This is a genomic window from Mesorhizobium ciceri biovar biserrulae WSM1271, assembly GCF_000185905.1.
GTDB lineage: Bacteria > Pseudomonadota > Alphaproteobacteria > Rhizobiales > Rhizobiaceae > Mesorhizobium > Mesorhizobium ciceri.
Genome location: NC_014923.1, coordinates 4063823 through 4121262, shown reverse-complemented (window position 1 = coordinate 4121262; position 57440 = coordinate 4063823). Strand labels below are relative to the sequence as shown.

The window sequence follows — 57440 nt, the reverse complement described above, 5'->3', positions numbered from 1 at the left end:
GCTCATTCCACACACGGACTTTGGTGTCTGCCCGGGAGAAATCCGGCTGAAACCTCCGGTGGCGTTCGAGGACAAAGTCCAAAAATGCCTGTGTCCGTGGAGGCTAACCGGAAAGGAACTTTGAATGGCACTGCCTGATTTCAGCATGCGCCAGCTTTTGGAAGCTGGCATTCACTTCGGCCACCAGACCCATCGCTGGAACCCGAAAATGGCGCCCTACATCTATGGCGCCCGCAACAACATCCACATCATCGACCTCTCGCAGACGGTGCCTTTGCTGCACCAGGCGCTGAAGCAGGTTTCCGACACCGTCGCCAAGGGCGGCCGCGTGCTGTTCGTCGGCACCAAGCGCCAGGCGTCCGACATCGTCGCCGATGCGGCACAGCGTTCGGCCCAGTACTACGTCAACTCGCGTTGGCTCGGCGGCATGCTGACCAACTGGAAGACGATCTCGAATTCGATCCAGCGCCTGCGCAAGCTCGACGAGATGCTGGCCGGCGAGGCGCAAGGGTTGACCAAGAAGGAACGCCTGAACCTCGACCGCGAGCGCGAGAAGCTCGACAAGGCGCTGGGCGGCATCAAGGACATGGGCTCGACGCCCGACCTGATGTTCGTGATCGACACCAACAAGGAAGCGATCGCCATCCTCGAGGCCAAGCGCCTCGGCATTCCGGTCGTCGCCATCATCGATTCGAACTGCGATCCGGACAAGATCGACTTCCCGATCCCCGGCAATGACGACGCGGCCCGCGCCATCCAGCTCTATTGCGATCTGATCGCCAAAGCTGCGATCGACGGCATCGCCCGTCAGCAGGGCGCGCTCGGCGTCGACATCGGCGCTTCGATCGAAGCTCCCGTCGAACCCGCGCTCGACCCGGCTCCGGCCCCGGCTGCAGACGCTCCGGAAGCTTGATAATCGAAGGCCGGTTGCGGCCTTCATCTTTCTCATATTCTGGCACGCTAAACAGACGCACCATCGAATACCGATGGTGCGTCGGTGCATTTAAAACAAAGAGGCGACAATGAGCATTTCGGCTGCACAGGTCAAAGAACTCCGCGACTTGACCGGCGCGGGCATGATGGATTGCAAGGCGGCGTTGACCGAGACCAACGGCAACATGGAAGAGGCCGTCGACTGGCTGCGCAAGAAGGGTATCTCCAAGGCCGACAAGAAGGCTGGCCGCACCGCGGCTGAAGGTCTGATCGGCGTCGACAACGGCGTGCGCGAGGCTGCCGTCGTGGAAGTCAATTCCGAGACCGACTTCGTTGCCCGCAACGCCGCGTTTCAGGAAATCGTCGCCAATGTTGCCAAGGTTGCGCTGGCCTATGGCACGACGGAGGCTGTGGCCGCCGCAAAGTATCCGGGTTCCGACAAGTCGGTTGCCGACACCATCAAGGACGCTGTCGGCACCATCGGCGAAAACATGGGCTTCCGCCGCTCGGCCAAGCTCACCGTCCCGCACGGTGCTGTCGCCACCTACGTCCACAACGCAGTTGCCGATGGTCTTGGCAAGCTCGGCGTTCTGGTCGCGATCGAGACCACGGGCAATGAGCATGCCGCCAATGCCTTTGGCCGCCAGGTTGCCATGCATGTCGCCGCCACCAACCCGCTGGCGCTGACGGCCGAGCAGATCGATCCGGCTGCGGTCGAGCGCGAGAAGGCGATCTTCGCCGATCAGGCGCGCCAGTCCGGCAAGCCGGAAGCGATCATCGAAAAGATGGTCGAAGGCCGCCTACGCAAGTTCTATGAGGAAGTCGTGCTCCTGAAGCAGGCCTTCGTGCTCAATCCCGACATCACTGTCGAGCAGGCACTGAAGGATGCCGAGAAGGAAATCGGCGCTCCGGCCAAGATCTCCGCCTATCTGCGCTTTGCGCTCGGCGAAGGCATTGAAAAGGAAGAGACCGATTTCGCGGCGGAAGTCGCGGCTGCGGTGAAGAAATAATCCTTACAAATAGCCCCTGAAGGGGCTTCTCAGCTCAGGCAACTCGGCCGGGTGTCCGCAAGGATGCCCGGCCGATTTCTTGTGCGGTGTCGATAAAGGCCCTGAGCTTCGGCGCCATTGACGCCCGGCGCGGGAAATAGAGGAATAGCCCCGGTTCCTCGATCGCCGTCTGCGGCAGCACCTGGACCAGGCGGCCCGCGGCAAGATCGGCGCGCGCCAGCGGCTCGAAGACATAGGCAAGCCCGACGCCTGCAAGCGCAAGATCGATTGCTGCGAGCGAATCCGTCACGACAACGCTGCCCCGCGTCTCCATGGCGATGTCCTTGCCATCCTCGATCAGATCCCAGCGATAGAGCGCACCGGAGCGGACGAGCCGGTAGCCAATACAATTGTGGTTCGCCAAATCGGCAACGCTGCTGGGACGGCCGTGCCTTCCGATGTAAGCGGGCGAGGCGACAATGACGACGGAGAACGGCGGCGTCAGCCGGACCGCGACCATGTCCTGGGCGATCATCTCGCCAAGCCGGATGCCGGCATCGAAGCCTTCGCCGACGATATCAACCAGACCCTGGTCAGCGAAGACCTCCACCGTAACCTCCGGATAGCGCTCGGCCATCGCCGCGACCACCGGCGTCACCGCCAATGGTATGGCGATGTTGGAGGCGTTGATCCTGAGCAGGCCAGACGGCCTGCCTTTGACGCTGCGGATACGGTCCATCCGCTCGGCAATATCCTGGAGGGCCGGAGCCGCCGTTTCCACCAGCGCCTTGCCGGCCTCGGTGAGCGAAACGCTGCGCGTCGTCCGGGCGAACAAAGGCTGGCCGATCCGCTCTTCGACAATGCGCACCGCATGGCTGACTGCCGAAGGGCTCATGCCGAGTTCGGCGGCGGCAAGCGCGAACCCGCCGCGTCGGGCCACGGCGACGATCACAGGCAGGTGAGGGAGCAGGTCCCGGTCCATTCATGCATGATATCGCATGGTCCATGCGAACCATGCAATCTTATCGATGTCAGCCTGGCGGTCCAAATTGTCGGCAGCACATCGGCGACGGGCTGATGGCATCGAGGAGAAAGAACATGAATGCGTTGAAGCGTGTAACTTTCGCGGCAGGCATGGCGTTGGCGCCGATGGACGCCGGCGGGGCGGAGCCATCAGACTGGCGGGCGCTCGCAGACGAACGCGCGGTCATTCGCATTGCCGATGCCATCGACCGGGCCGTCGACGCCCAGGACTGGAAGCTTGCACGCAGCTATTTCGCGGATCGGGCCACTGCCGATTTCAGCAGCCTTTCCGGACAGCCGGCGGCCAACATCGCTTCCGACGACCTGATTGGCGCCTGGGCGGCCAACCTCAAGGGCAGCAAGACAAGCCTGCATCTGCGCACCAATCACCAGGTCGTTCTCGAAGGGGACACGGCGACTGTCCTGTCGACCGGCTATGCCTGGAACCGGATGGAAGGCAATGGCGACCCGCTTTGGGAGGTCTGGGGCACCTATGAGCATCACCTGACGCGTTTTGCGGATGGCTGGAAGGTCGATGGCTTTGCGTTCCGCATGACACACGAGCGCGGCAATCCCTGGGTCAAGACCACTCCGGGCCAGTGACGCTCGGGCATCTGTCACCAAGCATTGGAAGACGATTATGACCATGACCTACTACACTCTTGGCAACAGCGGCCTCAGGGTCAGCCGGCTGGCGCTGGGCACGATGACTTTCGGCACGGAATGGGGCTGGGGAGCCGACAGGGATACGGCGCGGGCGATGTTCGACGCCTATGTCGAGGCGGGCGGCAATTTCTTCGACACGGCGGATCTCTACACAGACGGCACGGCCGAAGCCTGGCTTGGCGAATTCATCGCCGAGCGCGGCTTGCGCGACATGGCGGTGATCGCCAGCAAGTTCACCATGAACATGCAGCCCGGCAATCCGAATGCCGGCGGCAATGGCCGCAAGAACATCATGCGGGCCGTCGATGCTTCGCTGAAACGGTTGGGGACCGACTATATCGATCTCTATCTCATGCATGTCTGGGACAGGCTGACCCCGGCCGAGGAGGTCATGCGCACGCTGGACGACCTGGTTCGGATGGGCAAGGTGCGCCATGTCGGCCTTTCGGATGTGCCCACCTGGTATGCGGGCCGCGCACAGGCGATCGCCGAATTGCGCGGATATGAGCCGGTTTCGGCGCTACAGCTCGAATATTCATTGGCCGAACGCGCAATCGAGAATGAGTTCGTGCCATTCGGCACGCGCCATGGCGCCGGCATCATGGTGTGGAGCCCGCTGGCCAGCGGACTGCTGAGCGGCAAGTATCGGCCGGCTCAGGCCGGAAACGCGGGCCGGCTCGACGGATTTCGCAACTCGACACATCCGGGTTTCCAAAAGTTCACGCAACGCAACTGGGCTATCGTGGCCGAACTCGAGAAGGTCGCATCCGAGATCGGCCGCAGCATGCCTCAGGTCGCGCTCAACTGGGTGGCGACGCAGCCGGGGATCGCGACCGTCATTCTCGGTGCGACGACGCTCAGCCAAATGCAGGACAATCTTGGCGCGCTGGATTTCGAGATTCCGAAAGCGCATCGCGACCGGCTGGAGAGGGTCAGCAGAACTCCAGCGCCGTTTCCCTATTCCTATTTCGGCGCGCAGATACAGGCGCGCGTCACCGGCGGCGCGACAACCGGCGACAAGCCCTCCAACTACGTGTCACCGGGGCTTATCGAAGGAGAGTCGGCCAGCGTGTCCACCAATTGATTGATGGGACAGGAAACCGGCGAATTTGCCGTTTGGGCGCCGCGTGACATCGCGGCGCCCTTCGTGTATCGGAACGCCATTGTTTCGAGGCGGCGCCTGCGCGAGGGTAGCCACCGGAACGCGCCACATGCAAATGAAGAGGCCCAGATGACGGTGAAGCCCCTCTACCGACGTGTCTTGTTGAAAGCGTCGGGCGAAGCATTGATGGGCGAGCAGCATTTCGGCATCGACGTTTCAGTGGTGGATCGCATCGCCGGCGACATCGCCGAGGCGCGTGCATTGGGCATCGAGGTCGGCGTCGTCATCGGCGGCGGCAACATCTTTCGCGGCGTGGCGGTTGCCTCCAAGGGCGGCGACCGTGTCACCGGCGACCACATGGGCATGCTTGCCACGGTGATCAACTCGCTGGCGCTGCGCACGTCGTTGAACAAGATCGGCGTCGACGCCGTGGTGCTTTCGGCGATCGCCATGCCCGAACTTTGCGAGAGCTTTTCGCAGCGCCAGGCGACTGCCTACATGAACCAGGGCAAGGTGGTGATCTTCGCCGGCGGCACCGGCAATCCGTTCTTCACCACTGATTCGGCCGCCGCCCTCCGCGCGGCTGAAATTGGCGCCGACGCACTGTTCAAGGGTACTCAGGTCGACGGCGTCTACTCGGCGGACCCGAAGAAGGACCCGAATGCGACGCGTTTCGAGCGCATCAGCCATGGCGAAGTCATAAATCGCGGCCTTTCCATCATGGATACTGCAGCGATTGCACTTGCGCGCGAAAACAACATTCCGATAATCGTCTATTCGATCCACGAAAAAGGTGGTTTCGGCGATATTCTGAGGGGCGGCGGCCGCTGCACGGTCGTCGCGGACGATTGATCGGCGGCCTGGCCCGAAGGGAAACCGGTTTTCGAAGGTCCGATTCGAAGACGGCCCCGAAGCAGTGAGCCCGCATTAGACGGGTCGAGGAGATAAAGATGAGTGGTGAGTACGACGATCTCAAGCGGCGCATGGATGGGGCCATCGCCGCGTTCAAGCATGATCTGGCTTCGCTGCGGACCGGTCGCGCCTCCAGCAATCTGCTCGATGCGATCCAGGTGCAGGCCTATGGCACCACCATGCCGATCAACCAGGTCGCCAACGTCTCGGTGCCGGAGCCGCGCATGATCTCGGTATCGGTATGGGACAAGTCGATGGTCGGCGCGGTCGACCGCGCGATCCGCGAATCCAATCTGGGTTTCAACCCGATCGTGGACGGCACCAACCTCAGGATTCCGCTTCCCGAACTCAACGAACAGCGACGCAAGGAACTGGTCAAGATCTCGCACACCTACGCCGAGAACGCCCGGGTCGCCGCGCGCCATGTGCGCCGCGACGGCATGGACTTCCTGAAGAAGGCGGAGAAGGACGGCGACATCAGCGAGGACGATCAGCGCAAGCGCTCGGACCAGGTTCAGAAACTTACCGACGAGACGATCAGCACCATCGACCACCTGCTTTCCGATAAGGAAGCTGAAATCATGCAGGTTTAGGGTCTTGGCCTCCGGCTGACCCGAAAGCGAGAACATGGCAACGCCCGCGCATGTCGCGATCATCATGGACGGAAACGGACGCTGGGCCAAGGCGCGCGGCTTGCCTCGTCTTGCGGGCCATCGTGCCGGCGTCGAGGCGCTGCGCAAGACGGTGCGCGCAGCACCCGGGCTCGGCATCTCCTACCTGACCGTCTACGCTTTCTCGTCGGAGAACTGGTCGCGGCCGAAATCCGAGGTCAGCGACCTGATGGGCCTTCTGAAAATGTTCATCCGCCGTGACCTTGCCGAACTGCACCAGAGCGGTGTGCGGGTTAGAATCATCGGCGACCGGGCAGGGCTGCAGCCCGATATCAGGGGACTGCTCGACGAGGCCGAAACGCTGACGGCTGCAAATGAATCTCTGACGCTGGTGATCGCCTTCAACTATGGCGGACGCGACGAGATCGTTCGCACGGCGCAAAAGCTCGCTTTGGCCGTGGCGCGTGGCGAACTCGACGCCGAGGCGATATCTGCCGAAAGCTTTGCCGTTGCGCTTGATACGCAAGGCATTCCCGACCCGGAACTGGTCATTCGCACCAGCGGCGAGCTTCGGCTGTCGAATTTCCTCCTGTGGCAGGCCGCCTATAGCGAGCTCGTCTTCCTGCCTTGCTACTGGCCCGACTTCAGCCGCGAACACCTTGCCGAGGCCTTGCGTGAATTTGCTGGCCGCGAACGCCGTTTCGGCGGACTTGGAGGCCAGGACGTCGCTTCGCGACCGGCCGCGGGATGAGCAATCTCCAGCTGCGTGTCGTTTCGGCGATCGTGCTCGCCATCATCACTCTCGGTTTGACCTGGATCGGCGGTCTGCCGTTCCGGCTGCTGTGCGCCGTAATATCGGCGGCGATCTTCTATGAATGGACCCGCATGTCGCGCCCGACCGGGGTCACGGGCCTGGGTTTCCTGCCGGAAGCATTGCTGGTCGTCTTCGTTGGCGCCTTGATCGGCGGCCTGGCCGCCTCCTGGCTGCTACCGCTTGTGGCGGCCATTGTTGCCGCAACGGCGATAGCCGCCTCGCTTCGCAAGACCGGACAATGGGATGCGAGCGGCCTCGCCTATGCCGCGGTTTCAGGCCTGTCGCTCGCCTTGCTGCGCGATGGCGATCGTTCGGGCCTCATTGCCATCCTGTTCCTGTTTGCGGTCGTCTGGGCCACCGATATCCTTGCCTATTTCGTTGGCCGTGCCGTTGGGGGGCCGAAACTGGCGCCCTCTATCTCGCCCGGCAAGACGCGCAGCGGCGCGCTCGGCGGTGCGCTCGGCGGCGTCGTCGCCGGGCTGGTCCTCGCCGTAGCTGCCGGTGTCGGCAATCTGGCATTGCTCGGCCTGGTGGCGCTCGTGCTGTCGATTGTCTCGCAGGCAGGCGACCTGTTTGAATCCTGGGTCAAGCGCCGCCATGGCCGCAAGGACTCAGGCGCGCTCATCCCGGGCCATGGCGGCGTCATGGATCGTGTCGATGGGCTTGTCGCAGCCGCATTCGCCCTATACGTCATCGGCTGGATTTCGGCGAACGCCGATCATCCGGCGCAGGGTCTGTTTCCCGTTTGAGTGGTGTCATTTCAGGTCCTTTGCGCGATGCGCCTTGGATTCGCCCGGATTGGTGTCACAGTCACGGCGCAGTCTGCGCCGTGGAAGAATTTGAGGGTTTGTCTTGAACGAGATTCTTCACGCGCTTTTCAGCACACAAGGCTTTGTCCTCGGCACGCTGGTGCCATTCCTCTTCGTGCTGACCGTGGTCGTGTTCGTCCACGAAATGGGCCATTACCTTGTCGGGCGCTGGTGCGGCATCGGCGTCAGGGCCTTCTCGATCGGCTTCGGCCCGGAACTCTTCGGCTTCAACGACAGCCACGGCACGCGCTGGAAACTGTGTGCGATACCGCTTGGCGGCTATGTCAAATTCGTCGGCGACATGAACGCCACATCGAGCCAGCCGACGTCGGAAGAAATTGAAAGGCTGACCGAGGAAGAGCGCAAGGTCGCCTTCCACACGCAGCCGATCTGGAAGCGCGCGGCAACGGTGGTGGCCGGACCGCTGTTCAATTTCCTGCTGACGATCGTCGTCTTTTCCGTGCTGTTCACCGCCTATGGCCGCTATGTCGCCGAGCCGATGGTGGCCGAGGTGACCGCCGACAGCCCGGCGGCGAAGGCCGGCATCCTTCCCGGCGACCGATTCGTCAGCGTCGACGGCAACAAGGTCGAAACCTTTGGCGACGTCCAACGCCTGGTCTCGGGCCGTGCGGACGACGCAATCACTTTCGTCATGCTGCGCGACGGCCGGGAGGTCACTGTGACCGCGGCACCGCGGCTGATGGAACAGGAAGACGCGCTCGGCAACAAGGTCAAGGTCGCTGTAATCGGTGTCGTCAACAACAAGGAACTCGGCCAGCCACGGCTCATCACCTACACGCCTGTTGGAGCTGTCGCGGCAGCGGTCGAGGAAACCGGTCACGTCATCCAGCGCACCGGCCAGTTCCTGCAGCGCTTTGTTGTCGGGCGCGAAGACAAATGTCAGCTGGGCGGCCCGGTGAAGATCGCCGACATGGCGGGCAGGGCTGCGAAACTGGGATTCGAATGGCTCGTGCAACTGGTTGCACTGCTATCCGTTGGCATCGGAATTCTGAACCTTTTGCCGATTCCCCCCCTCGACGGCGGTCACCTCTTGTTCTACGGGGTGGAGGCTGTCATTCGCCGTCCGGTGTCGGAACGGATGATGGAAATGGCCTATCGGGCCGGGTTGCTTCTGGTGCTGTGCTTCATGGGGTTCGTTTTTTGGAACGATCTGTTTGGGTGCTGAAATCATGAAGAAATTTGGCTTCTGCATGGACGCTGTTGAGACGCCGTTTACCATGCAAGGGGATATGAGTGACGCGAAAGCCACGCCGCAGGGTTAAGTAAATACAAATTAACCAGAAGCCTTGCGTGTAGGGAAAATCCGGTTAATACGGTAGGGGAAATTACCGCACGTCCGGTTTTCTCGCCGTGGGGACTACGAGAAAAGGTTATTAAGCCCGATGAAGGCAGCATCCAAGTTTCTAAGCGCCGCGTCCGCGGTGACCCTGTCCGCGGCCATGGTCGTGCCAGGCGCGCTCGCAGTGCAGTTCGTTGCCACATCGGCGGCTGAAGCCGCTGTCGTCAGCAGAGTCGAAGTAAGCGGCAACCAGCGTATCGACGCTGAGACCATCCGCAATTACATCACCATCAAGCCGGGCAAGGCTTTCTCCAGTTCCGATATCGACGGTGCGGTCAAGGCACTGTTTGGCACCGGCCTGTTTTCGGACGTGCAGATCAACCAGGTCGGCTCGACGCTGGTGGTCAAGGTTGCCGAGTATCAGGTTGTCAACCAGGTGCTGTTCCAGAACAACAAGAAGCTCAAGGACAATGCGCTCGCGGCGGCGGTGCAGCTGAAGCCGCGCGGAACGTTCTCGCAGGCGACGCTCGATGCCGACGTGGAATCGGTCAAGGCTGCCTACAAGCGCATTGGTCGCGACGACGTGACCGTGACCACGCAGGTCATGCAGCTTGGCGACAATCGCGTGAATGTGGTCTTCAACATTGCCGAAGGCGATCGCACGCAGATCGCGGCGATCAATTTCGTCGGCAACAGCGCCTATTCCAGCCGCCGCCTGTCGGATATCATCAACACCAAGCGTTCGTCCTGGGTTTCCTTCATCCTGCGCGACGACGTCTACGACGATGACAAGCTGCGCGCGGACCAGGAGCTGCTGCGCCGCTTCTACTACAATCACGGCTATGCCGACTTCCAGGTCGTGTCCGCCGTCGGCGAGCTCGACAGCGCGACGAACAAGTACACGGTCACCATCACCGTCCAGGAAGGCGACCGCTACACGTTCGGCGATGTCAGCGTCGAGAGCACGATCCCTGAAGTCGACGGCAAGTCGCTGGAATCGGTGATCGAGACCCACAAGGGTGACGTCTACAACGCCAAGAACGTCGAGGATTCCATCATCGCGCTGACCGAGAAGGTGGCCGGTTCCGGCTATGCCTTCGCGCAGGTCACGCCGCGCGGCGACCGCAATTTCGAGAACCACACCATTTCGGTGGTCTATACGATCGACCAGGGCACCAAGGCCTATATCGAGCGCATCGAGATCCGCGGCAACGATCGCACGCGTGACTATGTCATTCGCCGGGAGTTCGACGTCAGCGAAGGCGACGCCTTCAACCAGGTGCTCATCCAGCGCGCGAAGAAGCGCCTGGAAAACTTGAATTACTTTGAGAAAGTCGACATCTCGACCGTGCCTGGCTCGCAGCCCGACCAGGTCGTTCTGGTGGTCGACGTGGTTGAGAAATCGACCGGCGAGTTCTCGGTGGGTGCTGGTTATTCGACCGGTGGCGACACGGCCGGTCCGTCGGTCGAAGGCTCGGTGACCGAGCGCAACTTCCTCGGTCGCGGTCAGTTCATCAAGCTGTCTGCGGGCGGCGGCAAGAATTCACGCGACTACAGCCTGTCCTTCACCGAGCCTTATTTCCTCGGACGGCGCATCGCCGCCGGTTTCGACATCTATAAGTCGACGCGGGAATACAACAACAACTATGACAGCGATACCACGGGCGCGACGATCCGTTTCGGCCTGCCGATCACCGACAGCATCACGACCCAGTTGGCGTACAACATCTCGCAGGAAAAATATAAAGTTGACGATGGTTGCTTGACCGATGGGGTTTATATTCCTGGCAGCCCTTGCAATATCTCAACTGCAATCCTTGATGGCATCGATCAGAGCCCTTGGATCAAGTCGTCGGTCAGTCTCGGGCTGGTCTACAACACCATCGACGACATGAAGAACCCGCATGAGGGTATCTATGCCAACACAACCGTCGAAGTGGCCGGTCTTGGCGGCGATGCCAAGTTCGTGAAGATCACGGGACGCGGCAGCGTCTATCAGACGTTGTCCGAGTCGCTTGATCTTGTCGGCCTTATTTCGGGCGGCGCCGGCCATGTCGAGGGTTATGGCAGTGACGGCCTGCGTATCTTCGATCAGTTCCAGAGCACGGACCGCATGATCCGTGGCTTCGCCTATGGCGGTATCGGGCCTGTGGATCCTCTCACGGGTGACCATCTCGGCGGTACGACCTACTTCAATGCTTCTGCTGAAGCCCAGTTCCCGCTGCCAGTCGTTCCGGAAAGCTTCGGCCTTCGCGGAGCTGTGTTTGCTGACGCGGCGACTCTCTATGGCAGCAAGGTTACGAGCGTTGCTCAGGAGTCAACGGACATGCAGCTGCGTGCCTCTGTCGGCGTTGGTCTGATGTGGGCGTCGCCGTTCGGTCCGATCCGTATCGACTATGCGATCCCGGTCAAGAAGGAAGCGCGCGACGACGTGCAGGAATTCAACTTCGGCATATCGACCCGCTTCTGATCGGCGGCCAACGATGCTCTCGGGTCTTCAGGGTCCGGGAGAAATGTTCCGACCTAGCTGGATATAGCTTCTGGAATGACCGATCCGGTGTTCTTCGCGCCATCACGCCGGTATACGGCGGGCGAAGTCGCGAATCTGACCGGCTCGGTGCTTGTCGATTCCGGCCACTCCAATATTTCGATCGAAGCACTCGCGCCGGCCAGCGAGGGCGGCGAGAATGCGCTCGTCTTTGTCGACGGCAAGCGTAATTCCGCGCTGATGCCGTCGCTGCGGGCTGCCGCGGTGCTGTGCCCGGCGGAATTTGCCGGCAAGGCGCCGGCAAGCGTTGCCGTTCTCATTCATCCGCGTCCGCAACAGGCCTTCGCGCTGATCGGGCGTCTGCTGTTTCCGAGGGCAGCGACACCAGGGCCGATGACCAGTGAAACCGGCGTCTCGCCGCACGCTCATGTCGATGCGACCGCGCATGTCGAAGCCGGTGCCGTCATCGAGGCCGGCGCGGTTATCGGGCCAGGCGCTTCGATCGGCAGCGGTACTGTCATCGCCCCGAATGCGGTCATCGGACAATCCTGCCAGATCGGCCGCGACGGCTATGTCGGTCCGGGCGCCAGCATCCAGTATGCCTTGATCGGCAATCGCGTCATCATTCATGGCGGCGCCAGGATAGGCCAGGATGGTTTTGGCTTCGTCGGCGGGGCCAAGGGTCCCGAACGCGTGCCGCAGATCGGTCGTGTCGTTATCCAGGACGACGTCGAGATCGGCTCCAACACCACCGTCGATCGCGGCGCCATGTCCGATACGATCATCGGCCAAGGCACCAAGATCGACAATCTCGTGCAGATCGCCCATAACGTCCGCATCGGCCGCAATTGCATAATAGCCGGGCTTTCGGGTATTTCGGGTTCTGTGGTCGTGGGTGACAATGTCACCATGGGCGGCGGCGTAGGGCTTGCGGATCACCTGACCATAGGGACAGGGGCCAAGCTTGCCGCCAGAAGTGGATTTATGAGCAATGTCCCTGCAGGCGAGATCTGGGGCGGCTATCCGGCACAGCCGATGGCGGAAGCCATGCGGGAGATAGCCATGCTGCGCAAGCTCGCCAGGACCCGCAAACAGGGCGAGGGAGGCAATGGCTGACATGATCGCGTCGACGACGCTGGAAGCGGTCGACATCATGGGGCTGATGAAGCTCCTGCCGCACCGCTATCCGTTCCTGATGATCGATCGTATCGTCGACATCGATGGTGACGAATCCGCCATCGGCATCAAGAACGTGACCATAAACGAGCCGCATTTTCAGGGCCATTTCCCTGAGCAGCCGGTCATGCCGGGTGTGCTTATCGTTGAGGCGATGGCGCAGACGGCCGGCGCCATCTGTATCCGCAGCCTGGGTACCGAAAAGCCGTCGCTGGTCTATTTCCTGACCATCGACAACGCCAAATTCCGCAAACCGGTCGTTCCCGGCGACCAGTTGAAGATCTATGTCAAGAAAATCAAGAAACGCGGCAACCTGCTCAAATTCGCTTGTGAAGCCATGGTCGACGGCGCCAAGGCGGCCGAGGCCGAGATTTCAGCCATGATGGTCACCAGCGACTGACGATCGAGTGCTTATGAAAATCAAGACATCCATCCATGCTTCCTCCATTGTCGAGGAAGGCGCCAAAATCGGCCAAGGCGTGCGCATTGGGCCGTTCTGCCATGTCGGCGCCGATGTGGTGATCGGCGACGACGTCGAACTGGTCAGTCATGTCTCGGTGATGGGCGCGACGTCGATCGGCGCCTCGACCAAGGTCTACCCGATGGCGACATTGGGCGCGCCGCCGCAGAACACAAAGCACAAGGGCGGCCGAACCACCCTGGTCATCGGCAGGAACTGCACGATCCGCGAAGGCGTGACCATGCATCTCGGCACCGATTCCAGCCGCGGTGAGACGACGGTCGGCGACAACGGCAATTTCCTCGCCTACGCCCATATCGCCCATGATTGCGTCGTCGGCAACAATGCGACGTTCGCCAATGGCGCAACGCTGGGCGGCCACTGCGAGGTCGGTAACAATGTCTATATCGGCGGCTTGACCGCAGTGCATCAGTTTGTCCGCATCGGCGACAACGCCTTTCTGGGCGGCTGCTCCGCGATCGTCGGCGATGTGATCCCCTTTGCCATAGCGGTCGGCAACCGCGCCAGTTTGCGCGGTCTCAACATCATCGGGCTCAAGCGCTCCGGCTTGCCGAGGTCCGAAATCCTTGTGCTGCGCAAGGCTTACAGAATGATCTTCGATCGTTCCCGCACTGTTGGCGAGAACATCGAGTTCGCCAAGGCGGAGTTCGCGTCGTCGCCGACCGCCATGAAGATCATCGATTTCATCACCAGTCGCGGCAAGCGGCACTATGCTGTGCCGTCGCTCAAGGGCGGCGATGGCGACGATGTCGATGACGAAGACTGAGACAGCGGCAGCGCGTCTTGATCTTCCGCCGGGCTCCAGGGTCGGCATCATTGCCGGCGGCGGCAGTCTGCCGGTCGAGGTCGCGGCCGGTTCGGCTGAACAAGGCTATCCGCCCTTCGTCATCCTGATGGAAGGCGAGGTCGACCGCATCGCGGAGCTCTCCCGATACGATCATGAAAGCCTCGCTCTGGAAGGTATAGGCTCGCTGGTCCCATTGCTACGCCGGCACCGGATCACCCATCTGGTGCTTGCAGGCGAGATCAAGCGCCGACCGCGATTGCTTGCGCTGCGCCCCAGTCTCAGCCTGCTCGCGGTAATTCCGCTGGTCGTCATGGCGCTCGCGCGCGGCGACGATGGCCTGCTGAAGGTCTTGGCGAGGGGCCTCGAAGCCCGTGGAATAAAAGTTGTCGGCGCCCATGAAGTCGTGCCGAGCCTTGTCGCCGCCGAAGGCGTCCTGACCAACGCCGCGCCACAAAAGTCGGACTGGCGTGACATCGAGGCAGGCCTTGACGCAGCAAAGGCCATCGGGGCGCTGGACATCGGCCAGGCCGCGATCGCCATCGGTGGCCGGACCATTGCGCTGGAAGGCATCGAAGGAACAGCCGGATTGCTTGAGCGGGCAAAGCTTTTGCGCGGCCACGGCCGTATTGCGGGCAAGACCCGCGGCGTCCTGGTCAAGTGCGCCAAGCCTGGCCAGGAACTGCGAGCGGATCTTCCGTCCATCGGCCTGCAGACGGTCGAAGCAGCGCATGCAGCCGAGCTTGCCGGGATTGCCGTCGAGGCGGGACGTTCGCTGGTTCTCGAAGGTCCTGAAACCATCGCGCGCGCCAACGCACTCGGCCTGTTCGTCATTGGCCTGCCTGCCACGACGGAGCCGCACAGTGGCTGACAGGGCATTGAAGATCGCGATTGTTGCCGGCGAGGAGTCCGGCGACCTGCTCGGCGCCGACATAGTACGCTCGCTCAGGCAGGCGGCCGGGCGCGAGGTGCAACTCGTCGGCCTCGGCGGCCGTCATTTGCAGACGCTGGGACTGGTCTCGCCATTCGATGCCGGTGAGATCGCCCTCATGGGGTTCAGTGCCGTCCTGCGCGACCTTCCGCGCCTGATGCGGCGGATCAGCCAACTGGCCAAGACCGTTGCCGACGAAAAGCCGGATTGCCTCGTCACCATCGACAGTCCGGACTTTTCGTTGCGCGTCGCCAAAAAGGTGCGTGCGGCCAACCCGTCGATTCCGATCATCCACTATGTCTGCCCGAGCGTGTGGGCGTGGCGGCCGGGCAGGGCGGTCGCGATGAAGCCCTATGTCGACCACATCCTGTGCATCCTGCCTTTCGAGGTTAAGGAGTTGGAGCGGCTCGGCGGGCCATCGGGCACCTATGTTGGGCATCGCCTGACGCACGATGCGGGCTTGCTCGCTGCAGCCAAGGCGCAGGAGCTGCCGCGCGACCTTTCTCCTGATCGGGTCAAAACCCTGCTCGTCCTGCCCGGTTCGCGGCGTGGCGAGGTACGGCGGCTGCTCGACCCGTTCGGCGAGACGGTGTCGATCCTGCGCGCGCGCGGCCACCGCTTGCGGCTGCTGCTGCCGACCGTCCCGCATGTCGCCGACCTCGTCAAATCTTCCGTCAACCGCTGGGATGAAAAGCCTGAGATCATCGTCGATCCCCAGCGCAAATGGCAGGCTTTCGGCAAGGCCGATGCGGCGCTGATCGCGTCCGGGACGGTATCGCTGGAACTGGCGCTGGCCGGCGTGCCGATGATTTCCTGCTACAGGCTCGACCCGGTCGCGCGCATCTTGGCGCCGTACCTCGTTTCCGTCTGGTCGGCGCTGCTGCCCAATCTGATATCGGACCGAGCGCTTATTCCCGAATTCTACGACGGCTATATCAAGCCGAACAATCTTGCCCGGCAATTGGAGGCACTGTTCGCCGACAGCGGCATGCGTGCCTGGCAGAAGGATGGATTTGCAGAGATCAGGCGGCGCATGGCTACGGGTAGACCGTCCGGCGAGATCGCCGCGCAGGTGGTGATGCGGTATGTCAAGAGAGTGAGTAGTCAGTAATCAGCAGAAATGGCCGACTTCACTACTCACTACTCACTACTCACTATTTCCTAATTCACCGCTTGGCGATCGGCACGTAATCCCGCTCCGGTGCACCGGTATAGAGCTGGCGCGGGCGGCCAATCTTCTGGCGCGGATCCTCGATCATCTCTTTCCACTGGGCGATCCAGCCGACGGTGCGGGCGACCGCGAACAGCACGGTGAACATGGTGGTGGGGAAGCCCAGCGCCTTCAGCGTGATGCCGGAATAGAAGTCGACATTCGGGTAGAGCTTCTTCTCGATGAAATAGGAATCGGTCAGCGCGATCTTTTCCAGCTCCATGGCGATGTCGAGCAGCGGATCGTCCTTGATGCCGAGCTCGCCCAGAACCTCATGTGCCGTCTTCTGCATGATCTTGGCGCGCGGATCGTAGTTCTTGTAGACGCGGTGGCCGAAGCCCATCAAGCGGAACGGGTCGTCCTTGTCCTTGGCGCGGGCGATGAATTCCGGGATGTGATCGACATGGCCGATCTCGCCAAGCATGTTGAGCGCCGCTTCATTGGCGCCGCCATGCGCGGGTCCCCACAGGCAGGCTATGCCGGCGGCGATGCACGCAAACGGGTTGGCGCCCGACGAGCCGGCGAGGCGAACGGTCGAGGTCGAGGCATTTTGCTCGTGGTCGGCGTGCAGGATGAAGATGCGTTCCATGGCGCGCGCCAGCACCGGATTGATCTTGTATTCCTCGCAAGGCACGGCAAAGCACATATGCAGGAAGTTGGCGGCAAAGTTCAGCTCGTTCTTCGGGTAAATGAAGGGCTGGCCGATGTGGTATTTGTAGGCCATCGCCGCGATCGTCGGCATCTTGGCGATCAGCCGCATGGAGGCAACCATGCGCTGGTAGGGGTCGGAAATGTCGGTGGAGTCGTGATAAAAGGCCGACAGCGCGCCGACCACGCCGCACATCACCGCCATCGGATGCGCGTCGCGGCGGAAGCCGGTGAAAAAGCGCGACATCTGCTCATGCACCATGGTGTGGCGCGTCACGCGGTAATCGAAATCGTCCTTCTGCGCCTTGGTCGGCAATTCACCGTAGAGCAGGAGATAGCAGACCTCGAGGAAGTCGCCATGTTCGGCCAACTGGTCGATCGGATAGCCGCGGTGCAACAGGATGCCGGCGTCGCCGTCGATGAAGGTGATTTCGGACTCGCAGCTTGCCGTCGAGGTGAAGCCGGGATCGTAGGTGAAAGCGCCGGTGGTTGAGTAGAGCGAGGCGATGTCGATCACATCAGGCCCGACCGAACCGCTTCGCACCTTGAATTCATGGGTCTTGCCGGCGAATTCAAGCGTTGCGGTGGCCTCTTGGGTCTTGCCCAAATCCAGTTTTTTCGCAGCTTCGGTCATTGCAAACTCCTTCTTGTTTCCTCATGCCGGCAAAGGCAAATTTCGCAGAGCGACACGTCGAAAATCACCGCAATGCGCGTATTCGCCACCGCATTTCAGGAGGTGCGTGCCAGATTGGGCCAAGGCCTAATGTTGCACTGCGAAACCCGCCTTTCAATGCCAATCTTCTTGGGCCAGTTTGCTCCTAATCGATTTGATCTGAGATGCGCGCCAGGCTTTCCTCGCGGCCGAGCACGGCGAGCACATCGAACACGCCCGGCGAGGTGCTTTTGCCGGTCAAAGCGGCGCGCAAAGGCTGGGCCACCGCGCCGAGCTTGTGGCTGCCGGCCGCCGCCACCTCGCGGATCGCCGCCTCCGCCGAGGCGGCTGTCCAGTCATCCGCAAGCCCGTTCAAAGCTTCGTGAGCACTGCGCAGGATCTTGCGGGCGTCATCGGTGAGCAGAAGGGCCGCCTTGTCGTCGATCGGCAGCGGTCGCGTGGCAAACAGGAAGGCCGCGCCGTCGACGAGCTCCACCAGCGTCTTGGCGCGCTCCTTCAGGCCCGGAAGCGCTGCCAGCAACTGCGCCTTGGTGCTGTCGTTCAGGCGTGCGGCGATCGCCGGGCCACCTTCGAGGTAGGGCAGGGTGGCGATGAAGATGTCGAACAGTTCGGCATCGCTCATGCGGCGCATATGCGCGCCGTTGATTGCCTCCAGCTTGGCGAAGTCGAAGCGCGCCGCGCCCTTGTTGACGTCGCCGATGTCGAACCAGGAAATCATGTCCTTGATCGACATGATCTCGTCGTCGCCATGGCTCCAGCCGAGACGCGCCAGGTAGTTGAGCAGCGCCTCCGGCAGGTAGCCCATGGCGCGATAAGCCTCGACGCCAAGCGCGCCGTGCCGCTTCGATAGCTTGGCGCCATCGGCGCCGTGGATCAGCGGGATATGCGACATGGACGGCACGTCCCAGCCCATGGCGTTGTAGATGACGGTCTGGCGGGCGGCGTTGGTCAGATGGTCGTCGCCGCGGATGATGTGGGTGACGGCCATGTCATGATCGTCGACGACGACGGCATGCATGTAAGTGGGATTGCCGTCGGAACGCAGGATGATGAAGTCATCGAGATCCTTGTTAGGAAAGCGCACGTCGCCCTGGACCCGGTCATGGACGACGGTCTCGCCTTCGGTCGGCGCCTTGATGCGGATGGCGCCCTTGGCGCCTGCGGGTGCTTCTGAGGGGGCGCGGTCGCGCCAGCGGCCATCGTAGCGGGGTGGCAGCCCCTTGGCTCTGGCGGCCTCGCGCATGGCCTCCAGTTCGGCTGGCGTGGCGTAGCAATAATAGGCCTTGCCGATGCGCACGAGCTCCTCGGCCACCTCGCGGTGGCGGGGCGCACGCTCGAACTGCGACACCGGCTCGCCGTCCCAGCTCAGGCCAAGCCAGGAAAGCCCGTCGAGGATGGCAGCCGTCGCGGCTTCATTGGAGCGTTCGCGATCGGTGTCCTCGATGCGCAGCAGCATCGTGCCACCGGTGTGCTTTGCATACAGCCAGTTGAACAGCGCCGTGCGCGCGCCGCCTATGTGCAAATAGCCGGTGGGCGAAGGGGCAAAACGGGTGACGACCTTGTCGGACATGGAACTCTCGGAAACCATCTGAAGCGGGGTGCGGTCGCGCGGACTTTCGCGCTTTGCGCGTTCATGTAGCATAGGGTGTCGAGGGCGCAAGGGGCAGACCCGATGGCTGAACGAGGCTGGGGCTCGGATCAGGGCGAGGACGCTGCCATTGGCGTCAGCGAACGATCCCTGTTTGCGCCGCTGCCAGCCTCATTGCCGCCGCCGTCGCCCCTCGTGCCGGATCCCGGCAAGGTGCCCTTGCAAACGGGTGTCGCCGCCTCCGTTCCTGTTGCCGGAACCGGCAGGATCGTGCGCGTGCGCCGGCAGATCGGCCTGATATCACTGCCTCGCCTGCGCCACAGCGTGAACACGGCGGCGAGCCTGGAACTCGACCGGGGCGTGGCCTTCCTGCTGGTGCCGGTCTGCCTTGCGATCGGAGCGATCGGCTATTTTTCGCTGACGGCTGAACCCGACTTTGCGAGACCTGTCGCGGTTGTCATCCTGACGGGGATCTGTGCGCTGGTCTCGCGCTCATGGCCAAAGACCCATCTGTGTTTCATGGCGGCACTTTTGTGCGCCCTAGGACTGCTTGCTGCCAAGGTCGAGACGTGGCGTGCGGGCACACAAATGTTGGGCTCGGAAATCTCGACGCAGGTGACCGGCCGCGTCGTCTCGCTCGACCGGATGGAAACTGGCCGTATCCGGCTGACCATCGACGTAACATCGACCGCAAGACCGAAACTGCGCTATGCGCCGGAACGGGTGCGGCTTTCGGCACGCAAGATCCCGGCTGACGTGACCGCAGGCTCTCTCATCACCGGATATGCCAAGCTTTTGCCGCCGACCGGGCCGGTGCGGCCGGACAGCTATGATTTCTCCTTCGACAGCTATTTTGCCGGCATTGGCGGCAGCGGGTTCTTTCTCGGCAATCCCAAGCTTGTCGTCACCGATGATGGCGACATGCCGCTGTCGGCCCGAATTTCCTCCAGCGTGGAAAATGCCCGTGAAGGCATTGCCGACCATATCAGGGCGAGCGTCGGCGGCGCCGAAGGCGAGATCGCCGCGGCGCTGATCGTCGGCGTGCGCGCCGGCATTCCCGACGACATCAATGAGGCGATGCGACGTACCGGCATCTACCACATCATCTCCATTTCGGGACTGCACATGGCTCTGGTCGCCGGCACCATCATGGGGTTGCTGCGCGGCGCCTTCGCCTTGTTTCCCGATTTTTCCGCGCGTCGCCCGGTCAAGAAGTATGCCGCTGCCGCCGCACTGTTCTCGATCGCAGCCTACCTCGTCATCTCAGGTATCGTCGTCGCCGCCGAACGCAGCTTCATCATGCTGGCAGTGATGCTGATTGCAGTTCTGTTCGATCGAGCAGCACTCACCATGCGCAATCTGGCGATCTCGGCGATCGCCGTCATCGTGGTGTCGCCGCATGAGGTGGTCGGCCCGAGTTTTCAAATGTCTTTCGCCGCGACCGCGGCTCTGGTCGGCGCTTATGCCGGCTGGGCGGATCACCGCGCGGGAAAAGCAAGAACGCCGCCGCCGAAGCGATCCTTGCCCGGGTTCCTGACACGAAAATTCCTGCTGGCGGCAATTGGTCTGGCCATGACCTCGATCATCGCCGGCAGCGCCACGACGCTGTTTGCCATCTGGCATTTTCAGCGTGTGTCGCCGCTCAGCCTGTTCGCCAATCTCGCGGTTATGCCGATCGTCACCGTCGTCATGTTCCTGGCCGTCGCCAGCGCGCTGCTGATGCCTTTCGGATTGGATTGGCCAGCTCTCTACCTGATGGGCAAGGGCCTGACGATGATGATCGCCATATCGGGCTGGATCTCCGAGCGTTCGCCTGTCGATGGGGTCGGGCTGATTTCGCAACAGTCGGTCCTGCTGGTGGCCATTGCCCTGGTCATCGCGACGATGGCGACGACATGGCTGCGGCTCGCGGCTCTGCCATTCGCGTTGGCAGGCTTGCTGACCGTCTCGGATACGCGCACGCCCGATGTGCTGATCTCGGAAGACGCCCGGCTGGTGGCGTTGCCGATCGGTGGCGGTGAGCTTGCCGTCAGCCGGCAACGGCCGAACGAATTCACCGTCGACAACTGGAAACGCGCGCTGACATCGGAAACCATCGTCGTTCCGGAAGTGTTCGACAACAGCGATGGGCAATTCGACGTCGCGGATGCCGTTGAGCTACCGCCGGGATCGCCGTTCTATTGCTCCTCAGGCGTTTGCGTGGCCAGGCACATGTCCGGTGCGATCATTGCCTATGTCGAGGACCGCAAGGACACCTGGAAAGCCTGCGGCTTCGCCGAGCTGATCGTCGTCAACGATGCCACCGCCTATGACGCCTGTCACAACCCGCTGGTTCTCGTCATCACCAAGCGGCAACTGGCTCGCAAAGGCAGTGCCGCGGTCTTCTTCGATCGCCAATCGGCGACCACGCCGGCGACGATCAGCTTCGCGGTGGACAGCCCATATCGGCCCTGGCACACGCAACGCAAATACTCTCGCGAGGCGAGGGGGCTGGCCCCCTTCAAGAAACCCGAGAAGCCAGTGGTCAACCCACAGCCGTCTCAGTAGCGACGGATCAGGCCGACGAGCTTGCCTTGCACCTTGACCCTGTCCGGCCCGAAAATCCGTGTCTCATAGGCTGGATTGGCGGCTTCGAGGGCAATGGAGGCGCCCTTGCGGCGGAACCGCTTCAGCGTCGCTTCCTCTTCATCGACCAGCGCCACGATGATCTCGCCGGGGCTGGCCGTGTCGGCGTTACGGATGATAACGGTGTCGCCGTCGAAGATGCCGGCCTCGATCATCGAATCGCCCTTGACCTCCAGCGCATAGTGCGCGCCGCCCATGATCATGTCCGGCGGCACCGAAATCGAATGCGTCTGATGCTGGATGGCATCGATCGGCACGCCGGCGGCGATGCGACCCATGACCGGGATCGAAACGGCAGAGACCGCATCGTCGTCATTGCCGGGCGAAGGCATCCGCGAAGGCGCCGGCTTGATCTGCCGGCCAAGAGCACCACCCTGACCAAGACTGCCCTGGATGACGCTTGGCGAAAACTTCTTTGCCGCATTGAGGCCTGGCGCGATGGAGTCCGGCAGCCGCAGCACTTCCAGCGCGCGGGCCCGATTGGGCAGCCGGCGGATAAAGCCGCGCTCCTCAAGGGCCGTGATCAGCCGATGAATCCCGGATTTGGAGGCAAGGTCGAGCGCCTCCTTCATCTCGTCGAAGGATGGCGGAATGCCGCTCTCCTTCAGGCGTTCATGGATGAACATCAGCAGTTCATGTTGCTTGCGTGTCAGCATGGCGGCCCCCAGGTTCCCTGAAACCAGAATCGAAAAACAAACCCAGAACAAACACTATCTGTTCCAGTTGTGTTCTGCAACCGTTTAAAGTTTAATGAATTTGTTAAGGCTGCTGAAATTATTTGGCGCTTGCCAGCGGGTTACGATCGACGGGCGCCACCTTTGGCAATGCGCCTGCTCACATTGAAATTGTTATGGTTAATGACCTGTGGCTTATCCTCTACCAAAGCTTGGCATTATCCGTCGATCGACCTCGACAAGGGGCGATTGCAACCTTCGGGACGTTCGTTGGCCGTGAACGAAACGGAGCCAAAACGCCAACGTCAGTTGGGCATTTTGGCTGGAAATTCAGCTCTCCGTTATTTGCCAGGCAGTGAGGGCAGCGACGGCGGATCGCCGGGATCGGTGCGTCAGGTAACGGCTTCCTTGACGGCGAAACGCTGGTCCTTCCATGCACCCGTGCGCAGAATGTCTTCCAGAACCTCAACCGCCAGCCACACATCCTTGTAGCTGACATAGAGCGGCGTGAAGCCGAAACGGATGGTCGACGGTGCGCGGAAGTCACCGATCACCCCGCGCTCGATCAGCGCCCGCATGATTTGATAGCCGTGGTCGTGAAGGAACGACACCTGGCTGCCGCGCCTGGTCGCGTCGCGGGTGGTCTCCAGCGTGAGACCGTAGGCGCCGCACTTGGCTTCGACGAGCTGGATGAACAGTTCTGTCTGCGCGACGCTCTTCTTTCGCAATGCCGCCATGTCGACGTCGCTCCAGATGGCAAGCGCGCCTTTGAGCGCCCGCATCGACAGGACCGGTTGCGTACCGCACAGCAAACGGCGGATGCCGGTGCCGGCAACATAACCCCGTTCGAAGGCAAAGGGCCGCGCATGGCCCCACCAGCCGCTGAGCGGCTGGCTGATATCGCCGTGGTGGCGCTGCGCGGCATAGATGAAGGCCGGCGCGCCCGGACCGCCGTTGAGGTACTTGTACGTGCAGCCGACAGCGAAATCGGCATTTGCCTGATCGAGCTCGACGGGCAGGGCGCCGGCGGTGTGGCAGAGATCCCAGACGATCAACGCTCCGGCCGTATGAGCCCTGCGCGTCAGCGCCGCCATGTCGCGCAGTTCACCCGATTTGTAATTGACGTGGTTGACCAGCACCACCGCCACGTTTTCGTCGATCAACTCTTCGATGGTCGGCGCGTCGACGCCCGCGAGGCGCAGCAGGACGCCATCCCGGGTCGAGGCCACGCCTTCGGCGATGTACAGGTCGGTGGGAAAACTGTCACCTTCGGCGACGATGGCTGACCGGCCGGGCCGCATCTCCATCGCTGCGTGCAGCACCTTGTAGATGTTGGTCGATGTCGTGTCGCAGACAACGGTCTGGCCGGCCGCGGCTCCTATCAGGCGTCCGAGTTGGTCGCCGAGTTCGATCGGCATCTCGAACCATCCGGCCGTGTTCCAGGCTCGGATAAGATCTCGGGCCCATTCCTGCGTCGCCGCCTGCTGCAGCTCGCCGAAAACGGCATGAGATGCTGCCCCCAGTGAATTGCCGTCGAGATAGATCACCCCCTCCGGCAGAATGAAACGGTCGCGCATGGCCCGCAGCGGATCCGTGGCATCCATCGCTTCGACTGCGGCGAGATCAGGAATTCCACTCATGGTCAGTCCCCGGTTGTTCGCGAAGGGTTTCCGCCACAGAGCGTCCCTTCGGTGAGCCTGTTCTCATTTCGATGATGTCAGAGCCGGGTGCGGACCGTCCACAGCTCCGGAAACAGCACGACCTCGAGCATTTTCTTCAGATACGAAGCGCCCGACGTGCCGCCGGTGCCGCGCTTCAGACCGATGATGCGCTCCACCGTGGTGACGTGGTTGAAGCGCCAGCGGCGGAAATAATCCTCGAAGTCGACCAGCTTCTCGGCCAGTTCGTAGAACATCCAGTAGCGCTGCGGATCGCGGTAGATAGTCTGCCAGGCGACCAGGACCTCTTCATTCTCGGTTCGCGTCTCACGCCAGTCCGTGCGCCTGGCATCGGCACCGATGTCGAATCCGTTGCGCGCCAAAAGCAGCAGCGCTTCGTCGTAGAGCGATGGCTCGGCCAGGATGGCTTCCAGCTTTCCGCTGAGGTCAGGCCGATGCTTGTGAGGGCCGAGCATGGCCAGGTTGCGGTTGCCGGCCATGAACTCGATGGCGCGATACTGCCAGGACTGGAAACCCGAGGACTGGCCGAGCGCGTCGCGAAACTCGGTATATTCGCTGGGCGTCATCGTCCGCAGCACATCCCAGGCATTGTTCAGCTGCTCGAAGATGCGCGCGACTCGCGACAGCATCTTGAAGCTCGGCTCGAGCCGGTCGGCGCGGATCGAGCGGATCGCGGCGCCAATCTCGTGCAAAGCGAGCTTCATCCACAGTTCCGAGGTCTGGTGCTGGATGATGAACAGCATCTCGTCATGCGCCGACGACAGCGGCGTCTGCGCCTCCAGCACTTTCTCCAGGTGCAGATAGTCGCTGTACGACATGCGCTCGTTGAACGACATCTGTGCGCCTTCGGACGCCGGATCGTAGGGCTCGCTCAATTGACTTTCTCCGTGCGCAGCCGGAAGCGCTGGATCTTGCCGGTCTGGGTCTTGGGCAAAGCAGCAATGAATTTCACCGATCGCGGGTATTTGTAGGGCGCGATCGTCGCCTTGACATGGTCCTGCAGGCGCTTGGTGGTCAATGCGTCAGGCGCCACGCCCTGCACCAGCACGACATGCGCCTCGACGATCTGGCCGCGCTCGGCGTCCTCGGCGCCGATCACCGCGCATTCGGCGACGTCGGGATGTGACAGAAGTGCGGCCTCGACCTCGGGGCCGGCAATGTTGTAGCCGGCGCTGACGATCATATCGTCGGAGCGCGCGGCGAAATGGAAGAAGCCGTCCTCGTCCTGCGTGAAGGTGTCGCCGGTGATGTTCCAGCCGTCGCGCACGTAGTCCTTCTGCCTGATATCGGCCATGTAGCGGCAGCCGGTCGGGCCGCGCACCGCCAGCCTGCCGGTCGCGCCGCGCGGTACTTCGCGCATCTCGTCGTCGACGATGCGCGCCTCGTAGCCGCCGACCGGCTTGCCGGTCGACGCGGGCTTCATGTCGCCAAAGCGGTTGGAGATGAAGATGTGCAGCATTTCGGTGGCGCCGATGCCGTCGAGGATCGGCTTGCCGGTCTTTTGCGTCCACTCTTCGAAAACCGGAGCGGGCAAGGTTTCGCCGGCTGAAACGGCAACCCGCAGCGAAGACAAATCGGCACCTTCATACATGGCCTTCAGCATGGCGCGGTAGGCAGTCGGTGCGGTGAAGGAGATCGTGGCTTTGTAGGTCTCGATGATGTGGATCATGTTGGGTGGCGTCGCCTGCTCCAGCAGCGTCGCCGCCGCACCGAAGCGCAGGGGAAAGATAGCGAGCCCGCCAAGGCCGAAGGTGAAGGCCAGCGGCGGCGAGCCGACGAAGATGTCGTCCGGCGTCACCTCCAGGATTTCGCGGGCATAGGCGTCGGCGATGATCAGGAGGTCGCGGTGGAAATGCATCGTCGCCTTCGGCACGCCTGTCGTGCCCGAGGTGAAGCCGAGCAGCGCGACATCGTCGCAGCCGGTGTTGACGGCGGTGAATGTCACCGGCTTGTCGAGAGCGGCACGATCGAGCTCGGCATCATGGTTGGCGGTGCCGTCGAAGCCTATGACCTGTTTGAGGAAGGTGCTGTCCTTGGCGCAGGCGGTCATCTCGTCCATCAGCCTGGTGTCGCAGAGCGCGACGGTGATTTCCGCCTTGTCGACGATCTTGGCCAGTTCGCCGGCGCGCAGCATAGGCATGGTGTTGACGACCACGGCGCCGACCTTGGTGGCAGCCAGCCAGCAGGCGACCATGGCGGGGTTGTTGGCCGAGCGGATCAGCACCCGGTTGCCGGGCTCGACGCCATAATTCTCGACCAGCGCGTGGGCGAGCCTGTTCGTCCAGTCGGACAGTTCCTTGTAGGTGCGGCGGCGGCCATTGCCGATCAGGGCTGTGCGGTCGCCGAGGCCCTTCTCGACCAGCCGGTCGGTCAGTTCGACACCGGCGTTGAGGCGTTCGGGATAGTCGAAGCCGTCGAGCAGTATATCGGGCCATTGCTCCGGCGGCGGCAGGTGATCGCGCGTGAACGTGTCGATATGCGCTGAAGGCCCAAGCATGTCGCCGCTCTCCCGTCTGCTGCCTGGCCAGTGCGCAATGCGCCTTGGCTGGATGTGGTGGATCCTAAGGTCCTGCTCTGAGGAGGCTTCGTGCTGCCCATCACGCCTGCTCGGAGATGCGCGTCCGAAAGGGTGAACATCTGCACGTGAGGGCAGCACAGCAGACCTCCCATTGTCGGCTGTTCGTACGGGCAGGATCGCACCAGTCGAAATTTGTTTCAAGCCTAAAATGTTTTGCCCTGGAGCATTGACGCATGGCGTGGCGCTGGCCATTGCTAGCGCAACAGCGATGCCGTTTTGGGGGAGGGCGCAGATGTTCGAACGTCACATCGTCGATTGGGATGATGCCTATGCCAACGGCGCGAACATCGCCGGCAGCGACCGTTGGCCAGCCGCCTGGGCGGAGCCAGCGGCAGCATTCCGCGATGCGCTCTCGGCAGAGAGCCGGGCACGGCTCGACATCGCCTATGGCGACGGGTCGCGCAATCGGCTCGATCTTTTCCTTCCCAAGGCCGCGCCCAAAGGACTGGTGGTGATTATCCATGGCGGTTACTGGCTGGAGACCGACAAGAGCTTGTGGTCGCATCTCGCCAAGGGCGCGGTCGGCAGCGGCTTCGCCGTTGCGATGCCCTCCTACACGCTGTGCCCGGACATACGCATCGCAGGCATCGTCCGGGAAGTCGGGGCGGCGATTGGCAAGGCAGCGGCAATGGTTGACGGACCGCTGATGCTGACCGGACATTCGGCCGGCGGCCATCTCGCCACCCGGATGGTGACGACAACCACGCCTCTGGCGCCGGATGTGGCGCGGCGCATACGCCATGTCGTTTCGATTTCAGGTCTACACGATTTGCGTCCGCTCATGCGCACCGGCATGAACAAGGACCTGGCAATCGACGAAGAGGAGGCGCTGGCTGAAAGCCCAGCCCTGCTGCGCCCGATGGATGGCGCCCGCGTCACCTGCTGGGCCGGCGGCGGTGAGCGCGCCGAGTTCCTGCGCCAGAATGCGTTGCTTGCCAACATCTGGACCGGCCTTGGCGCCACCACCAGCACCGTGGTCGAGCCCGACCGGCATCACTACGACATTGTCGACGGCCTTACCGATCCGGCGCATCCGCTGACGCAGAGCTTGATCTCGAGCTAGAGCCGAGATCACTTTCTCGCCTGTTATGAACGGCTTGCCTGGAATTCCTCAGCGCAGCATCAAAACGCTGCAAGCCTCGCCCGCGGCTGCTGCAGGGGCAAACGGCGCCCGCACGATCAGCCCGTTGGCGTCGGCCAGCATTCTCAGCATCGAGGAATCCTGAATGCCGAACGGCGTCGCCACCAGCGCGCCGTCATCTTCCCTGACCACGGCTCGGACATAGTCCTGGCGCAAATCATTGGCCGGCATTGCGGCACCCAGTCGCGCTGGGCGAATGTCCTGGCGATGGTTGCGGCCGCCGAGCCGCGCCAGCAGCGGCTTCAGGAACAGTTGCGAGCAGACCAGGCTTGCCACCGGGTTGCCGGGCAGGCCGATGCACCTGATATCGCCGAGGCGGCCGAACATCAGCGGCTTGCCGGGGCGCATGGCGATCTTCCAGAAGCCGAGCGTCATGCCTTCGCCGGTCAGTACGTCGTGGATCAGGTCGTGATCGCCGACCGAGGCGCCACCAAGCGTCACGATGACATCCGCACCGGCCGCCACCGCTTTTTGCACCAGTTCGGCGATGGCCTCCTTGCGATCGGCGGCAATGCCGAGATCGAGCGCGCGGGCGCCGACCGAGTGTGCGGTGGCAGCGACGCCATAGGCATTGGACGAGATGATCTGGTCCGGGCCGAGATTACTGCCCGGCGGCAGCAATTCGTCGCCGGTGGCGATGATGGCAACAAGCGGTCGTCTTACCACCTTGACCTGGGGATGGTTGGCCGATGCTGCCAGCGACAGTGCCGCCGGGTCGAGCAAACGGCCTCTTTCGAGCAGCACATCGCCTGTTGAAAAATCGAGCCCGATGCGGCGGATATTGCGCCATTGCGCCGTCGGCTCGGTCACTTCGATTTCGCCGCCGCCGAGGTCGTGGACATTCTCCTGGATGACGATGGTGTCGGCGCCTTCGGGCAGCGGAGCGCCGGTGAAGATACGCACCGCTTGTCGCTGGCCGACCGTGCCGTCAAAGCCGCGCCCGGCAGGCGCCATGCCGATTACCGATAGTTTCGATGGTACCGACGCCACGTCGGCGGCTCGAGCGGCATAGCCATCCATGGCGGAAGCGTTGAAAGGTGGCTGGGTACGGAGTGCCACGACCGGTTCCGCCAGAACACGATCCACCGCCTCGAACAGAGGAACGCTTTCGCCGGCTAGAGGTGCCGCACCATCGAGCAGGCGTTCAAGCGCCTCCGCGATAGGAACCAGCGCCATCAGGAGCTCGCCTTGTAGTCACCCGACTTGCCGCCGGTCTTTTCGACCAGGCGGATGCCGGTGATGACCATGGCGCGGTCTACTGCTTTGGCCATGTCGTAGATGGTCAGGCAGGCTACCGAAGCGGCCGTCAGCGCTTCCATCTCGACGCCCGTCTTGCCGGTGACGCGCGCCAGCGCGGTGACCTTCAGGCCCGGCAATGCATGGTCGGGCTCGATGTCGACGGAAACCTTGGTCAGCAGCAGCGGATGGCAGAGCGGGATCAGATCATGCGTCTTCTTCGCGGCCATGATGCCGGCGATGCGCGCGGTGCCGAGCACGTCGCCCTTCTTGGCGTTGCCGGCGAGGATCATCTTCAGCGTCTCGGGCTGCATCGCGACAAAGCCTTCGGCGATCGCCGTGCGCGTTGTTTCTTCCTTGTCGCCGACATCGACCATGTTGGCCTCGCCCTGCGCGCCGAGATGGGTCAGGCCTGATACCATCGTCAGATAGCCTCGGCCAAAGCCTTGCCTGTCAGAAGCAGGCGCGTCGCGGTGGTGACGTCCTGTTGCCGCATCAGGCTCTCGCCGACAAGAAAAGTGCCGATGTCGCTCTTTTGCAGCCTGAGGCAGTCGTCATGCGAGAAAATACCGCTCTCGCTGACCAGCAGGCGGCCGCCCGGCACCATGGGTGCCAGCCGCTCCGACGTTTTAAGGCTGGTTTCAAATGTTCTCAGATTGCGGTTGTTGATGCCGATCAGCCGCGACGACAGTTTTAGCGCGCGCAGCGTCTCGGACTCATCATGCACCTCGATCAGCGCATCCATGCCGAGTTCGAATGCCGTTGCCTCAAGCTCGCTCGCTAGGGCGTCGTCGACGCTGGCCATGATGATCAGGATGGCATCCGCGCCCCAGGCGCGGGCTTCGTAGACCTGATAGGGATCGAACAGGAAATCCTTGCGCAGCGCCGGCAGCGCGACGGCGGCTCGCGCCCGGGTGAGAAATTCCGGCGCGCCCTGGAAGGACGGTGCGTCGGTCAGCACCGAAAGACAGGCAGCACCACCCTTGGCATAGGCCTGCGCCAGCGCCGGCGGATCGAAATCGGCGCGGATCAGCCCCTTGGACGGGCTTGCCTTCTTGATCTCGGCAATCAGCGCAAAGGCGCCGGATTTGCGCTTTGCTTCGAGCGCGGCAAGAAAGCCGCGCGGTGCGTCTGCGTCCTTGGCTCGCGCCTTGATTTCGGCCAGCGGCACACGTGCCTTTGCCGCCGCGATCTCGTCGCGCTTGTAGGCCTCGATCTTGCGAAGAATGTCAGACACGTTTTATCCGTTCGAAATCTCGACCAGCCTGTCGAGCACTTGCAGGGCCCGGCCGCTGTCGATGGCTTGCGCGGCGAGCGCGATGCCGTCGGCAAGCGTCGTCGCCTTGCCCGCCACCACCAGGCCGGCGCCGGCATTCATCAGCACGGTGTCGCGATAGGCGCCGGCAGCGCCGCCCAGCATATCGCGCAAGGCTTTGGCATTGTAGTCCGCATCGCCGCCACGCAGTTCGTCCTTGCTGTGGCGCGGCAACCCAACCGCTTCAGGCGTCAGGGTGAAGCTGCGGATCTCGCCGCCGATCAGTTCGGCGACCTGCGTCTCGCCGGTGGTGGTGATCTCGTCATAGCCGTCGCCATGAGCAACCCAGGCATGCTCCGCACCTAGTGCCTTCAGCGTCTCGGCAACCGGCAGGATCCATTCCGGCAGGAACACACCGACCAGCTGCCGCTTGACGCCAGCTGGATTGGAGAGCGGCCCGAGCAGGTTGAAGATGGTGCGGGTGCCGAGTTCGACGCGGGTCGGGCCGACATGTTTCATCGCTGGATGGTGCGCTGGCGCGAACATGAAACCAACGCCAGCCTCGTGGATGCAGCGGCCGATGAATTCGGGCGAGATGTCGATCTTGACGCCGAGCGCAACCAGCACGTCGGCGGCTCCTGTCAGCGAGGACAGGCCACGATTGCCGTGCTTGGCAACCGGCACACCACTGCCGGCGATGACAAAGGCCGATCCCGTGGAAATATTGACGCTGTGGGAATTGTCCCCGCCGGTGCCGACGATATCGATGGCGCCGTCCGGCGCGTCGACTTGCAGCATCTTGGCCCGCATGGTGGCGACGGCGCCGGAAATCTCGCTCACCGTCTCGCCTCGCACGCGCAGCGCCATCAGGAAACCGCCGATCTGGCCGGGGGTCGCATCACCCGACATGATGATGTCGAAGGCCTCGCGCGCTTCCTCGAAGGAAAGCGCGCTACCGGTCGCGATCTTGGCGATATGGGTTTTCAGCGCGCTCATCTTGTCGAGGCTTGGGCGACGGCGGCCTGGTCGACGCGAACGTCGTACTGCGTCTGCAACTGCGCCACCAATTGGTCGAGCAGGTCGTCCGACATGCCGGAGGTGAAGGATTTCTGTGCGTCATCCGGCACCGAGCTGGCATCGGCCCCGGCGGGCTCGAACACTTCGGCGACCTTGTACAGGATCTGCCCGTCGCCGGTAGGCGAGGGGATCAGGCCGGTACCGCCTTCGCCGACTCCGAACATCGCTGCGGCACCTTCCTTGCCGAAATCGACATCGTCAGCCTCGCGCTTGACACCGCGCTTGGTCTGCTTTTCCAGCTTCAGTTCGCTGGCAATGACATCGAGCGTTGCGCCGGCCTTGAGCCGCTTTTCCAGCTCGTCAGCCTTGGCGGCGAGCCGCTTGCTTGTTTCCGCCGCCGTCCAGTCGGCCACGACTTTCTGACGAACCTCATCCAGCGTGCGGTCGCGAGCCGGCGTGATGGACGCCACCTCATAGAAGACGAAGCCGTTGTCGGCTGTGGTCAAGGCATCGTTTTCCGTGTTGGGTTCGGCGTCGAAGACGGCTTTGATCAGCTCCGGCGATTGCGGCAGGTCCTTGACGATGCTTGCATCTGGCCGCAGTCCACTGCGATCGATGGCATCGATGGTGACGACCTTCAGCTTCAGCTTGGCCGCGGCGTCGGCCAGCGAACTGCCGGCGGCGCGGGTGTCATCGTAATTGTCGCGCACGTCCAGAAGGATGCGGCTTGCCTCGCCCAGCGCCAGATCCTTGCGGATCTGGTCGGACACCTCGGCCAGCGGCTTCACCACTTCGGGCTTGATCTCGGTGACACGCAGCAGCACCGGACCGAAGGCGCCCTGCACGACCTGGCTGACTTCATTGGCGTTAAGCGCGAAGGCGGCGTCGGCGACCGCCTTGTCGGCGATCTTGTCCTTGGCAAGCGTGCCGAGCAACGTGTCGGCCGGGGTCTTGCCTTCCGCCGTGACCAGCTTGTCGAAAGTGGCGCCTGCCTTGAGCGAATCGAGCGCGGCCTTGGCCGCATCCGGCGTCTTGAACACGAGTTGCTCGATGGTACGCAATTCCGGCGTGGTGTAACGCGCCTTGTTCTTGTTGTAATCGTCGCTGACCTGTTGGTCGGTGACGGCGGTCGGATCCATGATGTCGACCGGCTCGAGGCGGACATAGGAGAATTTGCGGTATTCGGGTGCCGCATATGTCTTCTTGTTGGCTTCGAAATAGGCCGAAAGCACGCTATCGGATGGCGCCGCGATCGGCTCGACGAGTGCCTTGGGCAGCGTCAAATAGTCGATGGTGCGGTCTTCGCCGCGATAGAGCGCAACTGCCTTGAAGAAAGTGTCCGGAGCCTTGAGGCCGTCCGAGACCGCCTCGACAATCTGCTGGCGCACCGCCACCTGAGCACGGTTCTTCAAATAGTCCTCGGGTCGCATGCCAATCTGCTGCAGCATATATTCGAACGTTCTGCGATCGAACTGGCCGCCCGGGCCTTTGAAGGCCGGGTCTTCGCGTGTCAGCTCGGCCAGCCGGTCTTTGGAAAGTCCGAGGCCCAGCTTGCGGGCCTGTTCATCGAGAACGGCACCCGAGACGAGCTGCGCCAGCACCTGGTTATCGACACCGAGCGCCTTTGCCTGTTCGTGGCTGAGACGTTGGCCGAACTGCTGCGACATGACGGCGAGCTGGCGATCATAGGCGAGACGGTATTCGTTGATCGACACTTTGGTGCCGCCAGCGGTTATCACCGAATCATGGCCGGCCAAACCGCCCATCAGCCGTCCGGAAACGCCCCAGACCAAAAAGCTGAGCACCAGCAGCACCAACAGCCCCTTCGCGACCCAGGTGCCTGCCGCGCTTCTCAATATACCAAGCATTTTTACTTCCGATTTATGCGCATTTTCGCATGCGCCGAGTCTGAAACAAGCGCAATAGCGCCCTTCCGGCCCACTGTCGATTGCTTTGTGGCCTGATTTTGGTAGTGAGGGCCAGAGCCCCGATATCATCCGGAGAAGCAAACCCATGACGCCAGGAATTCGCCCGCTCGTCGCCGGCAACTGGAAAATGAACGGCACCAGCGCCTCCCTCAACGAGCTCAGGATGATCGGCAACGGCTTCATGAGTGGGCTTGACGCGGAGACCGAAGCGCTGGTTTGCGTTCCCGCAACCCTGCTTGCCCACGCCGCCGAGATCCTGTCGCGCACGCCGGTGCATGCCGGCGGCGAAGATTGCCACACCAAGGAGAGCGGCGCCTACACCGGCTGCATCTCGGCGGAAATGCTCAGGGATGCCGGTGCGAGCCATGTCATCGTCGGCCATTCCGAATGCCGCGAGCAACGCGGCGAGGATGACGCCACTGTCCAGGCCAAGGCATCCGCCGCATGGCGTGCCGGGCTTGTTGCCATCATTTGCGTCGGCGAAACGCATGAGCAGCGTGAAGCGGGCGCCACGCTGGACGTGCTGTCGCGGCAGGTCGAGGGCTCGGTCCCGCCAAGCGCCACCCCGTCCAACACCATCATTGCCTATGAGCCGGTATGGGCGATCGGCACCGGCCTGACGCCGACGGCGGCCGACGTCGCTGCGGCACACGCACATATCCGCGAAAAGCTGTCGGAAAAGCTCGGCGGCGTCGCGGCGAAGGTGCGCATTCTCTATGGCGGCTCGGTCAAGCCCTCCAACGCGGTCGAACTGCTCGGCGTCAGGAATGTCGACGGCGCGCTGGTTGGCGGCGCCAGCCTGAAAGCGGCGGACTTTCTCGGCATCGCCGAGGCCTATCGCAATATTGCTTGAAGACATTTTCCCTGCCGGACAGGGCTTCCGGTGCACGAAATCGTTGCAAAGGACGGGTTGCTTCCCATATTCCGGCCACGGGCTTGGAAATGCCGTCAAAGCATTGTATTGAGCCGCCTCCAATTCACCGGTCGTGTCCGCGGCCGGGCAAGGCCTTGCCAGGATAAACTATGGAAACCGTACTGATCGTCATCCATCTCATGGTCGTGCTCGCCCTTGTCGGCGTGGTGCTGCTGCAGCGTTCCGAAGGCGGTGGCCTCGGCATCGGTGGCGGGTCCGGCTTCATGACCGCGCGTGGTGCGGCCAATGCGCTGACGCGTGCGACGGCGATCCTGGCGGCTGCCTTCTTCGCCACCTCCTTGACCCTGTCGATCGTCGCCCGCTACGGCGAAAAGCCGATCGATATCCTGGACCGCGTGCCGGCGACCTCGGACGGCGCCGGCAAAGGCGTGCTCAACCAGTTGCCTGGAACCACAACTCCGGCGCCCGCGGGCACCACCACGCCGACGCCGCCTTCCGGCAACGATGCTTCGGCTCCTGCGACTGCCCCGGCCACTGCGCCTGCCGCCGGCTCGACGCCGCCGGCGACCAACGGCACGGCTCCCGCCGCACCGGCGACCCCGCAGGTTCCAAACCAGTAGTCCTCGGTGCCTGAACCGCGATCTGTGGTCGTTTGAACACAGTCGCGGCAAATGCAGCGAGATCACGAAGATTCGACGGGGTGAGGCATGGCCCCACGCTTGAGGCGGCCGCGCTTATTCGACTATAGATTGCACGCGGCATTTCCGGCGCCCTTGGGGGCGCTGGGCGACGCCGTGGCAACAAGCATAGAACGATCGGATCTTCGCCATGCAGCTTCGCAGCTTCATTTTCCTGGGACTTTGCGCCGCACTCGGCGTGAGTTCCCCCGCTTTCGCAGGCGTTCCGGCCAATATGGCCGCACAGCCTTCGGCTGAAACAACTTCTGCCATCAACGTCGCCGTCAAGAGTGATGCGTCGCAATTGAAGCTTCTCAAGAAGAAGAAAAACCCGACGCCCGACGACCTCGCCCAGATCAAGAAGATCGAGGCCAAGATCGTTGCCGACAAGGAAGCCGCCAAAGCCAAGGCGCTCGAAGCCAGGAAGCTGGCAATGCGCGAGGCGGCAAAGGCCAAGGCCGACGCGGAACGGCAGGCGTTCCTTGCCAAGAAGGGCAAGAGCGCGCCGGCAACCGAGGTGGCCGATGCCAAGCCGGCCAAGAAGCAGGCTGCCAAGATCATCGAGCCTATCGAACCGATAGCGCCGATCCAGTCGGCCGAGCCGCTTCCGGCGGAGGCCATGAACGTCGCCCTGACCGGCAACAATGGCGAACTGCGCAGCGAAGTCATCGGCCAGAAGAAGCCGAGCGGCGGCGGCCTGTTCGCCGGCCTTTTCGGCGGGACGTCGTCCGGCTCCTCGATAAGCTATCTTCCCGAGACGCGGGCTCTCGATCAGGCTCTCGCCAAGAGGGAGGCCAAGAAGCAGTTCAAGGTGAAGCCGGAATTCGTGCCGCAGGACGTGGAATTCACTGGTTACGATGCCGGCACCATCGTCATCGACACCAGCGCGCGGCGCCTTTACCTCGTCGAATCATCTTCCACCGCGCGGCGCTACGCCATTGCGGTCGGTCGCGAGGGCCTGCAGTTCAAGGGCACGGTCGCGGTCGGTGACAAGCAGGAATGGCCGCGCTGGATCCCGACGCTGGACATGCAGAAGCGCGAGCCGAAGCATTACGGCCAGTATAAGGACGGCATGCCTGGCGGTGGCCAGAATCCGCTCGGCGCCCGCGCCATCTATCTCTATGACGGCAAGAAGGACACGCATCTGCGCATCCACGGCACCATCGCGCCGCAGTCGATCGGAACCAGCGCCTCTAATGGCTGCTTCCGCATGATCAACGAGCACGTCATGGACCTCTACAGCCGCGTCAGGGTTGGCACCAAGGTCGTCATCATCTGACGTTTTCGTCATCCTGCCGAAAGGGCCGGCTCAGCCGGCCCTTTTGTTTTGCCCTGTTCACGATCCGAGCGCCTTCTTGGGAAAAAACCTTCGCGGTGGTTTTTTCTCTGGCGGAATCAATCCGGCCGCGTTAAGCGATGACTCCCATGGCGCGATATGTATTCATCACAGGCGGCGTGGTTTCCTCACTTGGAAAAGGCATTGCCGCAGCGGCCCTTGGGGCTCTCCTGCAGGCGCGAGGCTATCGCGCACGCATCAAAAAACTCGATCCCTATCTCAATGTCGATCCGGGGACGATGTCGCCGTACCAGCATGGCGAGGTTTTCGTCACCGACGATGGTGCGGAAACCGATCTTGATCTTGGCCATTACGAGCGCTTCACAGGCCGCTCCGCCAACCAGCAGGACAACATCACCACCGGCCGCATCTACAAGAACATCATCGAGCGCGAGCGGCGCGGCGACTATCTCGGCGCCACCGTGCAGGTCATCCCCCACGTCACCGACGAGATCAAGAATTTCGTCCTCAACGGCAATGACGACTATGATTTCGTGCTGTGCGAGATCGGCGGCACGGTCGGCGATATCGAGGCGATGCCGTTCCTGGAGGCTATACGCCAGCTCGGCAACGACTTGCCGCGCAACAATGCCGTCTACGTGCATCTGACGCTGATGCCCTATATCCCGACGGCCGGTGAGCTGAAGACCAAGCCGACTCAGCATTCGGTCAAGGAACTGCGCGGCATCGGCATCGCGCCCGACATCCTGCTGGTCCGCGCCGACCGCGCTATCCCCAAGGAAGAGCGCAGAAAACTGTCGCTGTTCTGCAATGTGCGCGAAAGCGCCGTGATCCAGGCGCTCGACGTGCCGCATATCTACGACGTGCCGATGGCCTATCACAAGGAAGGGCTCGATTCGGAAGTCCTGGCCGCCTTCGGCATCGATCCGGCGCCGAAGCCGCGTATGGAGCCGTGGCAGGCGGTGTCCAACCGCATCCACAATCCGGAAGGCGAGGTGACCATCGCCGTTGTCGGCAAATATACCGGCCTCAAGGACGCCTACAAATCGCTGATCGAGGCGCTGTCGCATGGCGGCCTGGCCAATCACGTCAAGGTCAAGCTCGACTGGATCGAATCGGAGATCTTCGAAAAGGAGGATCCGACGCCGTGGCTGGAAAAGGTGCATGGCATCCTGGTTCCCGGCGGCTTTGGGGAGCGCGGCTCGGAAGGCAAAATCCTGGCGGCGAAGTTCGCGCGTGAGCGAAAAGTGCCGTATTTCGGCATCTGCTTCGGCATGCAGATGGCCTGCATCGAGGCGGCGCGGTCGCTGGCCGGCGTCGAGCATGCGTCTTCGACCGAGTTTGGTCCGACCGAGGAACCGGTCGTCGGCCTGATGACCGAATGGCTGAAAGGCAACATGCTGGAGAAGCGCCGCGAAACCGGCGATCTCGGCGGCACGATGCGGCTCGGCGCCTATCAGGCCGAGCTCGCCAAGGGCTCCAAGATCGCCGAGATCTACGGCGACACTCAGATTTCCGAGCGCCATCGCCACCGCTACGAGGTCAATGTCGACTACAAGGAGCGGCTTGAGGATTGCGGCCTGGTGTTCGCCGGCATGTCGCCCGACGGCGTGCTGCCGGAAACGGTCGAATACCCGGACCATCCCTGGTTCATCGGCGTGCAGTATCATCCGGAACTGAAAAGCCGGCCGCTCGACCCGCATCCGCTGTTCGCCAGTTTCATCGAGGCAGCGGTGGAGCAGAGCCGGCTGGTGTAGGCCGGTCGGCCATGCAGACCTATGTCGCGCTGCTTTACAGCATCATTCTGGGCGAGGGCCGCCGGGTCGTCATGGCCGATCTCAAGGCCATGGCGGAAGATCTCGGGCTGAAGAACCCGCGCACCCTGGTGGCGACCGGAAATCTGGTCTTCGAGGCGCCGGCAACTGATATTGCCGACCTTGAACAGCGGCTGGAGGCAGCCTTCGAAAAAACCTTCGGCCGCCATGTCGACATCATCGTGCGTGGTGCCAAGGACTGGCTGAAGCTTGCCGCCGGCAATCCGTTCCCGGCCGATTCGGCCAAAGCAGGCGATCAGGTGGCCGTACGGGTGATGCGCAAGCCTGCGCCCGTGGAGGCCGTGACGGGGCTCCAGGCCTATGCCGGCGAGGATGAAAAAGTGACTTCGGTCGGCGGCGACATCTGGGTCGTCTTTTCGCGCGAGAGGCCAAGCTCGCGGCTGCTTGCGGCGATGAATCACAAGCGCATGGGCACGGGCACGTCGCGCAACTGGAACACGGTGCGCAGATTGGCCGAGATGCTCGGGTAGGTTTTGGGGCGGCTCTCGCCGCCCCAAAATTCACCTTGTCAGGCCTTCGCGGTCCTGGCGCCGGCGCCCAAAGCGGCGGTGCGCAGCACGTAGTAGATGATGCCGGCGATCGCCACGCCGAAGAACCAGCCATAGACACCCCACCAGGACGGCAGCCAGTTGGTGAAGTTGGGCACGATCGACGAGAAGATGGCGCCGATGCCGGCGGCGATGAAGGCGTTGACGTGCCAGCCGCCCTGGAAGCGGAATTCGCCATCTTCGCGATAAAGCGCCTCGACGTCGACCTCACCCTTCCGGATCAGGTAGTAGTCGACCATCATCACCCCGAAGATCGGCCCCATCGTCGCGCCGATGATGTTGACGAAGGAAGCCGCACTGCCTTCCCATGGGGCGAAGGGATAGAGCAGCAGGGCGATCACGGCCGCGATATAGCCGCCCTTCTTGAAGTCGATCTGCCTTGGAAAGACATTGGAGAAGTCGAAGGCCGGCGAGACGAAGTTCGCCACCACGTTGATGCCAAGCGTCGCAACTGCAAAGGTCAGGGCAGCAAGCGCCGCCAGGAACCAGCTGTCGAATTTCGCCGAGATCTGGTCGGGATGCAGCAGCACCTCGCCATAGACGTCAAAGGCGGCAATGGTGGTGACGCCGGCCACCAGCGAAAACAGGATCAGGTTGATCGGCAGGCCCCAGATGTTGCCCTTGCGCAGCGATGCCTTGTCAGGCGCGTAACGGGCGAAATCGCAGAAATTGAGATAGAGCGCCGAGAAATAGGTGACCCAGATCGCGGCCACCGCAAACAGCGAGGTCCAGGAGCCAGGCGTGCCGGGCACGCCCGCATCCTTGGTCTTGTCCAGCAGCACGTCCATGGGGATGTCGCTGGTGAAGGCAAATCGTCCGGATTTGACACAGAGATAGATCGCCAGGATCAGCATCATCACCCAGACAGCGGGGCCGGCCCAGTCCTGGAATCGGCGGACCGTTTCCATGCCGTTCTGGATGATCGGCAATTGCAGCCCCCAGATGACCACGAAGCAGATCACCTCCAGGCCGGTATGACCGAGGAAGTGCGTGCTGGCGTTGAAATCGGCGAACCATTGCGTGCGGATCAGCAGCGCCACGATCGCGCCCGAGGCGGCGGCAGTCTGCGCGCCGTACCAGAAGCAGGCAACGATGGCGCGCACCAGCGCCGGTATGTTGGCGCCCCAGATGCCGAAAGAGGCGCGGGCAAGCACGGGGTAGGGCACGCCCGTCTTCACGCCGGCATAGCCGACCATGTTCATCAGCGCGTAGATGATCAGCGAGCCGATGCCTATGGCGATGATGAAATTGACGAAGCCGCCGCAGAACAGGAACAGACTGGCGGCAAGATAGTAGCCCCAAAGGCTGTGGACGTCCGACGTCCAGACGTTGAAGATCGAGAATGGTCCCCAGTTTCGAACTTTGGCCGGAGCCAAATCCTCGTTGTACAGATCAGGTGAAGCACCCTGTATCGTCATGGCAATGTTCCCCTTTTGCAGCACGCGCCCTCACGCGTTGGCCGCGTGCAGGTTAAGCCTGCCGCAGGGGAACCGACAAGCAACCTATTTGCCGGCTTTGGCCTTAAAGATATTCAATGAGAACTGCGATTATCGATGCACGGCGATGGTGGGTCATCGCTGAACCACGGATGAGTCGAGGTTCGACGCGGGGATTCCAATCTGAAGCGGTGGCTCCCGACATCTTCGGTTGGGGGGCATCTAAGCGATTGCCATCACCTGCTTGTGATCCGCGACTTCGGCGAGCAGCCAATCCTGAAACAGACCGGTGCCTGGCTTGTTGCCGATGCTGCGACGCTGATGCAGGTAAATGCCGGCCGGATAGGTGTGGCGGGCACGGAACGGCGCGACCAGCTTGCCTTGCTGCAGAAAATCTTGCGCCATCATCGTGTCCGCAAGCGCTATTCCGGCGCCATTGATCGCTTCGCGCATGATCAAGGTGCAATCATCCAGTGTTGTGCTGGATTTTGGCGTCGTTTCCAGAACGCCTTCCTGCTCCAGCCAACGCTTCCATCTCATGGTTTCGCATTCATGGATCAGATGATGATTGACCAGATCGGCCGGCGATCGCAGCGGCACAGGCCCCTCCAGAAGCGAAGGCGCACAGACCGGCGTCAAAAGCAGCGGGATCAGCAGCGTCAGAGCCGGGCCGGCCTTGTAGACGAACTCGTCGACAATGGCCAAATCGAAGTTGGCGCGCTTGCCTGAAGTGGAGATCTCCAGATCCACCGACGGATGCAACCGGCGAAAGTTCGGCAACCGGTCCGCCAGCCAAAGGTTCAGAACGGTGGGCACGCACAAGACCCGAACACGTTGGGTCTTGCCGTGGCGCGACCCCTCGGAGAGGCTGACGTCGTCGGTGGCGCGCCAGATCGCTTCGAACGCCTCCGAGAGGCTGCGCGCATAGTAGGAGCCCCTTATGGTTGGCGTTATCTGGCGAAAACCGCGTTCGAACAGGTCCTGGCCAAGATTTCGTTCAAGCGCGCGGATGTGCCGGCTGACAGCCGAGGGTGTCAGATGCAGTTCTTCCGCCGCGTCCTTGACGCTGCCGAGGCGAGCGGCGGCCTCGAAAGCGCGCATGCCATTGAGTGAGGGAAGGGCCATTGGCCGATCATGAATTGTCAGTTGAGTTTTTGTCAATCGACATGGGCAGAATTCGCGTTTGATCGCCTGCCCTGTTAGGAGATACCCAGAAGACAAGAGCAATTAAGTCGTCTCAAGAAAGCGACTATTTGGGGACCGGCATTATACCACGAACGGCGGAGACCGGCTTGACCAGTCTCCACCGGGGTGAGCGAAGCGTTGCTCGCTACCCGGCTGGTATTGCCGCAATTGGAGAGAGCGCCAGCCTATGCCTCAATCGCCAGCGCCGGTTTTCGAGACCGCGGACGAGATTTCCTCGGAAGCCTCCGTCGTCGTGATCTTGCAAACTGCACTAACAGGCTTCGGCCCGCGGGCAGCCGCCTTTGATGCCGAGATGGGCGGGATTCTCTCTCGTGCATGCTCCGACCCGGCCGCCTTGATCGAATCCGGCAGCTGCATCGATCTTATTGCCCCGCAGTCCGTATCGACCAAGCGCGTGGTCATTCTAGCTCTGGGCAAAGCTGAAGCCGTAACCACCCTGTCACTGGCGCGCGCCGGCGGTCTGCTTGCCGCGCATCTCGAGGGCAAGGGGGAATGCGCGCCCACCCTGGTCCTGGACCCGATCGCCGGCGTTGACCTGCCCGGCGCCGAAATCCTGGCGCGTGTCGCGCTTGGCATGCGGCTGCGCCGCTATCGTTTCGACATGCGCAACCGGCGGCAAGGGGCGGGAGCGGATCGAACCTTGCGGGTGAAACTGGTAGGGGCTCGCGGCCCGGATCTGACAGCGGCGCTGGCGCGGATCAATGCCATCGCCGACGGCGTCGAATATGCACGCACCCTGGTCAACCTGCCGCCGAACCACCTCCATCCCGACAATTTCCACGATCATCTTGAGCCCCTGCGTGAAGCCGGCATCGACATCGAAATGCTTGATGCCGCGCAACTGAAGGAGCTCGGCATGAACGCGCTTCTTGCTGTTGGATCGGGCTCGGCGCGCCCGCCGCGGGTCGCTGTCCTGCGCTACCGGGGCAAGGGTGCTCCCGCCCAACCACTCGCTTTCGTCGGCAAGGGCGTCTGCTTCGATTCGGGCGGCCTCTGCATCAAGGGCGGAGCGCAGATGTTCGACATGAAAGCCGACATGGGCGGGGCGGCCGCTGTGGTCGGCCTGCTGATCGCGCTCGCCCGGCAAGGCAGCCCGGTACACGTTGTCGGTGTTCTCGGCATCGCGGAGAACATGCCATCCGGCACGGCGCTCAAACCGCGCGACATCATCACGACGGCGTCCGGACAGACAGTGGAAGTGTTCGACACGGATGCGGAGGGACGCCTGCTTCTGGCCGACTGCCTCCACTATGCAGCCACGCGCTTCAACCCTTTAGTGATCGTCGATCTGGCAACGCTGACCTATTCGGTGACGCGTGGGTTGGGGTCGATATTCGCCGGCCTGTTCAGCACCGACGATGCCATCGCGTCACAGATGATCGCGGCCGGAGAAACGGTCGGCGAGCGGTTCTGGCGGCTGCCGCTCGATCGGGCCTACGACGAGGGCCTGCAATCGCCGTTCGCGGACCTGCGGCATCATGCCAAGGATATGGAAGATGGCGATGCTCCCTATGCCGCAGCCTTCCTGCGCCATTTCACGGAAGATCGCCCCTGGGTGCATCTCGACATCGCCAGCAAGGAACTGACCGACTCCGATCGGCCGCTCGGCAGGCAAGGTGCCACGGCATTTGGCGTGCAGATGCTGGAAGAGTGGGTGCAGGTCACCCGTAACATGAGTTAGGCGCCTGCCGCCGCGGACGATAAAAGTACCTTCAATCGCACTGGGAATTGGGATGTCATCTGAGATCATCGGCATGGAAGGACGGGCCACTTTCGGCGCCTACGAGACCTGGTATCGGGTCAGTGGCGAACTCGGCGGCGAAAAGGCGCCTGTGGTGATCCTGCATGGCGGCCCGGGCGTCGCCCACAATTATGTCGATGCCTACAAGCTTCTTGCGCGAAGGGATCGCGCCGTCATCCACTACGACCAGTTGGGCTGCGGCAATTCCACCTTGCTGCCTGAGAAAGGCGCCGATTTCTGGACACCCCGGCTGTTCATCGACGAGCTTGAAAACCTCGTCGACCACCTCGGCATTCGGACAGGCTTCCACGTGCTCGGCCAGAGCTGGGGCGGCATGCTGGGCGCGGAATATGCCGTGACGCGGCCGCAAGGCCTGAAATCGCTGACCATAGCCAACTCACCGGCGTCCATGAAACTGTGGGTCGAAGAGGCCAACCGGTTGCGTGCGGATCTGCCCGCGGATGTGCAGGAGACCCTGACCCGACACGAACAGGCCGGCACGACGGACGATGCGGCTTACCAGGCTGCGACGATGGTGTTCTACGAGCGGCATGTCTGCCGGGTCGTGCCTTTCCCGCCCGAAGTCACGGAAAGTTTCGCCCAGGTCGTGCGCAATCCGACCGTCTATAATCTGATGAATGGGCCAAACGAGTTCCATGTCATCGGAACGCTGAGGAACTGGAGCATCGTCGAGCGCCTGCCGGCCATCGATGTTCCCACACTGATCATCTCCGGACGTCACGACGAGGCCACGCCCGCGACCGTGCAGCCCTACAAGGACGGCATCAAGGGGTCTCGCTGGGAGATATTCGAGCATTCCAGCCACATGCCGCATGTCGAAGAGCAAGATGCGTGCATGCGGGTGGTGGGAGACTTCCTGGACCACAACGATAACTGAAAAAAGGGGAATCAAGACATGAAGAAACTGCTTCTGGCGGCAACAGCCGCGGCATTGCTGGCCGGTACATGGCTGGCCCCGGCACAGGCCGAATATCTCAAGGAGCACCGAGGCGGCACCATCCGCCTGCTGGCCCGCTCCGCGGCCGGAACGCTCGATCCGCACATCAATTACACGGACCAGGGCTGGCAGATGTACCAGCCGATCTATGACGGCCTGGTGGCCTTCCGCAAGGCCGAGGGCATGGACGGCTTCACCATCGTCCCCGATCTGGCCGAGGCCCTGCCGCAGGTCAGCAATGACGGCAAGACCTTCACCTTCAAGGTGCGCAAGGGCATCAAGTTCTCCAGCGGCCAGGATCTTGGCGTAAAGGACGTCGTCGCTTCTTTCCAGCGCATATTCAAGGTTTCCGGACCCACCTCCGGCACGTTCTATGCCGGCATCGTCGGTGCGGACAAATGCCTGGCCGACACCAAGGGCTGCACGCTGGAAGGCGGCGTTGTCGGCGACGAAGCGGCCGGCACCATCACCATCAACATCACCAAGCCGGATGCCGAGCTGCTCTACAAGCTTGCCTTGCCGCATGCCGTGGTCCTGCCGGCGGACACGCCCGCTGAAGACATGGGTTCCAAGCCCATTCCCAGCACCGGCGCGTACATGATCTCCGCCTTCGACCCGAACAAGGGCATGACGGTTTCCCGCAACCCCAATTTCAAGCAGTGGAGCGAAGAAGCCCAGCCGGACGGCTATCCGGATGTCGTCCAATATGATTTCGGCCTGTCCGAAGAGGCAGCCGTCACCGCGATCCAGAACGGCGAAGCGGACTGGATGTTCGACGCTCTGCCGAGCGACCGCCTGGGCGAACTGGGCAGCAAGTCCATGGACCAGCTGCACATCTCGCCGCTTTCGGCTTGGTGGTACGCGCCGCTGAACAACCGTCTCGCACCCTTCGACAACGAAAAAGCCCGCCAGGCCGTTGCCTATGCGATCGATCGCAACACGCTGGTCAAGCTGTTCGGCGGCAAGGTGCTGGCCTCGCCGGTCTGCCAGGTCCTGCCTCCGGACTTCCCCGGGCATGAAGACTATTGTCCCTTCACCAAGAACCCGGGCGCCAAATGGTCGGCTCCTGATCTCGACAAGGCAAAGCAGCTCGTTGAGGACTCCGGCACCAAGGGCCAGAAGGTGACGATCATCGTCGAGGACACCGCCATTTCGCGCTCCATCGGCGTCTATCTGCAGAGCGTGCTGACCAGCATCGGCTATGTCGCCGACGTCAAGCCGATCTCGTCGAACATCCAGTTCACCTACATCCAGAACACCAACAACAAGGTGCAGATGTCCGTCACCCAGTGGTACAAGGACTATCCGGCGGCTTCGGACTTCCTGAACATCCTGTTCAGCTGCGCCTCCTTCCGCGAAGGTTCGGACGCCTCGATCAACATCGCCGGCTTCTGCGACAAGGAAATCGACGCCAAGATGCAAAAGGCATTGGACCTCGGCGTCACCGATCAGAAAGCCGCCGATAAAATGTGGGCTGAAATCGACAGGCAAGTCACCGACAAGGCACCTGCGGTCGGCCTCTTCACGCCGAAGCGGCTAGACTTCGTCAGCAAACGTCTTGGCAATTTCAAGTTCAACAGGCAGTTCAACTGGATGATCACCCAATCCTGGGTACAGTAATGGCCTGGGTGCAGTAACGAACCGCGGAGGGGCACGTCCGTGTCGAACGTAGCTGTCGCCGCGCCGCGCAAGACGCGAGGGCCCTGGGCCGTCGCGTTTGCGAAGCTGGCAAGGGACAGGGCCGCCATGGCGTCGCTGGCCGTGTTCCTCCTCATCGTCCTTGCCTGCCTCAGTGCGCCTCTTTATGCGAAATGGGCAGGCGTGGACCCCTTCGCCTCGACGCTCGACGCCGTCATCCAGATCGACGGCGTCGACGTTCCGGTGATGGAACAATCGACGGAGGGGCTCGGGCTTGGCTACACACCGCTCGGCCCGACCTGGCGGCTGGGCAATTATTTCCTCGGCGCCGACAGCCAGGGGCGCGATGTCATGGCCAGGATGCTCTATGGCGGGCTGAGCTCGTTGCTGATCTCCGGAGCAGCCACCATCTTCACCCTGATCCTGGGCACGGCGGCGGGATTGATCGCCGGCTATTTCGGCGGCGTCACCGACACGGTGCTGTCGCGCTTCCTCGACATACTGTGGGCGTTCCCGATCTATCTCCTAGCGATTTCGCTCTCCATCGTGACCATCGCGCATGGCATCACGATTGGACCGATCCAGATCGAGTCCGGCAGCCTGTGGCTGCCTGTCATCATCATCGGTATTGTCTACGTGCCCTATGTGGCTCGTCCGATACGCGGGCAGGTTCTGGCACTGCGCAAAAGCGAATTCGTGCTCGCCGCGATCAATCTGGGCGTACCGGGATGGCGCATCCTGTGGCGCGACATCCTGCCCAACGTCACCACCACGCTGATCGTCTTCGTGCCGCTGATGATGGCGCTGAACATGCTGACGGAATCGGCCCTTTCCTTCCTTTCGATCGGCGTGCAGCCGCCGGCCGCGAGCTGGGGCACCATTATCCAGGACGGACAGGCGCTGCTCTACACCAGGCCACTGGTGGCGCTGGTGCCGGGCCTGGCGATCGCGGTTTCCGTCATGGCGCTCAATGTCTTCGGCGACGGTCTGCGCGACGCGCTCGACCCGCGCTCCAAGGTTCGGCTGGGGCGCGACTGATGATCTACGCAATCCTGCGCCGGTTCGGCCAGATGCTGTTCGTGATGTTCGGCATCTCGGTCATCGTCTTCCTGATTTTCTTCGCAACGCCGGGCTCCGATCCGGCGGCGCGCATCGCCGGCCGCAATGCATCGCCCGAAGTGCTGGAGGCGGTACGCCACAGCTTCGGCTTCGACCGGCCGCTCTACGTGCAATATGTGACGATGATGGAGAAGATCTTCGTCACCGGCGATCTGACCTCCTTCGTCAATCGTGGCTGGAAGGTGGTGCCGGCGGTCATGGATTCGATCCCGGTCACGCTCTCGCTGGTGTTCGGAGCGGCGATCCTGTGGGTGGTCGTCTCCATCATCATCGGCATCGCCGCCGCCGCCACGCGCGGCAGCTGGCTGGATAAGCTGCTGATGGCGCTAGGGCTGCTCGGTATTTCGATGCCGGTGTACTGGCTGGGCGAGGTGATGAACCTGATCACCCAGAGCCGCTACCACGACAGCTGGGCGTTCTCCTGGGTGCCGCCGCTCGGCTACAAGAACTTCTCCGACGATCCAAAGGGCTGGTTCCTGACCCTGGTCATTCCGTGGATCACGCTGTCCATTCTCTACATCGGCATTTATGGGCGCGTGCTGCGCGCGGCGATCATCGAATCCCTGCAGGAGGACTATATCCGTACGGCCCGGGCCAAGGGCCTGTCGGAGACCCGCATCCTGCTGCGCCATGCCTTGCGCACGTCGCTCATCGCCTTCGTCACCCTGTTCGGCCTGGATTTCGGTGCGCTGGTCGGAGGCTCGGCCCTGCTGACGGAGGTGGTGTTCGGGCTGCACGGCATCGGCAAGCTCACTTATGACGCGCTGCAGAATCTCGATCTGCCGATGATCATGGCAACGGTGATGTACGCTTCGATGTTCGTGGTTGTTGCCAATGCGGTCGTCGATTTCGTCTACATCCTTCTCGATCCGCGCCTGAGGACATCATGATACTGTCGGTGCGCGACCTCAGAGTATCCTTCCGCACAAATGATGGCCTGGTGCGGGCCATCGATGGCGTTTCCTTCGACCTCGAGGAGAGCGAGATCCTCGGCGTCGTCGGTGAGTCCGGTTCCGGCAAGACCGTGTCGCTGCTGGCCGTCATGGGTCTGATCACCGACCCCAACGCCACCATCGAAGGCTCGATCCGTTACAAGGGCCGCGAACTGGTGGGACTGCCCGCGCGCGAACTGAGGCGGCTGCGCGGCAACGAGATCGCGATGATCTTCCAGGATCCGATGACCGCGTTGACACCTGTCTACACGATCGGCTGGCAGATCGCCGAACAGATCCGCGCGCATCGCAACATCAGCAAGTCCAAGGCGATGGAGCGCGTGGAGGAATTGCTGGCCGAGGTGAATTTTCCGAACCCGCACGAGGCGATGTCGCGCTACCCGCACCAACTGTCCGGCGGCATGCGTCAACGGGCGGTGATCGCAATGGCTTTGTCCTGCAATCCGGCGTTGCTGGTGGCTGACGAACCGACCACGGCGCTCGACGTCACCGTACAGGCCGGCATTCTCGATCTGGTGCGCAAGCTGCGCGCGACGCACAAGTCGGCGGTGGTCTTCATCACGCATGACATGGGCGTGGTCTCCGAACTCGCCGACCGGGTCATGGTCATGTATGCCGGCCGCGTGGTGGAGCGCGGCAGTCGCGCGGAGCTGTTTTCCGATCCGCGACACCCCTATACGCGCGCTCTGCTCGGTTCGATCCCGCCGCTGACCGGCGAAAAACCACGCCGCCTGCCGGCCATTCCCGGTTCGCCGCCGTCATTGCTGCGATTGCCGCAGGGCTGTGCGTTCGGTCCGCGGTGCCCGGTTCACTATGAGCCCTGCGAGGCCGGCAAACCCGACCTCGGGAGCGGCACTCATGCCGCGGCGTGCTTCAGGGTGGCACAGGCATGAGCGGATCGATGACCGACAAGAACCGCCCCATTATCGAGACGCGTTCGCTGGGCAAGCGCTTTTCCATCGGCAGCCGTTTTTCCGCCGAAGGCAAGCGAACCGTTCATGCGGTCGACAATGTTTCCCTGACCGTGTGGCGCGGCGAGACGGTCGGCCTGGTCGGCGAATCCGGATGCGGCAAGTCCACGCTGGCGCGCTGCCTGGTGAGGCTCTACGACATATCGGACGGCGAGCTTCTGTTCGAAGGCAACGATATCACCTCGAAGTCGCTGTCCGAACTCAGGCCGCTCCGGCGCCGCTTGCAAATGGTTTTCCAGGATCCGTCGGCATCGCTCAATCCGCGTCGGCGCGTCGGCGACCTGGTGGCCGAGCCGCTGCGCATCCATGGCAGGCTCTCGTCGAGCGAGATCACCAGACGCGTGGCGGAACTGTTCGACCTTGTCGGCCTGCTGCCGGATCACGTCATGCGGTTTCCGCACGAATTTTCCGGCGGGCAACGCCAGCGCGTCGGCATCGCGCGGGCTATTGCATTGAACCCGGACCTCGTGGTCCTCGACGAACCCGTCTCCGCGCTCGACGTGTCGGTGCAGGCGCAAATCGTCAACCTGCTTGCCGATCTGCAGGAGAAGCTCAATCTCACTTACATCTTCATCGCCCACGACCTGTCGGTGGTACGTCAGGTTTCAACCCGCATAGCGGTCATGTATCTCGGCTCGATCGTCGAAGAAGGGCCGGCGGAAGAAGTGTTTGCAGCACCGGCCCATCCCTATAGCCAGGCGCTGATCTCGGCGGTTCCTATCGTGGAGACGACGCCCAGCGGGACGCGCAAGCGCATCATCCTCACCGGCGACGTACCGAGCCCTCTGAACCCTCCAACCGGCTGCCGTTTCCATCCCCGATGCCCGATCGCGGCGGAGCGCTGCCGATCGGAGCGGCCGCAGTTGCGGGAATACCGACCCGGTCGCAAAGTCGCCTGCCACTTTCCGACGATGTAGGCGACACTCACCACCGCACAGGTGATCGCCTTCGCCTGACAGATTTCTAAAAAATTCCATTTTTTGGCTGGAACCAACCGGCTGTTGGCGCGTTTGGTGGGGTTCGATCGAGCGCATTGCGGTCGACCGGGAGGAAACGATGGATCAATTGCATTTCTTTTCGCCCGTGCGGATTTCGCGCGGGCAAGGGCACCCTGCGGAAGAAATCGATAGTGTTGCCGAAGCCATGATGTTCTTGCGGAAATGGCCGGCGGGACGGCGCGGTCCGGTTTATCAGTGCGCGCTGAACTGTTGCTCGGCCGCTTTGTCGGGCCAGATGTCGGCCGAGGAAGCAAGGAAAGCGTTCACCGGCTTTGCCCGCATCACGCGCCTTCTCGACGATGACATGGCTTTGCCGGTAGGCGGCGAAGGCAAGGCAAGCGTGCACGCGTTGCGGCGATAGGCTGTTGTCCTGACGGTGCTACAAGGTCTCGCGCTGCAGGGCGCGGGTTCTCGTTGAGCAATGCGCTCCGGGATGGGGCCTCGAAAGTTCGTCCTACATGGCACACTTTCACAGCGGACGGTCGTCGTTCATGCTTACTTCAGTCACGAGCTTGCGGCGAAGCGCCATGGTGTAGTCGTCTGGCCCCTTCGGCGTCATGACGAAGGCCTGGGAACCGCCAATGACCGATTTGGCAAAATAGGATGCCAGAGGTTGGTCGGGATTCTCATCCTCCGCCGGGATGGCGATGGCATTGATCGTATATCCCTTGGCCATGGCGTTCGACCTGCTCGGCTGGACGGGAAGCCCGTCGTTGTTCTCGCCATTGGAGGAGATATCGATGACTTTCTTTGCGGCCTTTCCCGGGAACTGGTCGAGCAGGAGACTGCCGATGTCGATAGCCGAGGAGACGGATGTTCCGCCACGCCCTCTGCGGATGAAGCCGGTATCGCCTTTCCTGCTGATCACCGCAGCCGCCGCTTTGGCATCTTCCAGTCCGCAGATGCTTGTCCACGGCAGCACGACGCGCGCGTGTCCGGGGCTCGACCACTCAAAATAGGCAACGCCGATGCAACCAACATAATTCCGGCTGATGGCGGCGATGATCTCTGGCGAGGTGAGTGCCGCGGCATGTCCCTCGCGTTGCATATCGGCGATCTTCGGATCGATGGATGACGAAAAGTCGACCGCGAACACGATGGCGACGTCAACGTTCGCGGCATGGGCAGAGACCCCCCAAAACAGCGAAGCTGCAAGTATTCCTGTCATTCTCGAGATTGAACCGGCCGGCGTCAGGAGACTGCCCCAGCCTGTCATCCGCACCCGTTCGCGAAAGGGTGGGGGGCCGGCGTCCTGATGATACACACTGCCAAACATGTCATTCTCCATCTCGACATCCGGTCGTTTCAAAAAGCGGGTTCAACATGTGGAAATCTGGCGGGTGGCCTTGGTGCCCACGCCGAAGAGCAGCAGATCGGCCTTGGTCCACAAGAGATAACAGCCGAGCAAGGTCAGTGGCATGGCGAGGGCCGCGAAAGAGCCGCTCCACCAGACCTCAGGCAAAGCGCGGGCGAGGGCCACTGTCGTCGCCAGCATTGCGGCAACCGGCTGGCGAGCACCGCACTGCGGAACGGATCGGGCCAAGCGGCCGGCCAGATCGGAATTGGCGTGCCGGGCCTGTGAAAGGTGCTGCCGAATTTGCCCAGCGCATGCAGCAGGCCGGAGGTCGCCGCAAGCAGTGGATCGCCGAGCAGCAACAGGGCAATGCCGAGCCCGATCGCACCCAGGCCCGACAGGAAGTCGCCCAGACGGTTGAGGGCGGGATCGGGAGCATCCGGCCTTGCCCAGGCCCGGTGATAGGCCTCGCCGCCCCAGAAGAAGACCAGGGTGGTCAAGGTCAGCGCAACAGTGCCATGGCTGCCAGCGAAATATTCGATCACCGCCATGGTGACGCTGCTTCCTTCATGCAGGCCGACCGGCGCGGTGGCAATCTGGATCGCCAGACCGACAATGAGGCCGAGCGCATTGCCGCTGTTGTAGTAGCCGCCCGGTCCCTTCATGCGGGCGCGAAGCGCCGATACCAAATGTGCGACCGGAAGAAGGATTGTCCGCGCATCCATCACTGCGCCCCCGCGACAAGTCCGGCCGGGTCTGGAATACGTTTCGCATCACCGGCAAGGGCCATCACATTCCTCCACTGGACCTGAATTGTTGGGATGACGATCGCCCGCCCAATTTGCGGCGGCAGCTGCAAAGGCAGGGGCCGCGTCGAAGGGTTGAACCGAAGCGGTTCGCAAGGACGTGCGTGCCTGCGGCGCTCGGTTCGACATTGCAACGGACAGGATGGCACCCAGGATGATGCCGGCACCCAAGACGCTCGCGGACGAGCTCCGCTCGCCGAGAAAGATTGCCGCGCCCAGCGCCCCGAAAACGCTTTCTGCGCTGACGATCACGGCGGCGTGGCTGGCCGGCGTAAAGCGGAGGGCAACCGTCTGTATGCCGAAGGCAATCGCAGTGGAGAACACGCCGAGGATCGCCAGTTCCGGGCCGGCTGCGAATGCGGCGGCCAGCGACAGATTGCCTTGCATTGCACCGAGCGGCAGGGCGAAGGCTGCGGCGCCGAAGAACTGTGTCGCGGCAGCGGTGAACGGCCGCGCATGCACCTGCATGTGCCGGCCCAGCTCGACTGCCCAGAGCGCATAGCAGGCAGCCGAGAGCACAGCGGTAAGATCGCCACTGCTGAACCCGGCTATCCCATCCGACAACAGCAGGGCTCCAACAAGGGTCAATCCGGCGGCGATTGTAAGACTCGCTGTCGGACGTTCGCCTACGAGAAACCAGGCGGCCAGCGGTGTCATTACCGTTGCCGTGCTTACCAGGAAGCTCGCATTGGTGACGGAGGCCCCGAGATAGCAAAGCTGCTGGAGCGTGATGGAGATGGCAAACAGCGCGCCCACCTTGGCCAAGCTGGAAAAATAGTCCGGCCCGAGCGGAAGCCGCTTCTCCATGAAGACAAAGGGCAGCACAAGCAGCCCGCCGATCAGGCATCGCAGACCCACAGCACTCAGCGCGTCGAGATGCACAAGCACCATCTTTTGCGAGACATTGCCGAAGCCCCACAAAGCGGCTGCAAACAGCAGCAGCAAATTGGCTCTTGTCCTGGACACGCGCCCCCCTCGAACCAAGCCTTTCGTTGACTTGGTCGCCTTAATTTAGCAAAGCCTAAACAGCCTGCCGTTACGGCAGCGCTTGAGCGCGAAGGCCGACTGTTGCGAAGCGTTAGTTTTGAGTTAGGATTTCGTCAGGCTGGGATAGCAAATGCAAAGTGAGGACAGCGGCGCTGCAAATAGAATCTCACTCTTCGGCGGTTTCCGGATTGAAAATGAAACGGCCGGTCCGCTTCGGCTGACCGGGAAACGAGGGCCGGCAATCATCGCCTATCTGGCCCGGTGTCCGGGCATGGCGGCGACGCGGGAGAGGCTGGCTGACCTCCTATGGGGCGACAGCGACGCTGAACATTCGCGCAACAGCCTTCGCCAGGCCCTCAGTGTCCTGCGCCAGGATCTGGCGCGAGAGGGGGTGGATCTCATCCATTCCAGCGGTGAGTTGATCGCCCTGAGGCCAGAGCTGGTTCAAGTCGACGTGGAGAAGTTCGAAACGGGTCTCTCGGCCCGTTCCGCCCAGGACCTCGCGAAGGCTTTGGCGAACTACACCGGGCCCTTCCTCGACGGGCTTTATCTGGGAAGCAATACGTTCGATGACTGGATCACATCGGAACGCGACAGGCTGCTCGGCCGCGCGCTTGAGTCCTTCGAAAAACTGGCCCGTCTCGTCGACCCCGATGCCGGGCTGATCCTGGCCGATCGTATTCTGACCATGGAACCGACACGGGAGGAATCCTACCGGCTCAAGATGGAATTGCTGCTCGCATGTGGCCAACGCGACAGGGCAATCAGGACATACGAAGCTTGCAGAAGCATGCTGAAGAAGGAGTTCGGCGTCGAAGCCGGCCCTGAAACGCGGGCGCTTTGGCAATCTCTGTTGCTCGCCGCCGACGACGCTTCAAATGTGCAGTCGACAAATAGTGTTCCGTCCAGCCAGCGCCTTGGGCGTCCGTCCATCAGCGTTGCCGACTTCGTCAATCTGACCGGAAAGCAAGGCGACGACTTCTTCGCAAAGGGACTTGTCCAGGACATCACGACAGCCCTCTCCGAAGTGGCCGACTATGTCGTGCTCGCCGCGCTTCCGCCCGAGAAGAGCGGCCCAGGCGAAGAAGCCAAGACACCAGGGATACTCCGGGCGCGATATATGCTCAGCGGCAGCGTCCAGAGATCCGGCAATGGGTTGAGGGTGAATGCCCAGCTCGTCGATGCCGCCGGCGGCCACCATGTCTGGGCCCAGAAGTTCGACGGCCACTCCGAGAACGCGCTCGAATTCCAGGACAGGATCGCACAATCTGTTGTTCTTGCCGTGATCCTCGAACTTCAACTGACCAACTGGAAGGTTCGAGACAAAAGCCCGCCAGGGATCCCTGAAGTGCGCAGGCTGGTGAACGAAGCCCTCATGAAATATTTTGAGATGACTCGGGACTCACTTTTGGTCGGGATAGAGCTTGCCGAGAGGGCCTTCTCGATAGGTCCCGACAATGCCCGTGCAAAGCGGACGCTCTCGATCGTAATATCCATGGGCGTGGCGTTTGGTGCGCTGCCTCGGGAGCGTGGGGTGATCGAGCGTGCGGTCGAGCTTGCGGAAGCCGCAGTGCGGGCGGTACCGGACGATGAAATTGCCCGATGTATTCTGTCGTTCGCTCTCGAAAGTTGCGGTCGCATCGACGAGGCGATCGCCGAATGCCGCCACGCGATCAGCCTCAACCCAAGCTACCCGACTGGCCACGGCGATATTTCGATGCTCTTTGCGTTGCGCGGACAGGTCGACGAAGCGGTGCGTGAGGCCAACGAAGCAATCCGGCTCGGAACGCACGATGTCATCGACTTCTGGCGCCACCACGGCCTGGTTGTGGCGCTCTTCGCTGGCGGAGACAACCAGCGGGCGCTCGAAGCCGCCCGCAAAGTGGTCAGGACAAAGCCTGGCTTCGTTCGCGGCGCCCTTTATTGGGCCGCGACCGCGTCGGCCACCGGAAACAACGAAGAAGCGTCCCGGGCCATCCACCATTGTCTGTCACAACTTCCGCATCTCAATCTGAGCAACGTCTGCCCTGGCTTTGTGCCGCGCTATGTAAAGGATCATCATCATTCCCGGTTCCTTGAGATGCTGTCGAGGGCTGGCCTTCCCAGTTCCTAGCCACATCGTTGGCGCAGACACCGTCATACGAAGCTGGAGGGTTCCGTCCTCCGCCCAGGCATCGAAAGCAGGCGACGCGTTGGCAATTCCGGCCAGGTCGACCTATACGCTACCCTGCGATTGAGGTATTCGACGCCCCACGCCGTGGCGCCGGCCAGTCATCCGCCGATTTGCGGCTTGGGCCTATCATGGCGCGTGATAGAGCCCGTACGACGCGATCCAACCTGTCGAAGTTATGAAGCATGAAAGATTATCAAAGGTTTAGGGTAGCCATAGCGCCCATGATGGACTGGACGGACCGGCATTGCCGGTTCTTCCACCGCCAGCTGTCGAGCCATGCGCTGCTTTACACCGAGATGGTGGTGGCCGACGCCGTCATCCATGGCGCACGCGAGCGTCTGCTCGGCTTCGATGCGTCAGAACATCCGGTCGCGCTGCAGCTCGGCGGCTCGGATCGCGAAAAACTTGCCGAGGCGGCGCGCATCGGCGAGGCCTTTGGCTATGACGAGATCAACCTCAATGTCGGCTGTCCGTCAGACCGCGTCCAGTCGGGCACGTTCGGCGCCTGCCTGATGAAGGTGCCGGACCTCGTTGCCGGCTGTGTCGCGGCGATGAAGGCGGCGGTGACAATTCCCGTGACCGTCAAATGCCGCATCGGCGTCGACGAGCAGGATCCGGAGCCGGCCCTCGATGCGCTGGCGGATGGGGTTTTCGACGCCGGCGCCGACGCATTGTGGGTGCATGCGCGCAAGGCGTGGCTGGAAGGGCTGAGCCCCAAGGAAAACCGTGACATCCCGCCGCTCGACTACAACAGGGTCTATCGGCTGAAGGCTAGAAAACATAACGAATTCATTGGCATCAATGGCGGCATTCAGACGATCGAAGAGGCGTTGGCGCATCTCGACCATGTCGATGGCGCCATGCTTGGCCGCGCCGCTTACCACACGCCCGGCATTCTGGCTGGCGTCGATGCCGCTTTCTACGGCGTCCAGTCCGAGCCGTTCGATTTCGCCGCGCTGATCGATACGATGGCGGACTATGCGGCACGTCATATCGAGCAGGGTGGGCGGCTTGGACATGTCACCCGCCACATGGTCGGACTGTTCCATGGCTTGTCCGGCGCGCGCCGCTACCGGCAGATCCTGTCCACCGACGCGACAAAACCCGGCGCCGGCCCGGACGTGCTGAAGGCGGCTTTCGCGGCCGTCGAGCTCGGCGGAGCGGCAGCCGAAGCGGCTTGAGATTCGGGGATCAGTCCCTGAGGATCATGCGGTCGCCGCGCACGTCAAAACCCGACAATGAACCGATGAAGTTCATGCCGAGCAGGCTCTGACTGAGCATGCCGGGTGCGGCGATCATCACCGACATATCCCTGCGCGTGATGCCGCCGATCGCAATCTGATCGGTTTTCACGGCCGCGGCGCGTGCCATGCCGTTGGCGGTCGAAACCGGTATGGTGTAGTTGAGCGCCGCTGGATTGAATCCGGCGGCTTGTGCGTCTTCGGACGTCAGCACGGTGCTGGTCGCGCCGGTATCCACCACGGCCCGGACGGGGTTGCCATTGACCAGGATGCGCGCTTCGAAATGGCCATTGTCCGCCTTGTCGAGCGTTACGGTGGCGTGACCGTCTTCGATACCCAGGGCCAGCGGGCTGCCGGGAACAAGGCCCGCGGTCACCCGGCTGGCGACATCCTGCAGCTCATAGCGATACTGGTAACCGGCGATCAGCGCGAGCGCGATGGCCGCCCAGGCGCCTAAGTTGCGGGCCATGGCGCCCAGGGGTCGGCCCGAGCGAAGCAGGCCGGCGCCGATAAGGGCGCCAAAGGCGCCGAGCCAGATCAGCCGGCTGAAATCGTTGTTCTCCACGCCGAGGGTGCTGCCGGCGGAATCGTTGAGCATGAGCAGGACTGCTCCCACCCCGATCGCGGCCATCAATATCCAGAACAACCGGCTCATCCGCACCTCACGACAGCGCGTCGCGTTCGCGCGCCATGCGGGTGCGGCGCGTTTCCCGGCGCGGCCGGCGCTCGACCGTTTCCAGCCGGGCCGGCAATTCAGCCATGACGCTGCGGCGCGTTTCCGGCGTCATCCCGATCCAGGCGCCGATTTCCTCGCGCGTGCGGCCGCACCCGAAACAGAAGCCGGTTTTCATGTCGATCGAGCAGACCAGGATGCACGGGGATTCGATGGCCGTCATGACTTTCTCTTGGGCTTCCATCCGCAATCCTTGTTCCACCTCCACATGGTGCAACGGCAAAGCCAATGCAAGCCCTCGCGATTGCGCCCTTCGGGGCCGGCTTTGCGGCAAATGCAGGCCCATCATCCCAGAGGTTGTGCCAACCCCGCAAGGCGGCTATGCCGCTTACCAACTCCAGGGAATGATCGATAACAAGATGACCAGCGCACTGCCTTTCGACGATTTTCGCAACTTGTTGGCCAATCTGCCGGCGGCCGACACGGCAGCCGAGACCCGCGTGCGCACGCTGTTTGCCAAGGCCGACAAACCGGGCAATTCGCTTGGCCGCATCGAGGACATCGCCGCCTGGCTGGCCACCTGGAGCGGGCGGGCTCCGCCCGCGGTGACAAGACCGCTGATGGCGGTCTTTGCCGGCAATCACGGCGTCACGCGCCACGGCATTTCGCCACGGCCGGTGGCGGCGACCGCCAACGCGGTCGAACTTTGCGCCGCCGGAGGTGCCGCAATCAACCAGATCTGCA

Annotated in this window: 52 protein-coding genes (1 of these 52 cut by a window edge); 33 read left to right on the top strand and 19 right to left on the bottom strand. The window is 62.5% G+C overall.

Going from position 1 to position 57440, the window contains the following annotated elements; all coding sequences use genetic code 11:
* The first annotated feature begins 124 nt into the window (after positions 1-124).
* Together rpsB and tsf are read left to right on the top strand one after the other, a co-directional pair.
* Positions 125-913, top strand: coding sequence for a 30S ribosomal protein S2 (gene rpsB, locus MESCI_RS20015; RefSeq protein ID WP_013531765.1), 789 nt, complete (start codon positions 125-127; stop codon positions 911-913).
* 109 nt (positions 914-1022) lie between these two features.
* Positions 1023-1943 carry a translation elongation factor Ts gene (gene tsf / locus MESCI_RS20010; RefSeq protein WP_013531764.1) on the top strand — a complete coding sequence of 307 codons (921 nt, stop codon included), beginning with the start codon at positions 1023-1025 and terminating at the stop codon, positions 1941-1943.
* A 34-nt stretch (positions 1944-1977) separates the two neighbouring features.
* On the opposite strand, the gene MESCI_RS20005 is transcribed toward tsf, so the two are convergent.
* Positions 1978-2904, bottom strand: coding sequence for a LysR family transcriptional regulator (locus MESCI_RS20005; protein ID WP_013531763.1), 927 nt, complete (start codon positions 2902-2904; stop codon positions 1978-1980).
* A gap of 116 nt (positions 2905-3020) precedes the next feature.
* On the opposite strand from MESCI_RS20005, the gene MESCI_RS20000 reads away from it, so the two are divergent.
* The 13 genes from MESCI_RS20000 to lpxB all read left to right on the top strand — a co-directional run bounded on the left by MESCI_RS20000 (position 3021) and on the right by lpxB (position 16130).
* Entirely contained in the window at positions 3021-3548 is a 528-nt protein-coding gene (locus MESCI_RS20000; protein WP_013531762.1) for a nuclear transport factor 2 family protein, read from the top strand.
* A gap of 37 nt (positions 3549-3585) precedes the next feature.
* Complete coding sequence (locus MESCI_RS19995; protein ID WP_013531761.1) at positions 3586-4695, top strand: aldo/keto reductase; 1110 nt, start codon at positions 3586-3588, stop codon at positions 4693-4695.
* A gap of 147 nt (positions 4696-4842) precedes the next feature.
* A complete protein-coding gene (gene pyrH / locus MESCI_RS19990) occupies positions 4843-5565 on the top strand; it encodes a UMP kinase (RefSeq protein WP_013531760.1) in 723 nt (240 codons plus the stop codon).
* Positions 5566-5663: 98 nt separating this feature from the next.
* Positions 5664-6218, top strand: coding sequence for a ribosome recycling factor (frr, locus tag MESCI_RS19985; protein ID WP_013531759.1), 555 nt, complete (start codon positions 5664-5666; stop codon positions 6216-6218).
* 34 nt (positions 6219-6252) lie between these two features.
* Positions 6253-6987, top strand: coding sequence for an isoprenyl transferase (locus MESCI_RS19980; RefSeq protein WP_013531758.1), 735 nt, complete (start codon positions 6253-6255; stop codon positions 6985-6987).
* Positions 6984-7799 carry a phosphatidate cytidylyltransferase gene (locus MESCI_RS19975; RefSeq protein ID WP_013531757.1) on the top strand — a complete coding sequence of 272 codons (816 nt, stop codon included), beginning with the start codon at positions 6984-6986 and terminating at the stop codon, positions 7797-7799. Before MESCI_RS19980 ends, MESCI_RS19975 begins: the two co-directional genes overlap by 4 nt.
* Positions 7800-7902: 103 nt before the next feature.
* A complete protein-coding gene (gene rseP, locus MESCI_RS19970) occupies positions 7903-9045 on the top strand; it encodes an RIP metalloprotease RseP (RefSeq protein WP_013531756.1) in 1143 nt (380 codons plus the stop codon).
* Between the two features lie 217 nt (positions 9046-9262).
* Positions 9263-11629, top strand: coding sequence for an outer membrane protein assembly factor BamA (gene bamA, locus MESCI_RS19965; protein ID WP_013531755.1), 2367 nt, complete (start codon positions 9263-9265; stop codon positions 11627-11629).
* A 75-nt stretch (positions 11630-11704) separates the two neighbouring features.
* The gene (gene lpxD, locus MESCI_RS19960; protein WP_013531754.1) at positions 11705-12763 is read left to right on the top strand and encodes a UDP-3-O-(3-hydroxymyristoyl)glucosamine N-acyltransferase; all 1059 of its coding nucleotides are present in this window, start codon (positions 11705-11707) and stop codon (positions 12761-12763) included.
* Positions 12756-13223: a 3-hydroxyacyl-ACP dehydratase FabZ gene (gene fabZ, locus MESCI_RS19955; protein ID WP_013531753.1), complete on the top strand. Its 468-nt coding sequence runs from the start codon at positions 12756-12758 to the stop codon at positions 13221-13223. The genes lpxD and fabZ overlap by 8 nt, the downstream gene beginning before the upstream one ends.
* A 13-nt stretch (positions 13224-13236) precedes the next feature.
* Complete coding sequence (lpxA, locus tag MESCI_RS19950; RefSeq protein WP_013531752.1) at positions 13237-14070, top strand: acyl-ACP--UDP-N-acetylglucosamine O-acyltransferase; 834 nt, start codon at positions 13237-13239, stop codon at positions 14068-14070.
* A complete protein-coding gene (locus MESCI_RS19945; protein ID WP_013531751.1) occupies positions 14042-14959 on the top strand; it encodes an LpxI family protein in 918 nt (305 codons plus the stop codon). The genes lpxA and MESCI_RS19945 overlap by 29 nt, the downstream gene beginning before the upstream one ends.
* A complete protein-coding gene (lpxB, locus tag MESCI_RS19940; RefSeq protein ID WP_013531750.1) occupies positions 14952-16130 on the top strand; it encodes a lipid-A-disaccharide synthase in 1179 nt (392 codons plus the stop codon). Before MESCI_RS19945 ends, lpxB begins: the two co-directional genes overlap by 8 nt.
* A 55-nt stretch (positions 16131-16185) precedes the next feature.
* Here the strand turns inward: lpxB and gltA are convergent, their stop codons facing one another.
* Complete coding sequence (gltA, locus tag MESCI_RS19935; RefSeq protein ID WP_013531749.1) at positions 16186-17511, bottom strand: citrate synthase; 1326 nt, start codon at positions 17509-17511, stop codon at positions 16186-16188.
* 184 nt (positions 17512-17695) lie between these two features.
* Positions 17696-19120, bottom strand: a complete 1425-nt coding sequence (gene gltX, locus MESCI_RS19930; RefSeq protein ID WP_013531748.1) for a glutamate--tRNA ligase — start codon at positions 19118-19120, stop codon at positions 17696-17698.
* Positions 19121-19222: 102 nt separating this feature from the next.
* Between gltX and MESCI_RS19925 the strand changes: the two genes are divergently transcribed.
* On the top strand, positions 19223-21685 hold the full coding sequence (locus tag MESCI_RS19925) for a ComEC/Rec2 family competence protein (protein ID WP_013531747.1): 2463 nt from the start codon (positions 19223-19225) through the stop codon (positions 21683-21685).
* On the opposite strand, the gene lexA is transcribed toward MESCI_RS19925, so the two are convergent.
* The 4 genes from lexA to MESCI_RS19905 all read right to left on the bottom strand — a co-directional run bounded on the left by lexA (position 21679) and on the right by MESCI_RS19905 (position 26613).
* Positions 21679-22419, bottom strand: a complete 741-nt coding sequence (gene lexA / locus MESCI_RS19920; RefSeq protein WP_013531746.1) for a transcriptional repressor LexA — start codon at positions 22417-22419, stop codon at positions 21679-21681. The two genes, MESCI_RS19925 and lexA, sit on opposite strands and share 7 nt — an antisense overlap.
* A gap of 410 nt (positions 22420-22829) precedes the next feature.
* Complete coding sequence (kynU, locus tag MESCI_RS19915) at positions 22830-24077, bottom strand: kynureninase (protein ID WP_013531745.1); 1248 nt, start codon at positions 24075-24077, stop codon at positions 22830-22832.
* A 77-nt stretch (positions 24078-24154) separates the two neighbouring features.
* Positions 24155-24991: a tryptophan 2,3-dioxygenase gene (gene kynA / locus MESCI_RS19910; protein WP_013531744.1), complete on the bottom strand. Its 837-nt coding sequence runs from the start codon at positions 24989-24991 to the stop codon at positions 24155-24157.
* Positions 24988-26613 (bottom strand): AMP-binding protein, encoded by a 1626-nt coding sequence (locus MESCI_RS19905; RefSeq protein WP_013531743.1) that lies wholly within the window; start codon positions 26611-26613, stop codon positions 24988-24990. The genes kynA and MESCI_RS19905 overlap by 4 nt, the downstream gene beginning before the upstream one ends.
* A 313-nt stretch (positions 26614-26926) precedes the next feature.
* Between MESCI_RS19905 and MESCI_RS19900 the strand changes: the two genes are divergently transcribed.
* Complete coding sequence (locus MESCI_RS19900; protein ID WP_013531742.1) at positions 26927-27757, top strand: alpha/beta hydrolase; 831 nt, start codon at positions 26927-26929, stop codon at positions 27755-27757.
* 48 nt (positions 27758-27805) lie between these two features.
* Here the strand turns inward: MESCI_RS19900 and MESCI_RS19895 are convergent, their stop codons facing one another.
* Genes MESCI_RS19895 through MESCI_RS19875 form a run of 5 tightly spaced genes read right to left on the bottom strand, consistent with a single transcriptional unit; the run spans position 27806 to position 33211 of the window.
* Entirely contained in the window at positions 27806-29011 is a 1206-nt protein-coding gene (locus MESCI_RS19895; protein ID WP_013531741.1) for a molybdopterin molybdotransferase MoeA, read from the bottom strand.
* On the bottom strand, positions 29011-29493 hold the full coding sequence (moaC, locus tag MESCI_RS19890) for a cyclic pyranopterin monophosphate synthase MoaC (RefSeq protein WP_013531740.1): 483 nt from the start codon (positions 29491-29493) through the stop codon (positions 29011-29013). The genes MESCI_RS19895 and moaC overlap by 1 nt, the downstream gene beginning before the upstream one ends.
* Before the next feature lie 2 nt (positions 29494-29495).
* Entirely contained in the window at positions 29496-30308 is an 813-nt protein-coding gene (trpC, locus tag MESCI_RS19885) for an indole-3-glycerol phosphate synthase TrpC (RefSeq protein ID WP_013531739.1), read from the bottom strand.
* Between the two features lie 3 nt (positions 30309-30311).
* A complete protein-coding gene (trpD, locus tag MESCI_RS19880) occupies positions 30312-31322 on the bottom strand; it encodes an anthranilate phosphoribosyltransferase (RefSeq protein ID WP_013531738.1) in 1011 nt (336 codons plus the stop codon).
* Complete coding sequence (locus MESCI_RS19875) at positions 31319-33211, bottom strand: SurA N-terminal domain-containing protein (RefSeq protein WP_013531737.1); 1893 nt, start codon at positions 33209-33211, stop codon at positions 31319-31321. Before MESCI_RS19875 ends, trpD begins: the two co-directional genes overlap by 4 nt.
* Positions 33212-33356: 145 nt before the next feature.
* Between MESCI_RS19875 and tpiA the strand changes: the two genes are divergently transcribed.
* From tpiA to MESCI_RS19850, 5 genes are all read left to right on the top strand, one after another.
* Positions 33357-34124, top strand: coding sequence for a triose-phosphate isomerase (tpiA, locus tag MESCI_RS19870; RefSeq protein ID WP_013531736.1), 768 nt, complete (start codon positions 33357-33359; stop codon positions 34122-34124).
* Positions 34125-34294: 170 nt separating this feature from the next.
* Positions 34295-34765 (top strand): preprotein translocase subunit SecG, encoded by a 471-nt coding sequence (secG, locus tag MESCI_RS19865; protein ID WP_013531735.1) that lies wholly within the window; start codon positions 34295-34297, stop codon positions 34763-34765.
* Between the two features lie 208 nt (positions 34766-34973).
* Complete coding sequence (locus MESCI_RS19860) at positions 34974-36101, top strand: L,D-transpeptidase (RefSeq protein ID WP_013531734.1); 1128 nt, start codon at positions 34974-34976, stop codon at positions 36099-36101.
* A 137-nt stretch (positions 36102-36238) separates the two neighbouring features.
* Complete coding sequence (locus tag MESCI_RS19855; RefSeq protein ID WP_013531733.1) at positions 36239-37876, top strand: CTP synthase; 1638 nt, start codon at positions 36239-36241, stop codon at positions 37874-37876.
* A gap of 11 nt (positions 37877-37887) precedes the next feature.
* A complete protein-coding gene (locus MESCI_RS19850) occupies positions 37888-38424 on the top strand; it encodes a DUF1697 domain-containing protein (RefSeq protein WP_013531732.1) in 537 nt (178 codons plus the stop codon).
* A 38-nt stretch (positions 38425-38462) separates the two neighbouring features.
* Here MESCI_RS19850 and MESCI_RS19845 read toward each other — a convergent pair whose 3' ends face one another.
* Positions 38463-39920 (bottom strand): NCS1 family nucleobase:cation symporter-1, encoded by a 1458-nt coding sequence (locus MESCI_RS19845; RefSeq protein ID WP_013531731.1) that lies wholly within the window; start codon positions 39918-39920, stop codon positions 38463-38465.
* A gap of 240 nt (positions 39921-40160) precedes the next feature.
* A complete protein-coding gene (locus MESCI_RS19840) occupies positions 40161-41063 on the bottom strand; it encodes a LysR substrate-binding domain-containing protein (RefSeq protein WP_013531730.1) in 903 nt (300 codons plus the stop codon).
* Positions 41064-41310: 247 nt separating this feature from the next.
* Here MESCI_RS19840 and MESCI_RS19835 point away from each other — a divergent pair, with 247 nt between their 5' ends.
* The 8 genes from MESCI_RS19835 (at position 41311) to MESCI_RS19800 (ending at position 49883) form a co-directional block, all read left to right on the top strand.
* Positions 41311-42825 carry a leucyl aminopeptidase gene (locus tag MESCI_RS19835; RefSeq protein ID WP_013531729.1) on the top strand — a complete coding sequence of 505 codons (1515 nt, stop codon included), beginning with the start codon at positions 41311-41313 and terminating at the stop codon, positions 42823-42825.
* A gap of 52 nt (positions 42826-42877) precedes the next feature.
* On the top strand, positions 42878-43783 hold the full coding sequence (locus tag MESCI_RS19830; RefSeq protein WP_013531728.1) for a proline iminopeptidase-family hydrolase: 906 nt from the start codon (positions 42878-42880) through the stop codon (positions 43781-43783).
* A gap of 18 nt (positions 43784-43801) precedes the next feature.
* Complete coding sequence (locus MESCI_RS19825) at positions 43802-45463, top strand: ABC transporter substrate-binding protein (RefSeq protein ID WP_013531727.1); 1662 nt, start codon at positions 43802-43804, stop codon at positions 45461-45463.
* A 39-nt stretch (positions 45464-45502) separates the two neighbouring features.
* Positions 45503-46519 carry an ABC transporter permease gene (locus MESCI_RS19820; protein WP_013531726.1) on the top strand — a complete coding sequence of 339 codons (1017 nt, stop codon included), beginning with the start codon at positions 45503-45505 and terminating at the stop codon, positions 46517-46519.
* Entirely contained in the window at positions 46519-47490 is a 972-nt protein-coding gene (locus MESCI_RS19815) for an ABC transporter permease (RefSeq protein ID WP_013531725.1), read from the top strand. Before MESCI_RS19820 ends, MESCI_RS19815 begins: the two co-directional genes overlap by 1 nt.
* Positions 47487-48446 (top strand): ABC transporter ATP-binding protein, encoded by a 960-nt coding sequence (locus MESCI_RS19810; protein ID WP_013531724.1) that lies wholly within the window; start codon positions 47487-47489, stop codon positions 48444-48446. Before MESCI_RS19815 ends, MESCI_RS19810 begins: the two co-directional genes overlap by 4 nt.
* Before the next feature lie 8 nt (positions 48447-48454).
* Positions 48455-49441, top strand: a complete 987-nt coding sequence (locus MESCI_RS19805) for an ABC transporter ATP-binding protein (RefSeq protein ID WP_013531723.1) — start codon at positions 48455-48457, stop codon at positions 49439-49441.
* Between the two features lie 139 nt (positions 49442-49580).
* Complete coding sequence (locus MESCI_RS19800) at positions 49581-49883, top strand: DUF982 domain-containing protein (RefSeq protein WP_013531722.1); 303 nt, start codon at positions 49581-49583, stop codon at positions 49881-49883.
* A 108-nt stretch (positions 49884-49991) separates the two neighbouring features.
* Here the strand turns inward: MESCI_RS19800 and MESCI_RS19795 are convergent, their stop codons facing one another.
* The 3 genes from MESCI_RS19795 to MESCI_RS19785 form a co-directional block, all read right to left on the bottom strand.
* Positions 49992-50798: a DUF1194 domain-containing protein gene (locus tag MESCI_RS19795; protein ID WP_013531721.1), complete on the bottom strand. Its 807-nt coding sequence runs from the start codon at positions 50796-50798 to the stop codon at positions 49992-49994.
* 134 nt (positions 50799-50932) lie between these two features.
* The gene (locus tag MESCI_RS19790) at positions 50933-51541 is read right to left on the bottom strand and encodes a hypothetical protein (RefSeq protein WP_245268554.1); all 609 of its coding nucleotides are present in this window, start codon (positions 51539-51541) and stop codon (positions 50933-50935) included.
* Positions 51542-51589: 48 nt separating this feature from the next.
* Positions 51590-52588 carry a DMT family transporter gene (locus tag MESCI_RS19785; protein ID WP_013531720.1) on the bottom strand — a complete coding sequence of 333 codons (999 nt, stop codon included), beginning with the start codon at positions 52586-52588 and terminating at the stop codon, positions 51590-51592.
* A 151-nt stretch (positions 52589-52739) separates the two neighbouring features.
* Between MESCI_RS19785 and MESCI_RS19780 the strand changes: the two genes are divergently transcribed.
* Positions 52740-54722 (top strand): BTAD domain-containing putative transcriptional regulator, encoded by a 1983-nt coding sequence (locus tag MESCI_RS19780; protein WP_013531719.1) that lies wholly within the window; start codon positions 52740-52742, stop codon positions 54720-54722.
* 242 nt (positions 54723-54964) lie between these two features.
* Positions 54965-55963 carry a tRNA dihydrouridine(20/20a) synthase DusA gene (dusA, locus tag MESCI_RS19775; RefSeq protein WP_013531718.1) on the top strand — a complete coding sequence of 333 codons (999 nt, stop codon included), beginning with the start codon at positions 54965-54967 and terminating at the stop codon, positions 55961-55963.
* 10 nt (positions 55964-55973) lie between these two features.
* Here dusA and MESCI_RS19770 read toward each other — a convergent pair whose 3' ends face one another.
* Positions 55974-56678 (bottom strand): TIGR02281 family clan AA aspartic protease, encoded by a 705-nt coding sequence (locus MESCI_RS19770; RefSeq protein WP_013531717.1) that lies wholly within the window; start codon positions 56676-56678, stop codon positions 55974-55976.
* Between the two features lie 7 nt (positions 56679-56685).
* Positions 56686-56919 (bottom strand): DUF1289 domain-containing protein, encoded by a 234-nt coding sequence (locus MESCI_RS19765; RefSeq protein WP_024503316.1) that lies wholly within the window; start codon positions 56917-56919, stop codon positions 56686-56688.
* Between the two features lie 196 nt (positions 56920-57115).
* On the opposite strand from MESCI_RS19765, the gene MESCI_RS19760 reads away from it, so the two are divergent.
* Positions 57116-57440, top strand: partial view of a nicotinate-nucleotide--dimethylbenzimidazole phosphoribosyltransferase gene (locus tag MESCI_RS19760; protein ID WP_013531715.1) — the 5' end (the start) only. The gene runs 674 nt beyond the window's last position; the window shows 325 of its 999 coding nt (coding positions 1-325); it begins with the start codon at positions 57116-57118; its stop codon lies off the right edge, out of view.

Bases quoted from the DNA above. Each gene is read 5' to 3' on its own strand.
- rpsB (WP_013531765.1), top strand. From the start codon at position 125: ATGGCACTGCCTGATTTCAGCATGCGCCAGCTTTTGGAAGCTGGCATT.
- tsf (WP_013531764.1), top strand. From the start codon at position 1,023: ATGAGCATTTCGGCTGCACAGGTCAAAGAACTCCGCGACTTGACCGGC.
- MESCI_RS20005 (WP_013531763.1), bottom strand. From the start codon at position 2,904: ATGGACCGGGACCTGCTCCCTCACCTGCCTGTGATCGTCGCCGTGGCC.
- MESCI_RS20000 (WP_013531762.1), top strand. From the start codon at position 3,021: ATGAATGCGTTGAAGCGTGTAACTTTCGCGGCAGGCATGGCGTTGGCG.
- MESCI_RS19995 (WP_013531761.1), top strand. From the start codon at position 3,586: ATGACCATGACCTACTACACTCTTGGCAACAGCGGCCTCAGGGTCAGC.
- pyrH (WP_013531760.1), top strand. From the start codon at position 4,843: ATGACGGTGAAGCCCCTCTACCGACGTGTCTTGTTGAAAGCGTCGGGC.
- frr (WP_013531759.1), top strand. From the start codon at position 5,664: ATGAGTGGTGAGTACGACGATCTCAAGCGGCGCATGGATGGGGCCATC.
- MESCI_RS19980 (WP_013531758.1), top strand. From the start codon at position 6,253: ATGGCAACGCCCGCGCATGTCGCGATCATCATGGACGGAAACGGACGC.
- MESCI_RS19975 (WP_013531757.1), top strand. From the start codon at position 6,984: ATGAGCAATCTCCAGCTGCGTGTCGTTTCGGCGATCGTGCTCGCCATC.
- bamA (WP_013531755.1), top strand. From the start codon at position 9,263: ATGAAGGCAGCATCCAAGTTTCTAAGCGCCGCGTCCGCGGTGACCCTG.
- lpxD (WP_013531754.1), top strand. From the start codon at position 11,705: ATGACCGATCCGGTGTTCTTCGCGCCATCACGCCGGTATACGGCGGGC.
- fabZ (WP_013531753.1), top strand. From the start codon at position 12,756: ATGGCTGACATGATCGCGTCGACGACGCTGGAAGCGGTCGACATCATG.
- lpxA (WP_013531752.1), top strand. From the start codon at position 13,237: ATGAAAATCAAGACATCCATCCATGCTTCCTCCATTGTCGAGGAAGGC.
- MESCI_RS19945 (WP_013531751.1), top strand. From the start codon at position 14,042: ATGGCGACGATGTCGATGACGAAGACTGAGACAGCGGCAGCGCGTCTT.
- gltA (WP_013531749.1), bottom strand. From the start codon at position 17,511: ATGACCGAAGCTGCGAAAAAACTGGATTTGGGCAAGACCCAAGAGGCC.
- gltX (WP_013531748.1), bottom strand. From the start codon at position 19,120: ATGTCCGACAAGGTCGTCACCCGTTTTGCCCCTTCGCCCACCGGCTAT.
- MESCI_RS19925 (WP_013531747.1), top strand. From the start codon at position 19,223: ATGGCTGAACGAGGCTGGGGCTCGGATCAGGGCGAGGACGCTGCCATT.
- lexA (WP_013531746.1), bottom strand. From the start codon at position 22,419: ATGCTGACACGCAAGCAACATGAACTGCTGATGTTCATCCATGAACGC.
- kynU (WP_013531745.1), bottom strand. From the start codon at position 24,077: ATGAGTGGAATTCCTGATCTCGCCGCAGTCGAAGCGATGGATGCCACG.
- MESCI_RS19905 (WP_013531743.1), bottom strand. From the start codon at position 26,613: ATGCTTGGGCCTTCAGCGCATATCGACACGTTCACGCGCGATCACCTG.
- MESCI_RS19900 (WP_013531742.1), top strand. From the start codon at position 26,927: ATGTTCGAACGTCACATCGTCGATTGGGATGATGCCTATGCCAACGGC.
- MESCI_RS19895 (WP_013531741.1), bottom strand. From the start codon at position 29,011: ATGGCGCTGGTTCCTATCGCGGAGGCGCTTGAACGCCTGCTCGATGGT.
- moaC (WP_013531740.1), bottom strand. From the start codon at position 29,493: ATGGTATCAGGCCTGACCCATCTCGGCGCGCAGGGCGAGGCCAACATG.
- trpD (WP_013531738.1), bottom strand. From the start codon at position 31,322: ATGAGCGCGCTGAAAACCCATATCGCCAAGATCGCGACCGGTAGCGCG.
- MESCI_RS19875 (WP_013531737.1), bottom strand. From the start codon at position 33,211: ATGCTTGGTATATTGAGAAGCGCGGCAGGCACCTGGGTCGCGAAGGGG.
- tpiA (WP_013531736.1), top strand. From the start codon at position 33,357: ATGACGCCAGGAATTCGCCCGCTCGTCGCCGGCAACTGGAAAATGAAC.
- secG (WP_013531735.1), top strand. From the start codon at position 34,295: ATGGAAACCGTACTGATCGTCATCCATCTCATGGTCGTGCTCGCCCTT.
- MESCI_RS19860 (WP_013531734.1), top strand. From the start codon at position 34,974: ATGCAGCTTCGCAGCTTCATTTTCCTGGGACTTTGCGCCGCACTCGGC.
- MESCI_RS19855 (WP_013531733.1), top strand. From the start codon at position 36,239: ATGACTCCCATGGCGCGATATGTATTCATCACAGGCGGCGTGGTTTCC.
- MESCI_RS19850 (WP_013531732.1), top strand. From the start codon at position 37,888: ATGCAGACCTATGTCGCGCTGCTTTACAGCATCATTCTGGGCGAGGGC.
- MESCI_RS19845 (WP_013531731.1), bottom strand. From the start codon at position 39,920: ATGACGATACAGGGTGCTTCACCTGATCTGTACAACGAGGATTTGGCT.
- MESCI_RS19840 (WP_013531730.1), bottom strand. From the start codon at position 41,063: ATGGCCCTTCCCTCACTCAATGGCATGCGCGCTTTCGAGGCCGCCGCT.
- MESCI_RS19835 (WP_013531729.1), top strand. From the start codon at position 41,311: ATGCCTCAATCGCCAGCGCCGGTTTTCGAGACCGCGGACGAGATTTCC.
- MESCI_RS19830 (WP_013531728.1), top strand. From the start codon at position 42,878: ATGTCATCTGAGATCATCGGCATGGAAGGACGGGCCACTTTCGGCGCC.
- MESCI_RS19825 (WP_013531727.1), top strand. From the start codon at position 43,802: ATGAAGAAACTGCTTCTGGCGGCAACAGCCGCGGCATTGCTGGCCGGT.
- MESCI_RS19815 (WP_013531725.1), top strand. From the start codon at position 46,519: ATGATCTACGCAATCCTGCGCCGGTTCGGCCAGATGCTGTTCGTGATG.
- MESCI_RS19810 (WP_013531724.1), top strand. From the start codon at position 47,487: ATGATACTGTCGGTGCGCGACCTCAGAGTATCCTTCCGCACAAATGAT.
- MESCI_RS19805 (WP_013531723.1), top strand. From the start codon at position 48,455: ATGACCGACAAGAACCGCCCCATTATCGAGACGCGTTCGCTGGGCAAG.
- MESCI_RS19800 (WP_013531722.1), top strand. From the start codon at position 49,581: ATGGATCAATTGCATTTCTTTTCGCCCGTGCGGATTTCGCGCGGGCAA.
- MESCI_RS19795 (WP_013531721.1), bottom strand. From the start codon at position 50,798: ATGTTTGGCAGTGTGTATCATCAGGACGCCGGCCCCCCACCCTTTCGC.
- MESCI_RS19790 (WP_245268554.1), bottom strand. From the start codon at position 51,541: ATGGATGCGCGGACAATCCTTCTTCCGGTCGCACATTTGGTATCGGCG.
- MESCI_RS19780 (WP_013531719.1), top strand. From the start codon at position 52,740: ATGCAAAGTGAGGACAGCGGCGCTGCAAATAGAATCTCACTCTTCGGC.
- dusA (WP_013531718.1), top strand. From the start codon at position 54,965: ATGAAAGATTATCAAAGGTTTAGGGTAGCCATAGCGCCCATGATGGAC.
- MESCI_RS19770 (WP_013531717.1), bottom strand. From the start codon at position 56,678: ATGAGCCGGTTGTTCTGGATATTGATGGCCGCGATCGGGGTGGGAGCA.
- MESCI_RS19765 (WP_024503316.1), bottom strand. From the start codon at position 56,919: ATGACGGCCATCGAATCCCCGTGCATCCTGGTCTGCTCGATCGACATG.